This window comes from Granulicella sp. dw_53, assembly GCF_018449545.1.
Taxonomy (GTDB): domain Bacteria; phylum Acidobacteriota; class Terriglobia; order Terriglobales; family Acidobacteriaceae; genus Edaphobacter.
Genome location: NZ_JAAVUR010000010.1, coordinates 115,343 through 173,013 on the forward strand (window position 1 = coordinate 115,343; position 57,671 = coordinate 173,013).

The following is a 57,671-nucleotide window of genomic DNA, read 5'->3' on the forward strand; positions in this document are numbered from 1 at the left end:
AATAAGATCTGCTGGGCGCGGCGGAGGCGCACACGCATCGCAGCTCCATGGATCGGGAAAATTGCGCTCCACTGCCTCATAAAAGTAAGGTGCATGACCTTGCTGTTCATTCTTTCGACCTCTTCCGATGGGTGCTCTTGGATTCGGCGAGGATTCTATTCTCGAAAATGAATTGATAGCAATGGAATAATTCGGCAATTCTCAGAGAGAAGTTAGGGATGAGATAACCCACAAAAGGGCCTCTGATTTACCTACATTCTCATCCAGGAGATGGCAAAGAGCACAGGGCTGACGAACTTCGAGCACTAATTCTCTGAAGGCATCTCAACATGATCGATGACGAGAACCTTCACTGGCCCCTTTGTAGATTCCAGCTTCAGCCCAAGCTGTTCCTGAATTGCAGTGAAGATGGAAGGTCCGGCATCAGGCGGCGCAGCGCCGCCATCCGCTCCACTCTTGATGGAAGCGGCACCAGTCTCCGGCGTCCATTTGAGCGTTACATCATATCTTCCGTCGATCCCGGTCAGGTCGATGACCGGACGACCCAAATCCCTATAGAGCTCCTGCGTCAGAGCCTCGGACAACTGCGCCAAAGTAACGCCTCGCGCATTGAACTCTCCGTTACCCGTCGAGACGTGTGCGCTGCCCTCCAACTCCTTCGACCCAAGCAAACTCAGCTTGTTCTTTGCGCCAACCAGAGCGTAGACCGGAAGCTCTCGTGTCTCCCAATGAGTCGCCAGCTTGAACCGCTCAGCCAGAAGCTGTTGAAACATCCCTTGCCTCTGAAGCCTCTGCTGGCCCCGGCTAAGCTTTCGTAACCGCTCGAGAGCCGAAGCATCTACCTTTGCCTCGATGTCGAATCTCTCCGAGTTAAGCCACTTAGGCCCACCCAGAATTCGCGACTCAGGAATGCCGTACGCTTGATACTGGATAAGATTCTTCAACGACGTGTTGCTCGCGATGAAGCGTCCATTATTCAAAGTGGAGCGGGAACCCGAGTCGCCGGACTTGTTCTGTTTAATAGTGGCTACTTCAAAGACGAGAGACACATCGGTGACAGGTGGGACATCAATTCCAGGGGATGTAGCTGACGGGGACACCGAAGTCTGCGCAAACGACGCAAAGGCCAACGACAGAGCCACAATCGGCAATAACCTTCCAGTAAAAGCCAGCCTTCGTCCACCACAATCGATCATGACGAAATGATCCTATTCCCCACCGATGAGTTCAAGCGGAATGTAACCAAACATACGAAAACCAAGCCAGGAATTCCGCCCAGCCGAACGATAGCCTCGTAAGACCACAATCGAAAATAGCATCATCTCTCGCTTGACAACTCATAACCGTACGGTTATGGTTTTGTGTGTGAAGCTGGTCAACGCCAACTACGTATTTCGTGCTCTCGCCGACCCGACTCGCCGGGCCATCTTCGAGCAGTTGACCCGGCAGGGCGAACAGACCGTCCACGCACTGACCCACTACGCGGGCGTCTCCCAGCCAGCCGTCTCCAAACACCTCACCGTGTTGAAGCGGGCGAAGTTGGTACAGCATCGCCGCGAGGGACGCGAGACTCACTACCGTGCGCAGCCCGATGCACTGGCGCCGATGGTGGACTGGCTGCGTCACTACGGTGCATTCTGGCGTGACCGCTTCGACCGTCTAGAAACACTCTTGGAAAGGATGGAACCATGAGCAACCCAACAGACGAGACCCTCACCCTCGCAATCGAGAGAGTATTCCCTCACCCGCCAGAAAAGCTGTGGCGCGCCCTCACCGAGAACCCGCTCATCGCGCAGTGGCTAATGAACAACGACTTCGAGCCGGTAGTCGGACGGAAGTTCCAGTTCCGCCACGAACCGATGCCGAACTGGGATGGTGTGATCGACTGCGAGGTGCTCATCGTCGATCACTTAAAACAGCTCTCCTATAGCTGGGGCTCTTTAGGGCTCGACTCCGTAGTGCTCTGGACGTTGACGCCAGCAGAGGGCGGCACCCACCTTCGCATGGAGCAGTCCGGCTTCCGCCCCGATCAGCAAGCAGCGTATCAAGGCGCAAACTACGGCTGGCAGAAATTCCTCGCCGCCCTGGAACAGGTGCTCGGCGGTGTGAGATGAACGCCTCCAAGAGACAAGCCGCCAGCCTCGGGAATCTCACTGCACTCTTCGCGTTGCAAAGGAGAGCCACACATGAATAAGACCGTCCCAGTGGAATCCGCCTCCACACTCATCGACGAGAAGATCAAGCAACTTGGCGACTGGCGCGGCAAGACGCTCGCGAAGGTACGCGCCATCATCCACGAGGCAGATCCAGAGATCCTCGAAGAGTGGAAGTGGAGAGGAACTCCCGTCTTCTCCCACAACGGCATCGTCTGCACCGGAGAGACCTACAAGAACATCGTCAAGCTGACATTCGCCAAGGGCGCTGCGTTACGAGACCCTTCCGGCCTATTCAACTCCAGCCTCGATGGAAACGTCCGCCGCGCCATCGACATCCACGAAGACGATAAACTCGACGACGCGGCCTTGAAGAATCTCATCCGCGCCGCAATAGCGCTCAACCTCAACACCAAAGCCAAAAGCAAACCGAAGCCCCGCCAAGCGAGCACCAATCAGCCCGGCTAACTTCGTGCAGCTAACAGTAGCCCAGCTTCAGCACCCGCCTTACCCCACAAGACCCATTCATCAGCTTCCCGCGACCCTCAGCTACCGCCGACGTACCACTCCCTTGTATTCCCACCTTGACTCATACTCGGAACCCGATATATCGTTTTCCGAGTATGAAATCTAATGCTCAGCAATACTTGCCTCTCTCCCCCGCCACGTTGCACATACTACTGGCGCTCACCGGCGGGGAACTGCACGGCTACGGCATTATGCTTGAGGCAGCCCGGCACTCCGGCGGCCAGTACAAGATAGGTCCCGGCACGCTATACGACAACCTGAAGAAGTTGCTTGCTGCAGGCCTGGTCGAAGAGTCACAGCGTGAGGACCTCGAGACCGGCGAACGGCGCAAGTTTCAAATCACCACATTGGGCTATGACGTACTGGCCGCGGAGGTCGAACGGCTCAGCGGCGTACTGCGCCATGCGCGACGCTCCATCCGGCTCGCCGAAAGAAGGTCGTGATGCATAGCCTCCATCGCCGTACCTATCGTCTGCTCCTGCGCCTGCATCCCGCCGCGTTTCGCGATGAATTCGCTCGCGAAATGGAGCTCGACTTCGAAGAGGCTCTGCACACCTATGGTCCCACCCGCCTCTTCCTCGACGCAGTCGGCTCGCTCGCCCGTCAGTGGTCGACAAGTATCTCCTTCGCCCCTCCCAATCCAGTCTCTCCGCCTCGGTCGTCCCTACTCGCTGGCTACTACGTCACGGTTCGCGACAGCGCATTCACTCCGGTGGAGCTCGGACTTGGCCTGATTGCCTCCACTTCCCAGCTTACGCTTTGCCTGTTTGCGCTCAGTGCCGGTTCCGGACATATACCCGATCTACCGACCGTCTATGCGTCATCCAACGCACCGTCGCCGATGCGCGATAACACAGACCCGGAAACGCCCTTACCGACCGATAGAAGCTCCAGTTCTGAGTTCAAGCCCTCGCAAAATGCCACCGCAAACCTGGGATTTGCCATCGCCAGACTTGCGGAAATCGCCCAGCCAAAGCCCGAGCTTCTCCTCTTCCATCCCTCAGGCCCGTTACCTTCCTATGAGGTCGCCACTATCAAGCCGCGTGATCCCGACGCTGCCAGCAATCTGGTCAAGCTACCGCCAGGCGGTTTCCTCAGCCCGCTAAGCATACGGCGCTACATTATGAACGCCTACGGCGCCGTCTACGCTCCGCAGATCGTCGGCGGTCCGGACTGGCTCAACAAAGACGCCTACCTCATCAACGGCAAGATCCCCGACGATCTCCAATCCGCGCTCCAGAAAATGACCCGTGAGGGCCGCAACGACCAAACCCGCATGATGGAACAGTCCCTCCTCGCCGACCGCTTCCACCTCAAGGCGCACTTTGAAACTCGCGTTTTGCCGGTCTATGCGCTAGTGGCCGGCAATTCCGGCCTCAAAATGACAGAGGTACCCGTGCCGCCGGAGAGCAAACCTGGTGACCCGCCGATGCGCCCGCATCCCGGAGACCCTCTGCCCCCCGGTACCTTGGTGACCATACCTAACAGCAACGGCCTCCGCATCCTTAACGGGCGCGCCATCAAAATGCAATTGCTCGCTCGCGTCATCGGTACCGATATCGGGGATCGTCCCATCGTCGACCACACGGGCTTCAATGGCTACTTCAACGTTACCGATCTCACCTGGGCGCCGCTCGCCAGTGCAGGCGCCACCAACGATTCCGATGCTCTCTCCCTCACCGGCGCACTCAAAGAGAAGCTCGGTCTCAAGATCGTCCCCACCAAAGTTCCGATCGAGATCCTCATCATCGATGGCATCGACCGCCCCACGCCAAACTAGCAGACTCTGAATTTGACCAGACTAGTTTCTACCGCCAACCAAGCTCAGGCGCAATCGCAGTCAAAATAGCCTCCATGACATGCACATTGTAGGCAACACCCAGTTGGTTTGGGACGGTCAGCAAGAGAGTGTCGGCCTCCGCAATCGCCTCGTCTTCCCTGAGCAGCTCGATGAGGATCTCCGGCTCAGCGGCATAGCCACGGCCAAAGATCGTCCGTGCGCTCCCTTCCAGGAAACCGACCGTATCCTCTTCCTGAGAACCTCGGCCGAAGTAGCCACGATCACGGTCATCCATCAACGCGAAGATACTGCGGCTAACAGAGACCCGCGGACTATGAGCATGGCCAGCCTCCTTCCATGCCGCACGAAAGGCACGAATCTGTGCAGCTTGCTGAACATGAAACGGCTCGCCAGTCTCGTCGAATTTGAGCGTCGAAGATTGCAGATTCATTCCGAGCTTGCCTGCCCACGCGGCTGTCGCATTGGAAATCGCCCCCCACCATATGCGATCACGCAACCCTTCAGAGTGCGGCTCCAGACGCAGCAGCCCCGGAGGATTAGAAAACATCGGCCGCGGATTAGGCTGAGCAAAGCCCTCGCCGCGCAGCAGCTCCAGAAATTCTTGCGCATGCTGCCGCCCCATCTCCGAATCGTCCGTGCCTTCCGTTGGGCGGTAGCCAAAATAGCTCCATCCATCGATCACCTGCTCGGGCGAGCCGCGGCTAATCCCCAACTGCAGTCGCCCACCGGAGATGAGATCCGCAGCCCCAGCGTCCTCCGCCATGTAATGGGGATTCTCGTATCGCATATCGATCACCGCAGTGCCGATCTCGATCCTTCGCGTCTTAGCGCCAACTGCAGCAAGCAGCGGAAACGGCGACGCCAATTGCCGCGCGAAGTGATGTACCCGGAAGTAAGCTCCGTCCATCCCCAGCCGCTCGGCCTCGACGGCAAGATCAATAGACTGCAGCAGCGCATCCGCCGCCGACTGCGTTCGTGACTGCGGGGAAGGCGTCCAATGCCCGAAGGAGAGAAAGCCAATTTTCTTCATGCAAAGACAAGTCTACCGCTCCTGCGAGGCGTTATAGCAATTTCCAGCGAACGCCAGCCGCAGCAACCAAATCGCATCCCGCGAGCCCCGCACCCATCGGCGAAAGCAGAGCCCACTCCGGTAAACTAGAACTTCCACCCACGGGAAGCCGTATGCCAACCGAAATCATCCTCCAACAAACCCCGGACGACGCCGCACTCCTCGACAAGCGCGAGCAGCTTGCCGCTATTCGCATCACGCTCGCCGAGCGCGAATCCGAGCTCGCCCAGATCCGCGCCCAGCTCAAAACCTTCGAAGGCCGTTACCTGCGCCAGGTCGGTGTCCTCTACGCCGAGCTAGACGAGCTAGAAGCCCGCATCGCCGAGCGCGAAGTCAGCCTCTACGATTCTGACTCCGCCCGCCGCCGCGCCGAAGAGACCCGCCAGCGCGCCCAGGAGACCCACGACGCGGCCTTCGGCGACGCCCACGAAGCCGAAGAGTTCGACCCGCCGCCCAGCCTCAAGACCCTCTTCCGCGACGTCGCCAAGCGCATCCACCCCGACTTCGCCCGCGACGACGACGAGCAGAAGCACTTCACCCTCCTGATGGCCCGCGCCAACCAGGCCTACAGCCGCGGCGACACCGAAACCCTCCAGCGCCTCCTCGACGATCACCGCGAGATCAACGCCTCCATCGCCGGCGAAGGCGCCGCCGCCGAGCTCCTCCGCATCACACGCCAAATCCAGCACGCGGAGCGCGACATCGCCACCCTCGACGCCGAACGCCACACCCTGCTCTCCGGCGACATCGCCCAATTGTCCCTCGACGCCGAAGCCGCAGCCCGCGAACACCGCGACCTCCTCACCGAGCTCGCCTCCAGCCTCCGCGAACAGATCGCCGACGCCCAGCGCCGCTTCGAGCTCATCGACCGCCAGATTAGCGCCCATGGAAAATAAACCAGGCAAAGCCCATGGAAGATAAATTAAACAAAGCCCAAACCGGCCTGCTTCACATCCCTACCAGCGGCACGCTGACGCTCCATTCCACGCGCTCCGGCATCATCGCCCGTGGCCGCCGCGACGCCGCCAACGCCGCCTCCAACCCCCACTACCGCCAAGCCGTCGCCGACTATAACGCCCGCAACTTCACCGCAGCCGCCGCCAACTTCCAACTCGCCGCCGAGCAAGGCCACGCCGAATCGCAGTACCTCCTCAGCACTCTCTACGACGAAGGTCAGGGCCTGCCCCAGGACGACACCCAGGCCGCCTACTGGGAGCGCAAAGCCGCCGAACAGGGCCACGCCTACGCGCAGGCCAACCTCAGCTTCCGCTACTACGCCGCCGACGACTTCGCCGAAGCCTTCGCATGGTGCCAGCGCGCCGCCCACAGCAACCTCGCCTGGGCGCAATACAACCTAGGGCTCATGTATCGCAAAGGTGAAGGCGTCCCGCAGAGCAACACCGAAGCCGCCCACTGGTATCGCCTCGCCGCCACCCAGAACTTTCCCGAAGCCCAGCAGAAGCTCGCCGACCTCTACTACACCGGCCAGGGCGTCCCCCTCAGTTATACGCAGGCCGCCGCGTGGTATCGTAAGGCCGCCGATCAAGGCAACGCCGAAGCCCAATTCCAGCTCGGCCACCTCTACGCCTTCGGCCAGGGCGTAGAGCACGACTACACCCAGTCCCGCCATTGGACCCGTCAAGCAGCCCTTCAAGGCCACGACCAAGCCGTCCGCGAACTCAAGCGCCGCGAGTACCGCGACCCATAACCCACACTTCAACACGCGAGAACGTTCAGCTCAGCCCACACATGACATCTACGCAAGGCTGCTACCGCTGTTCGTATGTTAGGTTGGATCTGCACTTTTGGCGGGTCCATTATGCGCTACAACCGTTCCGTTCCACCCTGCCCCGTAATTCCTGTTCTTCGCTATCCTGACCCCGCCGCCGCGGCAGAATGGCTTGCGAGAGCCTTCGGCTTTACCGTAAGACTCCGGATTGCGAACCATCGCATCCAGATGCGCGCCGGCGAAGGCTGCTTCACTATCGCCGAAGGCAACGTTATGCCCAACCGCTCTGCAATGGTGCAGGTGCGTATCGAAGACGCACAGGCTCACTACAACCGGGCGCGAGCGGCAGGTGCGAAGATCCTGTCGGAACCAACCGATCACGAATACGGCGAACGACAATACGCCGCCGAAGACTTCCACGGCCACACCTGGGACTTCACCGAAACCCTCGCAGACGTCGAGCCAGAGAGCTGGGGCGGCACCTCCGTGAACCTCTGAGATCAAATCCAGAATCGATGGCTGGGACCAATCGGGTTCGTCCCTACCTCAGTTTTCATTACCGCAACGATAATCCGACAGCGCCTTCTTAGCCGGAAACGCAAGTCCTGATCAGTCGACTTATGTTTACGAATCTAAAGGCACAAGCACATGATTGAGGTTTCGATGAGCGTCTTGGCGAGTGCTCAAACATTGACCCGCTTCTTCCGGCCATGCTAGCGTCAAAGCATGAAGTCTCTTGTGCTCCATTGTTGTCGCTGCCACCAACCCCTCGTTGGGTGAGCTGCGACAATCTCAGAGACTCTGAAACGTCCCTCCAAAGTTCATCTAAATACTCCTCATTATTTGACCGTGCATCCGTCAACCAGCCGGCACTCGTGCCAGGGCTTGTCGTGACGGTTCAGCTCTGGAGAGAGATCCAATGCAACTTGCAACAGACGAACACCTCGCACATGACATTAGCAGCCCATGGATAGCAGCGATGGACCCCTCCGCCACGAGAACGCCAGAAGAGCTCGCCAACATCGTATCCCTCTTCGCGTCCTCCGATGGATGGATCGATCGAGTGCGGCTGCGCAGCGAAGATCGCTGGTATGAGCGGCTCTATCAAGGCCCCGACCACGACATTTGGGTCATCAGCTGGCTGCCCGGGCAATCAACCGGCTTTCACGACCACGGTGAGTCCTCGGGAGCCTTCGTCGTAGCAACCGGTGTTCTTGAGGAGCATCGTCCTGGTGAGCAACCCCTTGCCATCCATCCGGGACATCCGCGCGCATTCGGCCCCGATTACGCCCATGACGTCCTGAATGCATCCCTTGCGCCGGCCATCAGCATTCACGCATATTCGCCTCCGCTCACGGATATGAACGAGTACGAGCTGGATGGCAACCAACTGGTTCCGCGCGAACGCGCTTCGGAACGGGCTGAAACACTTGCTCAGCAGCGGCACATACAGCAGGGGAAACCCGCAAACCACAGCGGCGCCGTAACCATAGATCAGATGCTCTCCGCGGCACGAGCCCGGCTGCAACGGCTATCTCCGATTCAAGCCCAGGAGACGGCAGCAGACAGAGGATCAATCCTTGTTGATATTCGTCCAGCAAGCCAGCGCGCGATCGAGGGCAGTATTCCGGGCGCGTTGATCGTCGAGCGCAACGTGCTTGAGTGGCGGTTCGACCCAGCATCGAGCGCACGGCTGCCGGTCGCGACCGATCACGACCTCCCGGTGATCGTGTTCTGCTCCGAAGGCTATACCTCAAGCCTCGCAGCCGCCGCTCTGCAGGATCTCGGACTCTGGCGCGCGACGGACATAGTCGGTGGATTCCAGGCATGGCGCGCAGCGGGTCTGCCGACTGTGCCACCAAGCAAGGTTTCCTAGGACCTGTCTCACCGACGAACGACGTGCGCTCAGCTCCGCCAAGACTCTTTCGTCTCACCCTCACCGACGCACAACAGTAGAATGCAAAGGATGGTGCTCAAGGACCTGGACGGAGGCACTCTATGAAACGGATCGCTCTCTTGCTAGTGGCAGGATCAATAGTGGCCGGAGTCCTCGCCTTCACGCCCTCCGCATCTGGACACGCCGGTGAACAGGCCACCCCGATCACTGAAATTAAAGTTCCCGCCGGATACCGCGACTGGCGATTAATCTCCATCGCCCACGAGGCAGGCAATCTCAACGACATCCGCGCCATTCTAGGCAACGACGCAGCGATCAAGGCCTATCGCGAAGAAAAGCTTCCCTTCCCGGACGGCACAATCATCGCCCGGCTAGCCTGGAGCTACCTCCCGTCCGAAGAAAACAATAAGGTCTTTGGCCGCGAACAATCGTTCGTCGCCGGTCCTCCCACAAACGTCCAGTTCATGATCAAGGACTCCAAAAAGTACGCCGCGACCGGCGGCTGGGGATTCGCTCAATTTACAGGCGGTAAACCTGCCAACGAAGCGGTCCCCAAAGCCTGCTTCTCCTGCCACGAACCCGTCAAAGACCGGGACTTCGTCTTCACCCACTACGCACCCTGATAGCCGCCGCCCGACAGCATCCCAAGACCCGCGCATCAGCTTACAGGACGCTGCGAAGAGGGTCGCCAATCCCGCGCAGAAGAACAGATAATTTGCTGGCCGCCTTAGCTCGCCTTTCACGGATAGCCGAGTCTTTCCATAAACACTTGTAAGCCTAGAGGACACGATGACCCCAGAAACTCTCTACAGACTTGCCCCGCCATTAATCGCGTTGCAGTTCCTCGCCTTCGGGTGGAGCGTGAACCGACAGATAAATGCCGCGGAGGCAGACAGGCAGGTCGTGATCCCTCTACCAGACGTGATCAACATCATGAGCCTGTTCGCGACGGTAGGCTGCCTCATCGTACTACCCATCGCGACCGAGTCTTACTTCTGGCTCTCTCGAATGGTCTTGGGCTGCGCCTACGTCTTGATCGCCTTCCACCCATTCACGATTGCGGCGCACTACCGGCTCTGGAGCAGAAAAGGGAGCAGCGAGAAAGCCACAGATGGAGCAAGCTCTCCTTACGTAACCCACGAAGAGCTCACTACCTCGTTCCTCTCGGCTGTGCTTGCGGTCGTGGTGGCAGCATATCTCCGGACGCATTGAACGCAACAACGCGAACGCACGACAGCATTTCTCTCCAACCCCGCAACCGCCCAGGCAATCTATGCCTAACCAGAGATCGACGGCAGCAGCCCGGAAGCGCCCAGCAAGAAGACAATCCCAACGCACAAGCTGTAAACAGCAGTCAATCCAGTCAACAGAGGCATCCATCGAGCCTGGGATCGTGTCGTCGTAAACAGACCCGCAGCCGAAGCAGTCATCAGCGTATTCATCAGCAGAAGTCCGCCGAGAAACATCGCCAACCCCAGAAAACCCTTCGCCTTCCCGCCCAGGTTTGCCGCCAGCAGAAACAGTGCAAGCTGGCTCGGCGTCTCCGCCCCAAAGCCGTGAATCACGCCGATCCCAAAGGCAACCGGCGCATTGACATCCCAACGCTCCGCGGCATGAGCCACCACTTCGCCCGAGCGCCACGCCGCCAGCCGTCGATACGACCACCGGACCGCCCCGATCAGCAACGACGCCCGAGATCTCGGCATCGCCGCGGTACGGCCACTGCGAGAGCTCAGATTGCTCAGCACGTAAAGAGCAAGCACGATCAGCGTAAGGCCAACACCCCGCTCCGCCCAGCGGTCTATCCCATGCGGCAACGACAGCTGCAGAAAGATCACAGCGCAACCTAAAGCTGCCACCGTCGCGGCATGCCCCAGCGCATACATCAATCCAAGCCGCATCGCATCCGAAGCCCGGTTCTGGACCCCGGTAATATCGGTGATCGCCGCAATATGGTCATAGTCGAAGCCATGACGAAAGCCGAGCAGGCCACAGGAAAAGAGCGCGAGGCCAAGCGGAGACATCATAACTGGCGCTCCGGGCAGAAGCTGATTGCAGGGGATGTAAGGATCGAAAGGTTCATGGCAGCCGTACGAACACCTCAATCATTTCATGAACCACGAACTAAAAAAATGCCGGCCGAAAGGTTTCCCTTTCAACCGGCACTTATATAGAAACTTCCATCCCAAACGCAATCGATATCGACGGCGGAAGATGTACTAGAAGTTCACTTTGGCTCCGAGCTGCAACTGGCGCGGAGGATAGGCTCCCGAAACGGTGCCGAAGTTTGCGTTGCTGACGTTGAGGTTCACGCCAGAGAAGTTGGTACGGTTAAGGACGTTGAAGAAGTCCGCCTGAAACTTGAGGCGAACACGCTCAGTAACCGGGAAGAACTTCGACAGCGTTGCATCGGTCTGTGCGAGCCCCGGCCCAAGAATCGCTCCATAAGGCGCGGTTCCAAAGGCAGCCTGAGTCCTTGGAGCGGGAACGAATGCACCTCTGGCAGCAACACCGCTGACAGTGCTTGCAGCTGCATTCAGATAACCCGCAATTCCGGCATGTCCACTTCCGTAGATTTGAACTCCCGGAATAATGTTAGGACGAACGTTTCCAAGACCAAGCGTCGACGTCGACTGGAGGTTGAAGTATCCGCCACTCTGGAGCCGAGCCACACCGCTAACCTGCCAGCTACCTGCAACCTCCCGGAGCAGGAAGTTATGCCCTTTGAGGTCCGGTGTCTGGATCACAAAGCTCGCGACAAACGCATGGCGGCGATCATTCTGGAGATACCCATAGTTGTAGTTCAGGCTGCTCCAGTTTTCTAGCGTCTGGTTATTGCCACTGGAATCGCCTAGTGCCTTCGAGTAGGTATAGGCCAGCGTAAAGGTCACAATACCTGCCCGCTTCGACGCAAACGCCTGCAGTGAGTTGTAGTTGTAGTTCGAATCGAAGCGATTCGAATTGATCTGGGTATAGCCCTTGAACGGGTTGAAAAAGTTCACGGACGAGATGGTGTTGGCTCCCGTTGCATTTGCCACGACAGGCGCAAGATTAGGGAAGTTTACGTTCGGCTGACGCTGTTGATGGTGTGCCACGCTGCCGACATAGTTAAGTTCGAGAAGAACCGACTTGGGAAGCTGGCGCTGCAATCCCACGCTGTACTGCCAGGTATAGGGATTCTTGTTGATTGGATCGATGGCGCTGATGGTTCCCTGTAGAGCCGAATTGTTCGGGGAGCCTGAACCGATCGTGGCAAGATTGCCAGTATCGAACTGCGTGTTCTGCAGGAATGGAGGAAGCGAAAGCTGGCTGAAGATCAGATTGCCTTGAGGACGATAGTAGAAAAGTCCTACACCGCCACGGATAACGGTGTTGCTGTTAGCCGAGTAAGCGAAGCCGAAACGCGGACCAAAGGCGCCGCTCATCTTATAAAGGCCACGGGGAGCTCCAGCCGGGATGAGTGGGAAGAGTGCAGTATTCACACCGATAACACGTTTAGCCTGATCGGCTGGAACTCCATCGCCCGCACGCACCAGGCCGTTATAAGGATTGCCGGAGGTAGGATCGATCGTTCCATTGGGCCGAACAGTAACTGCTTGCGCAGCGTTGTACAACGACGCGTCGAAGTTGGAGATGTTGTTGCCTTGCGTATAGAAGGGGGAGATCAACTGCCAACGAAGTCCGATCTCAAGACTCAACTGGCGTGTGGCCTTCCAGCTATCCTGCGCAAAGGCCTCGACCTGATTGAAGCGGAAGTGACCAACTGGATCTGCACTGGCCTCAGAGTACTGTTGGAAATTACCCAGGAAAGCATCCGCCAACGCGTAGCAGGTAGTGTTTCCGCTCGCCGCGCGACAGTTGCTGGTCGTCGGAGCGGCATTGAACGTCGCCGTGCCCGTATAGTTCGAGCGTGCATTCTGGTCGACACGGTCGCGGATGTAGACTCCACCAAACTTGAAGTTATGGTTGCCCTTGAGCCAGGTCATGTTATCTGCGACCTGAATGTCCGTCGAAGGAGAAAGCAGAGAGAAGTTTGGCCCCTGCATGGGCGCGTAGCCCGTAATGTTTACGATCGGAATGCCATTTGGATATGGACCAGCACCAGGATAAAGCTTGTTGTATTGAAAGCCGTAGGTCTCACGCTTCCAAAGATCGCCAGCAGGAGGAATGCGCTGTGCGGCCCAGCTGGTATTCGCGGTTGCCTGGTTGATAAGGTTCGGGCTGATGCTCCAGGTATAGGAGAGCAGATAGCTTTGTCCGGGACGATTGCGCAGCGTCGGTGTCGTCGGAAGAATGCCCGTATTCGAAAACGTGCCGTAAGGATCGGTCAAAGTATTCTGATCGTGAATCCAACGGCCATAGAGTGTGTGCTTCGGGCTGATCATGTAATCAAAACGAACCAGGTCTTGATGAAAGTTCAGCGGGTTCGTAGGAGCCAGGGTGAGATTGTTGCTCGGAATGCCGCCGTCTCTGAAGCTGAGGCCCGTCGCTGTGATCGTCTTGTAGACATTCGCAAGTGCCCTGCCGTCCGGTGTGATGCGGGAAGCGATGTTATTGTTCAGAATCGGCGTTGCGGTGCCAGGAACATAGAGCTGGCCCGCCGTGGATGAGCAGACTCCTCCTATAAATGTATTCGCCACTCCATTGGAGTTTGTGCCTGTGCATAGAGCGGAGAAGTCACCATTGATCATCGCGGTTGTGGGCACGGTGAAAGTAGTCGCAATGGCCTGCTGACGTAGACGCCGCCACTCCTCTCCGACGAAGAAGAAGAGCTTGTCCTTAATAATCGGACCGCCAACGAAGAAGCCGAAGTCGTTGTAAACCAGCTGGGTCTTTCGTTTGGCAATGAAATTCGTCGCATCCAACGCGTTGTTGCGAACGAACTCGAAGGCGCCGCCATGGAAGGCATTGCTGCCTGATTTTGTGACGATGTTGAATGAGGGGCCAGAGGTACGGCCGAACTCGGCGGATGCATTCGAGGTATCGATCTTGACCTCTTGAATGAAGTCAGGTCCGACGTTATTCATCAGCGAGCCATTCGAACCCGCAACCTGATTGTAGGCGCCATCGACGGTAAGGTTGCCAGTATCGGCGCGGTTGCCATTGATGGTCTGATTGCCAGAGGCCAATGAAGTAGTGACAGAGAAGATGTCAGGGTTGGTAACAACGGCGCCTGGAACAAGCGTCAGAAGCTGCGTGTAGTTGCGGCCGTTGAGAGCAAGATTTTCAACCTGCTTGGCGTCGATGACGCGGGCGAGTTCACCCGAAGTGGTGTTGAGCGTCTCACCTGCGACCGCTGAGACGGTAACAGACTCGGTCGCACTTCCGACGACGAGACCGAAATCAGACGTAAGGTGAGCATCAGCAGTAACGGCGATGCCAGAGCGTTTTTCGCCCCGGAAACCGCTTCTGGAGATCTCAAGGGAGTAATCCCCGATGGGAAGGTTCGTGAAGATGTATGCTCCGCGCTCATCGGTGGTGGCGGTGCGTGTCGCCTGCGTGCCGACGTTGATGATAGTTACCGTCGCACCAGGAATGACGCTGCCAGAGACATCTGTAACACTACCCGCAATCTGTCCGAAGGAGGACTGCGCATAAAGGGAACGATTGCAGACAGAGAGAAGAAGAATCAGGACGAAACTAAAAGGAATCGCTTTACTTATTTTATGAAACATAGAAAATCCCCCAAAATTGAAAACGCTTGCATGTTTGGCACCCATTTCGAAGCTCAGAAACACTTCGTGGCGCTCGAATGTGTGTTGTTTTACCGTCACGCAAGGTAGGCCAATGAATAGAGGACTGTCAATAAGTTTCAAATCGGAGGGGAAGAAATTTCAATGGGGGAACCTACTTATGCTCCCTTCCTTCAGTCGTCCTGAGCGTGATCCGCATGCAGATTAACGCCCGACCACACCTTCTGCGAGGTCCACGGCTCTGACGGAAGCGACCAAAAGGGATCAGAAACAGGAAGACCGAGCGGCAGCCAAGCGAAGCTGCAAAGGTACAAACTTCCAGTGGAGATGTACTCCTCACCCAGCAACGGCTGATGCCCAGCAAGCCCTATCTGCAGCCAGCCATCAGCAGAGTACGTCCCCGGCGCGCCCAGCGTCCGTTGCATCACAGCGGTCAAAGCCCCTCGAACCTGGGCCGGGCTAACTCCATCAGGAAGCAGGTGCCGCCGCGCAACATCCGCGAGGTGGTGGAAGGCCCCACAGCGATACGTGATCGACCTCCCCAGCACCGGATAGCTTCCATCCGAAGCGATCATCCGCTCCTGAATCGCGGCATAGCGCGACGCGCGCAGCGTGATCGCCCTCCGGTCCGCGGCCCACGACGGATGCGCATCCCCCACCGTATCCATAAGTTGCAACAGGTAAGGCTGTATGACGAAGCTGTTATAGAAGTCCGCATGAAAGTGCGGACCATCCCCATAAACCCCATCCCCCAGATACCAGTCATGGTGCTCACTTAGACCGAAGTCGACACGAAGCTTGTCCCACGCATGATCGGTATAGCCCGCCTCCCCCATCACCTTCAGCAAGGCCTCGTTCATAGTCACAAACAGCAGCCAGTTATTGTGGTTCGGAGTAACCCCGCGCTCCTTCACCAGGGCATCCGCAAGCCGTTGCTTGGTCTTGGCATCCAGCGGATGCAGCAATTGCTTAGGAGCACGAAGCAGAGCCAACGCAAGAAAAGACGAATCCACCAGCGTCTGCGCAGACTCGCCATACCGCATGTAATCCGGCGAAGCAGGATCGACCGAAGAAACAATCCCCGTCCGCGCCCACTCCCTGTACTGCTTGCGCAGAGCAGTCTCTTCGCTCGGCTCGCCAGCAGAAGGCTCCAACTCCAGCCACGGCGCAATCCCCGCAAGCAGCCGTCCCAGCGCCTCAAGAGGACTCCCCACGCTGCGAACCTCACGCAACCCCGGCGCAGCCTCGACCGGCATCACCTTGCGCAACTCCCGGCGGCTCAGCGCCTTGAGCACCGGATCCGACACCCGCTGCAAATGTTTCAGCCACTCCGCCCGCGTGCCGACGCCAGCCGCTCCCGCATCGACAGCCAGGGCCGGCATCGGAAGAATCGCCGCCGCTCCTAGCGCCGCGCTGCCCAGCAGAAAGGTGCGGCGGTCAGATCTGCCGTGGTCTGCCATTGAAGTTCACTCCTGGAGGGATCTTGGATTCAAGTCTCAACCACCCTAGGAGTTGCAAGCCGGCGCTGTCAATTTCTAACCCTTCGCAAACACGTCATTTGCCAGAAGATGAGCGGGAAAGGCATCATGGTCGAACCGGAGTAAATCTGACCGAAGTAAGCGCACACACATGCGCGGAGGAATTGGACTGATGGGATTCGTACGGCAAGGCCTGGCAACGACGCTCTTAGCGGTATCACTGGGTGCAATATCTTTGATCGCCCAGGACGCCATCCCGATGGATCAGCGCGTCCCGCCCGGAGACAGCCCCGCCGACCCCGGACCTCTCGCCGCCGACCTCTCCCCCGCGCTCAAATCCGCCGACATCAAGGCCGCCGTAAAGCGCGTAGCCGACTGGCAACTCGCCCGCGTCGCAAACACCCCCAGCCAGGACTGGACCTACGCCACCCTCTACGCCGGCTTCATCGCCGCCTCCGAGACCCTCAAGGACGACCGCTACAGCAAAGCCGTCGAAGGCATAGCCGACCACTACCACTGGACCCTCGGACCTCGCCAGCAGCACGCCGACGATCAAGCCATCGGCCAGTCCTACCTCGCCCTTTACCGCCAGCATAAAGACGCGGCCCGCATCACTCCCATGCGCGATCAGTTCGACCGCGTCCTCCTCCTCCCCGACGACCCCAAAAAGCCCGTCTGGTGGTGGTGCGACGCCCTCTTCATGGCGCCCCCCGTCTGGGCCGGAATGTCCAAGACCACCGGCGACCCCAAGTACCGCCAGTACATGGACCGCGAGTGGGAGATCACAGCCGACCTGCTTTGGGACAAGGAAGAGCACCTCTTCTTCCGCGATGCAACATACTTCGACAAGCGTGAGAAGAACGGCAAGAAGATTTTCTGGTCCCGCGGCAACGGCTGGGTCATGGGCGGAATCGTCCGCACCCTGGACGAGCTTCCCGCCAAGGATCCCAAGCGCGCCTACTACCTCTCCAAGTTCAAGGACATGTCCGAGAAGATCGCCACCCTGCAAGGCGAAGACGGCCTATGGCGTCCCGGCCTGCTCGACGCCGAACACTATCCCCTCCCCGAAGACTCCGGCTCTGCATTCTTCGTCTACGCCATGGCCTGGGGAATCAATCACCACGTCTTGGATGAGGCAAAGTACGGCCCCATCGTGGCGAAGGCCTGGAAGGGCCTGATCTCCCACATCTACCAGGACGGCCGTCTCGGCGCGATCCAGCCTGTAGGCGCAGCTCCCGGAGCGTTTATAGCTTCCTCAAGCTACGTCTTCGGCACCGGAGCCTTCATGATGGCCGGCTCCGAGCTCGACATCATGAGCCGCCGTCACATCAAGAAGTAATCACGATCACTTGTGGTCTTGCTGCTGCTGGGCCATCTGCTGCTGCCGCGTCGGCGGCGGCGGCTGCTCCGGCAGTTGCGTCGCCTTCTCCACCAGGATCGACCAGTCTTCTGGCACCGGCAGCTCCTGATCCAGCGTAGGCGTCCCCGCACTCGGAGTCACCCTCACCGCAACAGTAAGCTCACTGGCCGCCCGTCCACGAAAGATCCCATGCGTCGGCGGAACATCCGCATAGTCGCGCCCAATCGCCGTGCGAATATGCCGGTCCCCCGCCACCAACCAGTTCGTCGGATCGAACCCCACCCACCCCAACTGCGGCAGTAACGCCTCGATCCACGCATGCGTCGCCGAGTGCACACTGCGATCCTGATCGCTCTCCCCATGGAACAGATAGCCACTCACATACCTGCAAGGAATCCGCAGCTTCGACCGCACCAGCGCAATCATGATGTGCGCAAAGTCCTGGCAGACACCCTTCTTCGTACCCAGCGCCAGATCGATCGGCGAGTCCACCTTCGTCGACCTCGGAACATAGTCGAAGTACTCATACACCTGCTGATTCAGGTGATGCAGCACCATCAGCGGATCGTCGCATCGCCGCACGTCAAACTGCGCGGCCAGCGCATCCAGCGCCGGAGTCGGTATAGCGAACTCGCTGGGCAGCAGCATCTCCCAGTAGTCACCCTGCTCGACCAGCGCATCCAGATCCTGCCACGCATCCGGAGCCAGAAACGCCGGCACCTGCGACGAAGGCTGCACCTCAACCAACGACTCCGCCACAATCACCAACTGCCCATGCTGCCCCGGAATATCGAAGTGGTGCACATGATTCGCCAGATGATCCCGGTAGCTGAACACACGGCATCGCGGGCTCACCGACAGATGGAACGTCAAGCAGCGCTGGTTCTGGTCGCTGCGCGGATGCATCCGCGTCTCCATCATGCTCTCGCTCACGGAGTTGCTGTACAGGAACTTCGTCAAGTGGCGAATCGAGTAGTACATTCCAGCACCCCTTCTACGTCCGACCTGAAAACTCTCGCTTGGATCTCTGATACCGTAACCCCTCTGCTTCAAATGCCCCTACACTACCCAGCCAGCGCCGCCTGGATCGAATAGTCCACATACAACTCATAGATCGTCTCGTGGATCGCTCTGCACTGCACCTTGATGCCTCGCAGATACGCCACCACATCCTGGTTCAGCACCTCATCCACGCTGCTGTAGTTCAGCGAAGCCTGCAGTCGCCCCGCCAACCGCCGCAGCGCCTCGGCTCGACTCTTGCCGCTATCCCCTTGAATCTCCTCCAGCGCACACTGCAGGCTATCGATCGAGAACCGCAGCGAGTGCGGAAACTTCTCATCCAGCAACAGAAACTCCAGAATCCGGTCCGGCGTCAAATCGGCCGTGTACACCTTGCAATAAGCCTCAAACGCCGTCGCCGACCGCAGCAACCCCATCCAGTCCAGATACTCGTTCCCCTCCAGCACCCGGTCCGGATACCCCCACAGATCCTCGTGGTAAGCCTCCAGCAGCATCGCCGTCGCCGCCGCCCGTTCGATATACCGGCCCACCTGGATAAACTGCCACCCTTCACCGTGGCTCATCGTGGAGTCCGTCACCCCTTGGAACTGGTGCACCGCCTCCATCACCCGCTGCAGAAACTCCGTAGGCTGCTCCGTCCCCGCAATCAACCGCTGTTCCTGCTGATCGCTCTGCATCTCCGGCCGCGTCACATGCAGATACAGGCTGTTCAACTGGTGCCACTGCTCCGTCGAGATCTGCTCCCGCACATGCCGCGAGTTCTCCCGCGCAGAAATAATGCACGAAATAATCGACGCCTTATTCGTCGTATCGAAGGTCAGGGCCCGCGTCAGCGCATACGGATCGCCCTCCCACGCCACGCCCTTCGGATTCCCCAACGCCTGCAGCACCCGCAACCAACGCCGGTCCGCGCTCGCCGCGCTCTCATCCAGCATCAGGTTCAGATTCACATCCAGCAGGCGCGTCGCATGCTCCGCCCGCTCCAGATACCGGCTCATCCAATACAAACTATCCGCAACGCGGGAAAGCATCGTTGCCCCCTATCACTGGCTCAACACCCATGTATCTTTACTTCCGCCACCCTGCGACGAATTCACCACCAGCGACCCCTGCTTCAACGCCACGCGCGTCAGTCCACCCGGCACAATCGTCACCTTATCCCCATAGAGCACATAGGGCCGCAGATCCACATGCCGAGGCTCCAGCTCATCTCCAATCAGACAAGGCGCACGCGAGAACGAGATCGTAGGCTGCGCGATATAGCCTCGCGGATCGGCCTCGATCTTTCTCGCAAACTCCTCCCGCTCCGCCGCCGTCGACTGCGGCCCAATCAGCATCCCATAGCCGCCGCTCTCGCCCACCGCCTTCACCACCAGCTTGTCGAGATTCTGCAGCACATGCTGCCGCTCCTTGGGCCTCGTCAACAGGAACGTATCGACGTTCTTCAGCACCGCCTCTTCGCTCAGGTAGTACTTGATAATCTCCGGCACGTACGCATACAAAGCCTTGTCGTCCGCCACACCTGTTCCAAACGCATTCGCCAGCGTGACATTCCCCGCCCGGTACGCGTTGAACAAACCAGCCACACCCAGAATCGAATCCCCGCGAAACGCCAGCGGATCGATAAAGTCGTCATCCACACGCCGGTAGATCACATCCACCCGCCGCAGCCCATTCGTCGTCCGCATGTACACGACGTTGTCATGCGTCACCAGGTCGCGGCCCTCGACCAGTTCAATCCCCATCTGCCGCGCCAGATACGCATGCTCGAAGTAAGCCGAATTGAACACACCCGGCGACAACAGCACGATATTCGGCTCCGGACGTCCCTCCGGCGCCAGCGACCGCAGCGTCCCCAGCAGCAACTGCGTGTACTGTTCGATCGGCCTCACGTTGTACTGGTGGAACAACTGCGGAAACGTCCGCTTCATAATCCGCCGGTTCGTCAGCATATAGCTCACGCCGCTCGGCACCCGCAGATTATCCTCCAACACCACAAACTCGCCGTTCTGCAACCGGATCAGATCGGTCCCGCACACAGCGATATACACGTTCCGAGGCACCTGCAAACCCTGCATCTGCCTGCGAAACTGCTTGCAGCTATAGACCACCTCGCGCGGCACGATCCCGTCATCCAGAATCCGTCCCTCGTTATAAATATCTTTCAAAAAGAGGTTCAACGCGGTAATCCGCTGCGTCAGCCCCCGCTCCACCGTCGCCCACTCCTCGCTCGTGATGATGCGCGGCAGCAGGTCATACGGAAAGATCTTCTCCGTGCCCTCCTCCCGGCCATACACCGTAAACGTGATGCCCTGGCTCAGAAAGCTAAGATCCGCCGCCTGCTTCCGCCGCTGCAACTCGTTGGCCGGCAAGGAAGAAAAGTGCTCCAGCAACAACTCATAGTGCGGATGCAGAACCCCAGGCCCGGAAAACATCTCGTCATAGGCATGATCCAGCAGGTAGTGCTTCATCACCTGACTCTCGAACTGTTTTGCCTGGGCTGTTTGCATGGAGGAACTTTGAGTATAGCGAGACATCTCCCACCAACCAAACTAACTTCTCAACCCACAAAAAGAAAACCACCCCATAAAACCAATTTCACCCAACCCAAAACCCACCACAAAAGCGGGTGCCCCATCCTTTTTGCAGTCTCATCGCAAATAGGGTGGGGTATCGTGCGAAGCGCGACCGCCTTCCTTCCCTAACCCAAACCGCCCCAGGAACCAAAACCCTCACCCACCCAAACGCCGCCGTCTGCTCTCTTCCCCCAACAACGTCGTTGTCTACTCTCTTCCCCAACCCAAACAGCACGGGTGCCCCGTCCTTCGCGCCTTTGTCTCTAGCGAAGGGTGGGAAGTAGACCATCACTTACCCCTCACACCCAACAACTTACAAACCAAACCCACAAAATACCCAGCAAAAACCCCTGTCAAGCCCCAAAACCACCTAAACCCATAAAAATCAGAAAGATCCAACTGGCACTTTAGTTACGATCGAATCACTAAAATAGAACTAGAAGCATTAAATCCGCCCAGAGCGGACGAGCATAAAGTTCTTTACTAACCAGGAAGAGGCCACAAAAAGTCCAAGCCTAAAAAGATTGAAATGAAGAATTTGGCCCCAAAAGGGGGGGGAGGGGGGTGCTAAACCCGCCTGCCATCCTTACTGAAGTAGCTCAACTGCCGCCGGTAGCACCGCTGCTTCTCCAGATCGAAGGCGATACAACTATCGAAAGGCTTGGAGTAAACATGCAGGCTCACACACCCTGTACTCCCGGCATTCTCAATCTGGTGAATGGTCTGTAGCTTATCCACCGTCACCATCCCGGAGCCCTCCGCACACACCACCGTTCCCACCTTATCGATCTGCAGCTCCGTCGCCCCGCCCAGGCAATCGATATTGACGACATTCTGATTCTCCGGAGCATTACAGCTCGTGTGGTGAAACTCATGCGTCCGCACCTCACCCTGCGCCACCGTCATCCAGCCAAGCTGACCGTTATGCGTATGAATCGCGGTCCTCTGCCCCGGCGACCAGCAGATCGTCATCACCTCGAACAGCTCATCGCGATAGATCAGGTTCCGCGTATACAGGCTGTCCCGCCACCAAACATAGTCCTTCAACGCCTCAGCCCGCAGCGGAGTCGCCGCCATATACTCGGCGATGCGGTCCTTGGTAATGTAATCTCGCTCCAGTTCTTTGAGCCCCTGAACGAAGTCTCCCACCGAGGTGTGCAACGGATGCGTATCGAGTACAGTCATCGAATCGTCAGACATGCCATCGTCTCCTCTGTAAGTTTTGCCCGTTTTTGCTCAGTATTGAGGCGGCACCCAACCCAGCCGCATGCTTAATCTTCTCACGCCGGCATCTATATCCTTCAAATTGCCGTCTTTCTATACAGCGCCCTCCAACGACAAATTAACATCGCCACCCGAACAGCAGGAAAGACAGAAAAGGTAAGCAGCTCTCTCATGAAAGTCTTCTCCAGCAACGTTCGCAGCGCGACCGGAATCCTTCTCCTCCTGCTGCTCCTCTTTCCGTCTCCCGCTGGAGCCTACTCCGTCCTCTCCCACGAAGAGGTCGTCGATATGGCTTGGCTGCCGCACATCGTCCCTCTCCTCCGCGCCCGCTTCCCCACCCTCACGGACGATGAAGTTCGCACCGCTCACGCCTACGCCTACGGCGGCTCGGTCATCCAGGACATCGGCTACTACCCCTTCGGCAGCCATGAATTCTCCGATATCCTCCACTACGTCCGCACCGGCGACTTCGTCTCCAACCTCATCCGCGAGTCCAACGACGCCAACGAGTACGCCTTCGCCCTCGGAGCCCTCGCCCACTACTGCGGAGACGTCGTAGGCCATCCCGCCGTCAATCAGGTCACCGCCGACGAGTATCCCAAGCTCCGCCGCCGCTTCGGCCGCTCCGTCACCTACGACCAGGACAAAGTCGCCCACCTCCGCACCGAGTTCGGCTTCGACGTCGTCCAGGTCGCCCACGGTCGCTACTCCCAGGAGAACTACCGCGACTTCATCGGCTTCCAAGTCTCCAAGGATCTCCTCGAACGCGCCTTCCAGGAGACCTACGGTATCCGCGTCGACTCCATCATGAAACACGAAGACCTCGCCATCTCCAGCTACCGCCGCGCCGTCAGCAGCCTCATCCCCAAGATCACGACCGTAGCCCTGGTGAGCTATAAAGACCAGATCGAGAAGGAAAACCCCGGATTCGACCACAAGAAGTTCGTCTACCGCCTCAAGCGCACCGAGTTCGAGAAGCAATATGGGAAACAGTATGCCCACCCCGGCATCGGCTCCCGCGTCCTGGCCTTCTTCATCCGAATCCTGCCCAAGATCGGCCCCCTCAAGGTCTTCAGTCTCAAGATCCCCAACGCCGACGAGCAGGACGTCTACCTCAAGAGCATCAACAGCACCGTAGACCGCCTCAACCTCTACCTCGCCAGCGTGGAAGCCCCCACTCCGACCCAGACCCCCACAAGCCAGCTCCAGAAGGCCCCCGACCTGCCCGAAATCGACCTCGATACCGGTAAACCCTCGCAGTTCGGCGAATACCACCTCGCCGACCTGAGCTACGCCAGCCTCCTCGATACCCTGATGCATGACTCAAAAGTCCCCATGACCCCGGACGTCTACCAAAGTTTCATCGACTTTTATTCTGTGCGGCAAGAGCCCGCCTGGTACGTCAAGAAGCCTAAGGACTGGAAGCGCCTTCAGGCCAATCTAGCCCTCTTCGACGCCCTTCCCAGGCCCGCTCGCGTCCCTGCCAGCGTCGCCGAACTCGCTCCCACGCCGCTGTACTAAAGCGTTCTGACTACGCGTAATCTACGCGCGTGAGCTAAACTAAAGGTGACGCGCTTTTCATCCCCTCGCGCCACCTTGAGCGCCCAGCCCAAACATACAGAACAGGACGTACACCCGAAGTGAGTAACCCCACGCAAGCCATCCGCAACATCGCGATCATCGCCCACGTCGACCACGGCAAAACCACCCTCGTAGACGCCATGCTTCGCCAGTCCGGCACCTTCCGATCCAACGAAGCTGTTGCCGAGCGCGTCATGGACTCCAACGACCTCGAAAAAGAGCGTGGTATCACTATTCTCGCGAAGAACACCGCGATCCAGTACCACGACTCCAAGATCAACATCGTCGACACCCCGGGCCACGCCGACTTCGGCGGAGAAGTAGAACGCGCCCTGAAGATGGTCGACGGTGTAGTCCTCCTCGTCGACGCCTCCGAAGGCCCCCTGCCCCAGACCCGCTACGTCCTCTCCAAGGCCCTCGAGGCCAAGCTGACGCCCATCGTCGTCGTCAACAAGATCGACCGTCCCGACGCCCGTCCCCAGGAAGTCCTGAACGAGGTCTACGACCTCTTCATCGACCTGGACGCAGACGAGTCCGTGCTCGACTTCCCCGTCATCTACACCAACGGCAAGGCCGGAACCGCCACCATGGATCTCGCGATCCCCGGCACCGACCTCCAGCCCCTCTTCGAGCTCATCTTCAAGACCATCCCCGCCGCCCCCGGCACCGCTGATGGCGACCTTCAGGTGCTCGTCACTAATCTCGACTACTCCGACTACCTCGGACGCCTCGCCATCGCCCGTGTCTTCAACGGAACGCTTAAGATCGGTCAGGAAGTGAACCTCTCCCGCGTCGACGGCTCCCTGCAAGCCGTCAAGGTCACCAAGCTCTTCACCTTCAACGGCCTCAAGCGCGAAGACACCGTAGAGACCGCGGTCGGTGACATCGTCGCCATCGCCGGCATCCCCGGCATCACCATCGGCGAGAGCTTCTGCGCCCTCGAGAACCCCAAGCCCCTTCCTCTGATCAAGATCGACGAGCCCACCATTGCCATCAATTTTTCGGTGAACAACTCGCCCTTCGCCGGCAAGGAAGGCAAGCTCGTCACCTCGCGCAACATCAAGGAACGCCTCGACAGAGAGCTGCTCACCAACGTCTCGATCCGCGTCGAAGACACCGGCTCCCCCGAGACCTTCAAAGTCCTCGGCCGTGGCGAACTTCAGCTCTCCGTGCTCATGGAAATGATGCGCCGCGAAGGCTTCGAGCTCATGGTCTCCCGTCCCACCATCGTCACCAAGCGCATCGATGGTGAGCTCATGGAGCCCTCCGAGCTCCTCACCATCGACATCCCCGACAACTTTGTCGGAACTGTCATCGAGCGCCTCGGGCCCAGAAAGGGCGAGATGATCAAGATGGCCAACCACGGCTCAGGCCGCGTCCGTATGGAGTTCAAGGTCCCCTCCCGCGGCCTCATCGGTCTGCGCAACGAGATGCTCACCGAAACCCGCGGAACCATCGTCATGAACTCCATCGCCGGCGAGTACATCCCCTACCAGGGCGAGATCCCGCAGCGTCCCTCCGGAGCTCTCATCTCCGACCGCCAGGGCGTCACCACGACCTATGCCCTCGACGGCATCCAGGATCGCGGCATCCTCTTCATCGGCGACGGCTCTGAGGTCTACGAAGGCATGATCATCGGCGAGCACTCCCGCGACAACGATCTCGACGTCAACTGCGTCCGCGAGAAGAAGCTCACCAACATGCGCGCCTCCGGCTCCGACGACGCCCTCCGCCTCGTCCCCTACAAACAACTCACCCTCGAGCAGTCCATCGAGTTCATCGCCGACGACGAACTCGTAGAGGTCACCCCGAAGTCGCTCCGCATGCGCAAGAAGATCCTCCAGGCCAACCGCCGCCCCAAGGGCACCCGCGGTGGTTCCACCCTCGAGTAATCTCCTTCCACGCAACAAAAAAACGGCTGGCCGATCTCAAAGATCGCCAGCCGTTTTCATTTCCCTGTATAGAGCACTCAGGTCTATAAATGAAACTCTATTCTGGCTCAGAGTAGGGTCACTCCAGTACAGATCCAGCGACAAGGTAGGGCGCCTCAGAGCATATCGCCCATCAGCGGATCGCTATAGCTGGAACGGCTTGTCTCCACGCGGCCTGCGTAGTGCGACTCGCCGTCCGAATTTCGCTGCTTGACCGTAAAGTCGTACCATCCGTATTGCTTCGAGAGGTCCAGCACCACGGACATCTCGGTAGCGGCAGCGATCTGCACGGTCTTCTTGCTGGTTTTATAAGAGTTGTCGCTTACCTCCACCGTGATGGGCGCCTTGGTAGTGTTTCGTAGCTTCACCTCGATGTTGCCGGTTAGCGAGAAGCCCTTACTCTCATAGGTGGTGTGCACCATGAGGCTGTTTGGTGTGGAAACGCCTCGGAAAGAACGGTAGAAACCGTTGGGAGCCACCACATCGATGTCATATCTGCCATCGGCGAAGAGAGCCATTGGGAATGCCTGCCGCAGTATATCGCCCGCCTTCACCGTATAGGTAGCGGCTAACATGTTCGACGTATCGCCAGCGTATTTTTTTGCTCCGCTCTCCATATGCACATTACGCAGATAGACGTTGAAGGGCGAACCCGCTGACTTTGCACCGTGCACGGTATTGGCCGCCGTCAAGTGCAGTTCGAAGCTGTTGTCTGTCGCGACACCGTCAGCATACAACTCATACGGCAGAGCGTTCGAGGGACGGATACCCTTCTCCTGCTTCGAGAGCAGCGGCGACCTTCGTGGATCGGCGTTTACCTGTGAGATCTCTTCCCGACTCAGATTCTTGAAGTTGGAAGGAAGCTCCTTGTCTTTCGCTAGTTGGATTGTCTCAAGAAACTTGTCGCGCTCCAGAAATGGCAGCTCGGCCTTTTCGCCGCTGTACGGCCGGAAGGCAGAGGTGAGATCGCCCGAGACCGTGCGGCGCCATGGACTGATGTTGGCCTCGTGCACCTGCTTCCCGTACTTCTGACCGATGAAGGTCTCGAGAAATTGCAATGTGGAGCTGTGCTCGAAGAGCTGCGAGTTGACCCATCCGCCACGCGTCCACGGCGAAGCGATGATGAGCGGGACTCGATAGCCCAAGCCAATCGGTCCACTGCGCGCCTCTTGCGGGGCAACGCCTTGCCGCAGTTCGTCCTGAACGTACGTGTACTCCAGACCTGTGTCGATCCCGGCCGAGGCACGCCCTGTCGCGCGATTCTTCGGGTCAGTGGCCACGAATGACGGCGCATGGTCGAAGTAGCCATCGTTCTCGTCGTAGGTGTAGATGAAGATAGTCTTCTTCCATACCTCCGGGTTCTTCGTCAGGATGTCGACGATCTCCGAGACCCACCATCCGCCAAACCACGGCGAGGTGGGATGGTCGGAGAACTTCTCCGGTGGGGCGAGCCATGAGACGGTTGGAAGCTTACCGTTGTCCACATCGTGACGGAATTGGTGCAGCACGTCACCCTTTGGCACCTTCATTTGGATCTTTTTGCCATCGTTCTCAAAGTGAAGCATGTCGAGGCTGCGGTAATCCTTGTCGGCCACATTGGTCACAAAGGCCCGCTTCTGCAGATCGGAGTTGGCGGTCTCCTTGTGGTATGCGCCGAACATCTCCAGCACGTTGCAGCCGAAGTTCGAGAGCCACTTGTGCTCCTCCGGCGACATGCCTGCGCTGTGAGTCAGTTCATTCTGGTAGAACTTCCAATCGATTCCTGCCTCCTGCAATCGCTCGGGAAAGGTCTTCCAGGTCATGCCACCCACGGCGAGCTGGTCGTTACGCATGAAGACCTTGGAGTCCACACTCTGCTGGTCGCGCACTGTCCCGGTCATGAAGATGCTGCGGTTGGGAGTGGTGCTGGTCATCGCGCCGCAATAGTGCTGGTCGCAGACGGTGAAGGCATCGGCCAACGCATAATGAAAGGGAAGATCCTCGCGTGTGTAGTGACCCATCGTCAGTGGCACATGGGCGTACTCGGCGTTGTGCGGACGCTTGGCGTCGATCCAGCCATTATGATTGCCATAATTCCAGGCGTCGACCTGCGTATGGCGCGAGTGTGGGATGGAGCCCATCCACGTCGCCTTCGTATCCTTGATATCCAGCCGGAACGGCGCGTAGGTCTCGCCTGCCATGCTTGTTTGCAGGAAGATGCTATTGCCGTTGGCCTGCCGGATGGCGCGAGGGTCATTGAAGCCCCGCACACCCCGTAGCGTTCCCAAAGTGTGATCGAAGGAGCGATTCTCCTGCATCATGATGACGATGTGCTCAGCATCCAGATACGTGGAATCAGGCGCAGGCGCAATGGCAAAGGCGCGTTGTACCGACTCCGGGATAATGCCCGAAGCCCCGGCCAGACCGCTCAACATCGCCGCCTTCTTCAGAAAATCGCGTCTCGTCTGCATCCTTCTCCTCCTTCTGGGAACCATCTCTATATACAACTGGAGCTCTCGGTGAGTACCAGTACCAACTTGCCTACATAAAAGAACGAGATTACACAAATCGTCAGTTCAAAACATCAGGCGAGCCTGAATCTGACCGATGCGACCCGGACCGTACGTGCTGGTAATACGCCCGAAGGAGGTGGAGCAGCAAGTCATTCCCGGCGGAGTGAAGTTAGTCTTGTTCAGCACGTTGTAGAACTGCCCACGAAACTCCAAATGCATCCCCTCGGGCAGGTCGAAGGTCTTGTTTATCCCTGCATCCAGTTGGTCATAGGAGTCTCCGCGTAGCAGGCCGTTGGGCACGTTACCGCGTGGATCCGCGCTGGAGCCCGCACCGCTGGTCGCCGTCGGCGATGGGTTGGTAGTTGCAAAGCCCAGGACGCAACCGTTGTATGCAGCCTGGGTCGGGCTGGAGTACACCGAGTCGCAGAATGCCTGCTCCGGGTGGCCCGGCACATGCAACCGCTTGACGGCGAATTGACGCAGTGATGTACCGGGCACACCTGTGATGCTGCCCGACGTGTCCACTCCAAAGAATGGACGGTACTGGACGCCGCCGGAGTTGGACAACTGCTGAAATCCCGATGGAGTGAAGTTGGGTGTGAGTGCTGGACCCGAGTGGAATTGGTTGTAAGCGGTAATCTTCCAGCCACCCAATACGTTGTTCACCACGGACCCCGAATTGCGCAGGAACATCCTGCCACGACCGAGGGGAAGCGTCCAGATCAGAGCGGTATTGTTGATAATCGGGGTGTCGTACTGCAACGGACCGTAGTCGTTGTGCAGGTTGTAGAAGTCCTGCGGGCTGCCGGAGAAGCCGCGTGAGGCAGTGAGTGAATCGCTCACGTTGCCGAAGTCGCGTGACCAGGTAAAAGCATTGAGGAGCCAAATACCGTAGAAGCTTTTCTGTTCGAAGCGCGCCTGCAGCCCGTTATAGTTGCTCATTCCACCGTTGAAGGTCTCCGTCACATCGCCGATGTTGCTGTACGGACGCCTGAAGTATCCCGTCACTGGGTCGTTACCCAGTGCAGGGTCGCGCTGGTTATAGGTTCCGACCTCCTGCAGCTTCACACCATGGTTGCCAACATACGCGATATCGACGACACGATTCCTGCCCACGCTGGCCTGAAAGCCTGCGTACCAGCTTTGCACGTATGGATCGCGGAAGTTTCGCGGCACCCACTTCACCGTGGAAGTAAAGAGATTGAAGTTCGCCGGAGAGGCCATTCCCTGGGGGAAACCCTGATCCAGAGAGAAAAAGGTCGGCGATGTTTTGACGTTGGCGGTCTTGAAAAACTTGGGCACCTGATTGTAGACAGCCGCGTTTACCTGCGGGCCATTGATGGACAGATTGTCCACCTCACCGGAGCGGGTGTAGTGCATATATCCGATACCGTAGCCACCGTGGATCACGAGCTTCTGGTTTGGTGACAGTGCGAATCCGAAGCGTGGCATGAAGTCATTCAAGTCGGGATCGATAAGCTGCTTTTGATAGGCCGAGCCGGAGGAACTTGCGCGCAACAGTTGTCCCGTATATGGAGTAGTGTTTGGGTCGAAGTTCGTCAGTCGGCCATCCTTCTCATAGAAATGAGAAGCATACTCGTAGCGCACACCGATGTTCAGAGTCAGCCTTGGCAGTATCTTCCAGTCGTCCTGGATAAAAGCCGAGTGACCTCCTTGACGGATGTGAGCGACAAAATAAGTTGTCAGGTCGACCTCATTCGGTACCCCGAAGAGGAAGTCACTGATGGTGTAGCCAGTGAAGGAGCTTTGAAACTCCATATCGCCATCGATGGGATTCACGTCCTGTACGGTCTGACGCAGGTACGAAAACTCGTATCCGGTTTTGAAGTTGTGATGGCCAAAAAGCCAGGAGTAGCTCAGCTTTGAGTTCAGAAAGAAGGGATACTGCCACTGCGGATTTGTCGCCTGGCGGCCTATGCCGGTGTATCCACTGAGCCCTAGAGTGACCAGACCGCCAGCCACGGCTGGATCGGTCGGTGTTCCCGGGATGCCAAAGGTGCGCGGATCGCCGAGTGTGTAAGGCAGCTTCCCGCCTTTGGTGAAGGAAGCTCCGAGACGTGCCTCCAGTAACTGCGTAGCTCCGATCTGGCGAGTTAGACCGAGCGCCGCCTGCTGGTTGATAGTGCGGAAGTAGCCGTTTCCTCCGGAGATCGGCGAGGGCAGGATGGGGCCGTCCAGATCGTGCTCCTTGGACTGGCTCAAGCGCAGGAAGGTGGACATGCGCGGCGTCCATTGGGCATCGATGCGGGCGTCTTCCTTGTCATAGCTGTTGATGAAGCGCTGCAGTGCTGACCAGTTGCTGGAGATGGAGGTTGTGCCTGCGCCGTTATTGTTGGGCAATGGAAACGAATCGAGAATCGCCAGCGCGATAGGCGAGAGCACAGAGCGTGGCAGAGGGCGATCCGCGGGATAGGTCTCCCCAGTGAACGGGTTAAGCACTGCGGTTGTATTCGCTGTCGCATTGGGCGAGGCGATCAACTGGTGGTCACTTAGCTTGAAGATGTTGGCTTGGTTTACCACCTGACGTACCTGGCGCAGACCCTCGTAGTCGATAAAATAAAAGAACCGGTCTCGCATGATCGGGCCGCCTACATTGCCACCGAACTGGTTGCGAACCAAGGTCGTTCTGTTCGAGGCGCCTGAGTTGCTGGCTGCTCTGAAGAAGCCGTTGGAGTTGGCGATGGTGTTACGCAACGATTCGTACACCATGCCGTGAATACTGTTAGAGCCGTGCTTGAACGCCACATTGATGGTGCCGCCCGCCGAGCGGCCATACTCAGCTGCCGGCAGCGTGGTAACAATCGAAAACTGCGAGAGGCTGTACTGTGATGGGTTGATTACCTGATTGGAGAAGCCCTGGTTGGACGTGCCGTGCGCATTGTTGTCCATACCGTCCAGCAGAAAGTTGTTATAGGTCGACCGCTGGCCGTTGATGTTGAATGAGCCCTCGCGGACCACGCTACTCGTTCCCAGGTCTTGTCCAGCAGCGTCTTGCGTCACGCCCGTGGCGAGTGTCAACAGATCGCTATAGTTCATATTCAGCAGTGGAAATGCTTCGATCGCTTCATCGGTTACAACCTGCTGTTTTTGACTCGTCTCGGTTTCGAGTCCCAGTTGGCTTGCTTCTACTGTTACCGTCTCAGAGTTACCAATGGTCATGATCAGGTTGACGTTCTGATTGGTGCCGACCAGAAGATGCACATTCTCAGTAATGGCATCATTGAAGCCGCTCATGTTGGCTACCACGCGATACACACCTGCGGGCAGCGCGGGTACTAAGTACACGCCCGCCTTGTCCGTCACGCGACTGATGGCGACATTGGTGGCGACATTGGTTACGGTCACCTTTGCGCCGACCACCAGCGCACCGGTGGAGTCCGTGATCCTGCCAACGAGCGAAGCGGTCTCGAATTGGCCGTACATCCTTCCAACACACAGCGCGAAGAGCATCAGTGCCAAGGGGATTAGTTTCTTGAATCGCATGTCGGGTGTGACCTCCAAAGATCAACGCAATACTGTCCGGGTGTTGGGAATGCGACACCGCTTTAGTGGTTTGAGAATCTAAGAGCCGCCTGCAACGCTGCCTTACGGCATCACGCCCGGCTTGCCAAGAGACTTCAATGGAACCGTGGGAGCTGCCAACCCGAGAATCTGTACCATGCGCCCGCCGCCGGAGTTACCGTAGCTCGCTACCCAGATCGATCCAGTGGAGTCGACCGCCAGGTCCATCCTTGTGCTTATGCCAGTGGTGCAAGTTTGTACCGTGCTGGTGGCTGTACCGGTACCAGTGCTCGTACCCGCGTTGTAGCAGGGATAGTAGGAGTTCGTCGTACCGTTCGAGGGAAGATACTGGTAAAGGTTTGTGCCAGTGGTGCCATCCATATACCAGATGGAACCTGCACCGTCGATATCCATAAAGCGCGAGGCCGCAGCCGGATTCGCTGCCACTTTGGTTGGGGTTAGCACAGCGGCTTTTCCAGTACCGGTGACGGTCGTCTTAAAGATTCCGCCGCTGGCGCCGTTCGTCACTGCATAGGCGTTGCCAGCCGCATCGGTCGTCATGCCATAGGTTGAGGAAGCGCCAGGCAATGAGGCAAACATTAGGGCTGTTGCGTAAGTAGGAGCGGTTGCTGTCCCGGTGTTAGGGAAGTAGACGGTCGCCGCCTTTGTCGTGTTATAGCCGGCGATCCAGATGTTATTGTTGCTATCCGGACGAATTTGCAACAGTTGATACGTTGGCGAACTGGGTGGAGCTGCGAAGGTCGCTTCCGTGTAGGCCGATCCGTTGCGTAGCAGCTCATGCAGGTTCTGGCCTGTAGTCGTATTGGAGTCGTACCAGACATTGCCCAGCGAGTCGACCGCTACTCCATAGAGCGTGTTGGATGTGGAGGGATATTGCCGGACGGTAGCGCCTGTGGCCGCACTCGTCTGCTGCACAAAGGCAGTTGCGGCAGTAGTGCCTCCGGCAACCACCCAGATGTTCCCCGATGCATCGGCTGCAATAGCGCGTGGTTGTAGCAACTTGGTCGTGTCGGTGGCGGATGTCCACAGGCTTTGGCCAGAGCTGGTCAGCGCGACGATGTTGCCGGCAGTACTGCTGCTGGAGGCATTTGGGTTAGAGAAGTACACATCATCGTTAGCGTCGATGGTGACATACTCTGGAACCGAGGATCCCTGTCCGTTGGAGGTCGCTCCATATCCCGGCAGGTAGTAGATCGCCACGCTCCAGTCCTTCGTCAAAGTACCAAAGTCTGTAAGAGCGGGAACGTATACGCCCGCATTGATCTGCTGCGATCCCTTTTGGCCGGAGAGTGGAATCGGCGTTAACGTGAAGTTCAGGATGTCGATCGCATTGTTCGCCGGATTTCTGGCGATATTGAGCAGCGCCTGCAATGAGTTGGTGGGCACTGTCCCGTCGGGAGGCGTCGCCAATCGATACAGCGTAGTGCAGTAACTGAAGTTGCCTGACGTGGTTCCATCGCTGCCGATGGTGCATAGATACTGCGCATAGGCCAGGGAGTTCAACTCTTGCACCGGAACCAGACCACCATTGGCTCCAGTTGCAGCGCCACTGGTGTATTGCTGAAAGTTGCCGATCTTGTACGGCGACAGATTGTTCGCGTTAAGGAACGCATGCGCCAGACCGGCAAAGTTCGTCGGCGTGCCCACACCGTTCGTGCCACCGTAATTAGTAGCAGAACTAGTTATGTTTACTGTCGTGCCGTTCAGGCTGATAAAGTTTCGCAGCGCCCAAACCGCCGCAACGGTCGAAGCTTCATTCGTCACGATCGACGTAATGTTGTTCGTGTTCGTCGCTGAACTGAGAATCGAGCAGTCTCCAATGGCAGTCATCATCAGCGAGTTCGGATTGTTTGCCAGGCTGGTGGAGTTTTGCCCTGAAGGATACGGCACGCCGGCCTCTGCCGTCACATAAATCTGATCCGGACTGGAACAACTGAGGTCCGTCGTGCTCCAACCGCCTGTCGTATTCGCCGTCACGGTGGTCAGCAGCTTCGCGGTGCCGGTATAGATTCCGTTGGCCGCAACCCCATTAGGCTGCGTCTCATAGACCTTCACGATCGCGCCTGCCATGTAGTTGCGGCTCGCGAAGACCTGCCCCTGCAGCGTCACGGGAGTGTTGTAGTTGGTTGCAGGCGTCGAAAGCGGAACTCCACAACCGGCGAGCATAGCGAGGTTCATTGCAGCCAATCCTATGGCTACTAGACGAACATCGTTCGAGCACATCTTCCATTGCATTGCGTCTTTCCCCAAGTTCCCAGTTGTGTATTTCTATTTCCTGTATCGCCTCACGGAAGACGTGGACGTACGATTGCGAGCAGGCTGCCGCATACTTGTTCTAACTGCCTACTGCACGGTGATAGTGAAGGTAAGCGAGTTGGTTATGGTGGAGATATTCGAATCCGTTGCGGTCACGACATAGGTGTAGGTGCCTGGTGCGGCGGAGGTGTTTCCAAGTCCGGCATTCGTGCCACAGGCAGTCGTGTTAAGCATCAGGGGTGTGACTAACGCCAGCAGAACTACCGAGGGCAAGTGCTTGCGCCTCCAGACTCCGACGGTCAGCAATCCGATAGAAAGAATGCCGGTCAGGCCAAGTGGCAGGGACTGGGAAATGAGACCGGCAGAGTGGGTAGTTCCCGTGGCTATCGCAAGCGATAGCGTAGACGTACCGTTGTTGGAAAGCGTAAGTTCGGGAGGAGTAGAGACGCACTGCGTGCTGATGGGAACACCCAGCGAATTGGCGTTCGGCGAACCGGTGCAAGTGATGTTCAAGATGCCGCCGTAACCATGCATGCCCTTGATCGTGATCGGAAACGTGAGCACGTCTCCCCCCTTGGCGGTTCCGCTGGTGGTAGGTGAGGTCATAGCGACGATCCCAGGCGCGAGCGTAAGTGGAATCAAACTTCGCGCGATATCGCCCTGGGTGTCGGTGGAAGTCACAATCAAACCCGGGACTGTACCAACGGTTCCAGTGGCTGCAGCAGTTGCAAGAGTGTACGTGTGGTCCCCCGCAACAGGGTCCCCATGCGTACCATCATCGTAGAGCGGCGCAGTTGCAGAGAGCCCCAGGTTGGAGAGGTCCGCAGTCACGTTTAGATTTGTGCTGTTGGGATTTGTTGCAGGCACAACGTTTGCCGTGATTGTGAAGGGATCCTGGATGCCGGGATTGTTCGGCGTAGCGCTCGAACTGACAGAGAGTTGCTTACCCAAAGGGCAAGGCTGCGATCCTGTTCTGGAATTGGCGAAGTCGATGAAGGCAAGCGTGAAGTCGTTTACATTATCGAATGTATCGCTGCACCTGTTCTTACGAACCGTGGCATAGGCATAGACGACTCCGTTGATGTCGGTGGCAACGCCATTCAGCGTGCTGGGCGTGTAGGAGGCATAGCTGCTTCCGGCAAAACAAGTTACTGGCGAACTGCCATCTGAAGCGCCGATGCCGAGCAGATCCACCAAATGAGCCGAGGTCTTGGGGCAATTGTCTCCCAGGGGGCTCTGATTATCGACCAGAGCTATAGTGGCTGCCGTGCTGCTCAGATCGTTATCGACGTTCGTGGCGGTTCCTTCAAGGGTCTTCAACTGGTAGTCGTACGGATAGTTCAGATTGCAGTGGTCACTCACACAACCAGCGCTCGATATATAGTCCGGACCGCTGCCTGCAATAGCGTAAAAGCCGCCGGCCGGGATGGTCGCGACTGGAAGCAGATAGGAGACGGCAGTAAACGACCCGGATGCGCCCCCCGACTGCAGCGACCAGTTATTCATCGTGATAGGAAACTGAGTCGGATTGAATAGGATAATTGTGTCGCGTCCATACTCTGACTTAGACAGATTTCCCGCGCCATACCAGGCAATAATCTTGATGTTGTTATTCCCTGCCGCGGCATTTGCCATCGGCACAGCTCCCAGGAGAACAGCAATCACCGTCAAAAACGTGCCGATGCGTGCCGCTCGGTCGAGAAGAATATCCTTCGTTCGCATGCTGGGTGTGACCTCCAAAAAATCGCTGCAGATGCCGCGCAGACAGTCTTCCGCTTCGGCAGTTTTTCTTTGTTGCTAGAGAGTTCTTCAGGCCAGGTGAAGGCATAGCTCCGCCAGGCCCTGGCTAGGGCGATGTAGTTGACAACCTGTATGCGGACCGCTGGAAGCTTAGTCCCAGCATTGAAACCACGGCCTCGCCAAAGACGAAGCGGCATTAGAAAACTGTGTTTTTCAGTAGTTTTGCAGGAGCTACGGAATGCGTCTCTTTCTTTTCCAAACGGCTATAGATGTGTACTTTAGGCCGTCGAAAAGTACCTTTCAATGAGGTTTCGGACAAACCCTTTGAGGTTTTCGACAATTCATGAGACTGTCATCGTTCTACCTCTCATACTTCCCGAATCGAGAGTGAGCGCCACTGCTATGGGGACTGAGCGCTTCGGCCTCTATGATTTGTTGAAGTGACCCCGTGCTGCCGACGATAGCTCCCAGGGGTCCATCCTGTACGCAGCTTGAATGCGCTGCTCATGTACTCCGGATGACGGAAACCGCATCGCGCCGCGATGGCGTCAATTGGCAATGTCGTCTCGGCAAGCAGTTCTTTCACCTTCGCCAGTCTCGTATCGATCAACACATCATGGATCGACTTTTCGAATATTGCGCGGAAGCGATTCTGCAGTGAAGTTCGTGAGACACCCAGGTGGGTCAATACATCTTCTACGTTGATGCTGTCGCTGACGCGCTCGCGGATGAACCGTATCGCCGACGCTACCAAAGGGTCGGAGATAGCAGTTACATCGGTAGAGCGTCGCACCGTAATGTCTAGTGGTGGAATCAGCAACTCGTCGACCGGCGCGCTGCCGCCGTTCATCAGAGTATCCAGCAGCGACGCGGCCTCATAGCCCATGCGCCTCGCATTCAAGTTCACGCTCGAAAGTGGCGGATCCGCGAGCGCGCAGGCCACATCATCCGATCCGACTCCGATCACGGCAGCCTGCTCCGGAATTGCGATATCCGCCAGACGGCAGGCAGTGAGCAGTTGCACTGCCCGAAAATCCGTACATGCCATAATGCCAACCGGCTTCGGCAACGTCGCCGCCCATGCCGCAATACTATCCAGATCGGTCTGCCATGCAGCCTCCCGCAAGGAATCGGAGCTCTTTCCCTGCCCCGGATAAACCTCGCAGCGATAGCCGTGCGCCTGAACAGTTCGCGAAAATACCTCGCCTCTCCGATCAGACCATGAATGTCCGGTATGCCCGATAAAAGCGAATTGCTGAAAACCACGCTCCAGGAGATGCTCTGCCGCAAGTTTCCCCACCGCGGCATGATCGTTGGAGATCAACGGAACACCTAGGCCCCGTAGCTGCTCGTTCAGATCGACGATTGGAATTCCACGGTCACGAATTACATCATGGACCTCTGGATACGCGATGCGAGAGATGATGCCGTCCCCCTGCCATGTTTTGAGCCAGGCGGGAGGCGACTGCTCCACGGCGCGGTCTGTAAAGTAAACAGACCAAGGCCCGTTCTCGCGAATATATTGTGCGACCCCGAAGAGCAGCTTCCTCCCAAAGAGAGTGGATGTCTCCACAATCAACGCCACGCGCGGAGGCACTTTACGTTGTTGCTGGGCCGAATCCACCGAGGAATTAAGCGTGTCGAATTTCTTTAATCTCCGCATGGAATTGCATCGCGCCATACTGCCAACAACGCTGCTAGCGCTGGGCAATTATCACAATCGTTTTACTTGAGTTTTCGCAACCTATTAAAGATTTACGCTGTGGCTGTGAAATTCCCGTGAATCACCATGTTGCCATGAGTTATTCACCCAGATGAGCAGGCACCGCAGCACCTCCGGAACTGATTCCCTGATGCAATGCTCATCACGGAACTTATCCGTGGTTGGGCAGTTCTTCTTGCAAGCCGGGAGAAGACCGATGCTTTCCTAATTTCATTCCATTGGTAGAACCAGTCCTAACAGGGAGGTTCTTCAGCAGAGCCTGTTCGTCACATCAAAGGCGCGGCAGTACGACCAAAGAGAAGCCTGTCCAACACACCTTGGACTCCATACGGGCACCGGACCTCGGGCCTCATGCTCGTCCGCAGATTCGACTAGTACTGAATTCCGATTCGTGGCGTGAAGTACCGCACTGCTATCATATTCAGTTAGGACAACCTAACCTATGCAGCTCCGCTTGCCTACCGTTGCACTTCTCTGTGTCACTGCCATTCCGACCTTCGCTCAGGGACCTCGCCAGAACCTCTCCCCCGCTGAAATGGAAACGCTGCGCGGAAAGCGTGAAGACATCGAGAAGCAGCTCGAAGCCATCGCGATCATCGACCGCAAGATCATGGTGCCCATGCGCGACGGAGTGCGGATGGCAGCAGATATGTACCGGCCCAAGGACACCTCAAAGAAATATCCCATTATCTTCAGCCGCACACCCTATAACTTCAACTTCTGGGACGTACGCACAGGCTCTTATCGCGACATGTCGGCGGAACTTGACGCCGTGAAACGCGGCTACGTCCTCGTCGAGATGAACGAGCGCGGCCACTTTTTCTCAGAGGGCAACTACGACATTCTTGGCGCGCCCCTTACAGACGCAGACGACCAGTTTTCGTGGATGGCAGCGCAGCCGTGGTCCTCAGGCAAGATCGGCCTCATCGGCTGCTCTTCTACCGCGGAGTGGCAACTCGCCGCGGCGTCGCTCGGGAACAAGGCACTGACCACCATCATTCCGCAGAGCTTCGGTGCCGGCGTCGGCAAGGTCGGCCCCTACAATGAGCAGGGAAACTGGTATCGCGGCGGTGCGGTGCAAATGCTCTTCATCGACTGGCTCTACGGCGAGCAGAACCAGGTTCGCCCCAGCTTCCCCAAAGAAACCTCGCAAGCCGATCTCATCAAGGCCTCGAAGATGTTCGACCTGGCTCCGCAAATGCCACCAATCGACTGGGCGAAGGCCTTCGAACACCTGCCGGAGCAGGAGATTATCTCGAACGTAAACGGTCCCAAGGGCATCTTTGCGGACAAGATGGATAACACCACCGGCGGAGCCATGATCCAACGCACGCCAAACGACCCTGTCTGGCGCAAAGGCGGAATCTGGCAGCCCGACACCCAACCTATCAATGTCCCGGGATTCTGGTTCATGACCTGGTACGACGTCTCGACCGGACCAAACCTCGCTGCCTATAACTTTGTCCGCGCAACCGCAAAAGGCGGGGCAAAGGATCAGCAGTACGCGGTCATCGCACCCACCCTGCACTGCCAGTACAAACGTGCCACGGAAAAGACCATCGTCGGCGAGCGCGACATGGGCGACGCGCGTCTGGACTACGATGCCCTCACCTACGCCTGGTTCGATCACTTCCTCAAAGGTGAGGAGAATGGCTTTCTTCAGAAGCAACCCAAGGTCACTTACTACACGATGGGCAGCAACAAGTGGCAGCACTCCCAGTCCTGGCCTCCAGAGGGGGCGAAGCCCGTCACACTTACTCTCACCAGCGGTGGTCACGCCAATACGCTGCATGGTGACGGTCAACTCGTATTCTCCCCAGCCTCTCCGGCGTCCAAGGCCAAACCCAAAGCAAGTCCCGACATGGCAGACTTTTTCACCTACGATCCACTCCACCCGACTCCTAGCTACGGCGGCAACGTCTGCTGCGCCGCCAACACCATTCCCGGGAATGGAGGAGCACTCGATCAGCGCAAGATGGAAGAGCGGCCCGACATCCTCGTCTACACCTCAGAGGCTTTGAAAGAGGATATGGAGGTGAGCGGTCCTATGACCGCCACCCTCTACGTCTCGTCCGACGCGAAGGACACCGATGTAACCGTCAAGGTGATCGACGTGCTTCCGGACGGCACCGCCTACAACCTCGATGAGACCATCCAACGGCTGCGCTACCGTGACGGCGACAATAAGACTGTCTGGATAGAAAAGGACAAGGTCTACAAGGTCACCCTTTCTCCGATGAACACCTCGAATCTCTTCGCCGCAGGACACCGCATCCGTATCGAAGTTGCAGGCTCAAACTTTCCCCGCTTCGACCGCAACCTCAATACCGGCGGAAACAACTACGACGAGACCACCGGCGTCGTCGCTCACACCGCCATTCACCACAACAACCAGTATCCAAGTACGCTGACGATCTCTGTAGTCAAACACTAAATAACAAGTTGGATGGCCCTACGCCAAGCTCGAGAAGCAGGACTTTCTATTTTTACAACCGGAGGATGTCGAGTAGCACTGTGAAACTATTTAAATCGGCTCTTCATATCTCTCCGCAATAATCAGATCCAGGAAAAATCGATGACCTTACTCAGCCGCGCTGCAATCGCCGCGCTAGCTTTTGCATTTTTGTCTCTTCCCTCCGTAGCGCAGGAAAAGCCTGTAGAGAATGACATCCCGGCTAGTTTTACTATGCCAAAAAAGACGCCCTATGCGGCGCCTCACCCGGAGTTCGATTACACCAAACGGGTTGAGATGATTCCAATGCGCGACGGCACGAAGCTATACACCGTCATTGTGACTCCAAAGGGTGCTAAGAATGCACCGATCGTTCTGACTCGCACTTGCTATAACGCCGCGGCCATCGCCTCTGCCGCGCGCGCCACGGCCGGCAGCATGCTCGTCGCTGCTGGACCTACAACTCCCCCCGCCGTTCAAGGTGCTGCTCCAAATACCGAATCTCCGCACATGATCGATGAGTTGGGACTGTCGGATGAGATCTTCGTCAAGGCGGGATATATTCGCGTCTATCAGGATGTACGCGGCAAGTACGGCTCCGAGGGCGTGTATCTGATGACCCCACCACCGGTCGGTCCGTTCAATCCGACTGGCGCAGACGATACGACCGACGCGTATGACACGATCGACTGGCTGACAAAGAATCTCCCAGAGACGAATGGCCGTGTCGGCATGATCGGCTCCTCGTATGAAGGGTTCACAGTTGTAATGGCCCTGCTGAATCCACATCCCGCGCTCAAGGTCGCTGCTCCTGAGAGCCCGATGGTGGATGGCTGGATGGGAGACGACTGGTTCCACTATGGTGCCTTTCGCCAGCGAATGCTTGACTACTTCGTCAGGCAGATGGCAGTGCGGGGAGCCGGGCCAAGGATACCCCACGATGGTCGCGACGACTACACGAACTTCCTCGCGAAGGGATCAGCAGAAGACTTCGCACGATCGCTGGGAGCGGATCAACTCCCCTACTGGCGCACGGTCAAAGAACATCCAGCCTATGATGCCTTCTGGCAGAGCCAGGCGCTCGACAAGCTTATCGCTGAGAAACCATTAACCGTACCAACCATGTGGCTGCAGGGGCTATGGGACCAGGAAGATATGTGGGGCGCGAACCACAGCTATAAGGTTTGGGAGCCCAAGGACAAGAACAACGACAAGAACTTCCTGGTGATAGGGCCATGGTTCCACAGCCAGGTCAATCGTGAAGGTCACGTCACCGGACCATTTACATGGGATGGCGACACGACAGCCGACTTTCGCTCAGACGTACTGCTTCCCTTCTTCAATCAGTATTTGGTGGAGGGAGCTCCCAAGGCCGCGACACCACCCGTCCTCATTTACAACACCGGTGAAGACCACTGGGATCGCTTCCAATCGTGGCCGCTCAGTTGCGATGCGGGTTGCGAAGGAAAGAGCAAGCCTCTTTACCTCGCATCAAACAATGGCCTCTCTTTCTCGGCACCGACTGCCGGGGCTGAAAAGTTCGACGAATATGTCTCTGATCCAAAGAAGCCAGTTCCCTTCCGCGCGCGCCCCGTGGCTACGGATGATGGAGGATGGCCGACGTGGCTGCTACAGGATCAGCGCTTCGCAGATGGCAGACCCGATGTGCTCACATATTTGACTGAGCCGCTGAAGGCCCCTCTACGAGTTAGCGGCGTGCCCAAGGTAAACTTCTATGCCTCAACCAGCGGGACCGACAGCGACTGGGTAGTAAAGCTTATCGACGTCTACCCGGACGATCCGAAGCCGCCAACCACCATGAGTGGATATCAACTGGCAATTTCGCTCGATATCTTCCGTGGCCGCTATCGTACGAGCTTCGAGCATCCCGAGGCGCTCAAACCCAATACACCACTGCTATATAAATTCGACCTGCCGAACGTAAACCATATCTTCCAGCCGGGACATCGCATCATGGTCCAGGTTCAGTCCACGCTGTTTCCTCTCTACGATCGCAACCCTCAAACCTTTGTGCCGAGTATCTTCGACGCGAAACCTGCGGACTATCAAAAGGCAACGCAGCGAATCTGGCGCACTCCCGGCACTGCGAGCTTTATCGATCTGCCGGTCGTACCGTAGGTCTGGATCAATCACACGCCAACATCGTAAGGCCCAAGCCAACATCCGGCTTGGGCCTTTCAAGTAGCGCCTACATTAAGAGCGGCCAGCTCCCGGCCGCGGGCCGTTACGAACAGGCACCTCAGGGACCGGAGCAGCGGCTGCGCTGCAATGGCCCTTTGTATCGCAGGAACGAATCCCGAAGAAGACATTGTCCTTGGAGATCGGCACCGTAATGGTGTGCGTAGTCCCTTCAACCTTTTCGTCGTACATGGAGGCCTTCGCTCCATACTGCCAGTCCGAGGCATCCGTCTCGCGCCAAACAACCTGATACCACGCATCCGCCGGTGCACCATCCGGAATACTGAACTTCATGACGGAGTTATTATCCTGATTGCGCGCCGACATCGTCGCACCCTGCGGGGTGCCTGGCGCGCTGGCCAAAGTTGCAAGGGTAGCAGCATTCACCCGCGCAACCTTAGCGATGTAGTCGAAGTCATCGAACTTGAGTAGGTCGCCATATTCGATCCCGCCTTCCGTGCGCACATCCTGATGTTGATGGTGATAATCTTCCCGCCACTCCGTAAAACGAACCCCTGCAAATCCCTCCTCATTAAAGGACCGATGATCGCCACCCCGGCCGTAACGGTCGAGACGCATCTCCATCACCGGCTTGATAGAGGCCGGCGGCACCGCAGAACCGACCACAGGGAAATAAGTGCGAGACACATCAAGAACCTCGCGTGCAAGTTCGCGAGAAGGAGTATCGCTCTCGTTGCCGTACTGGATAAGGCGCCGCATCTCCTCAACGGTCGCGTTCTGAGGAACGCTCTCCGAGAAGACCCGCACTCGTGTCTTGCTCTGATGAAGCTCTCCAGGTGTAGTATTGCCACCCACGATGTCGTTGTTCAAGACACCCTCAAGATCCCAACCCTCTTCTTTCGCCAGCTTCGCGAGATGCGCACTGCCATTCAGTCCCTGCTCCTCACCGGGAACAGTTGCAAAGATAATCGTCGCAGGAAATTTGTGCTTACTTAAGATACGAGCGCACTCCATACTTACGGCGGTTCCGCTGGTATCGTCGTTGGCCCCCGGTGCAAAGTCGTGCGTATTGGTCATATCGATCACGCGTGTGTCATAGTGCCCAGTGACCAGATACATGCGTTTAGATTGAGCCGGATCGGTGCCCTTAAGAACTGCGTAGATATTGATGAGCTTCGTGTCTTTTGTAATACGGGATCCGGGCGCAGAAGAACCAGGTTGAATGAATACATCTTCCTTTACCTCCAGACAGCCGCCGCAATCTTTCGAGATAGTCTCGAATTGCCCCTTGATATACTCCGCGGCTGCCAGAATTCCTGTGCCCGCCGGCAGATCCGTCTCCATACTGGACGTCGTCATACGATTCTTGAAGTTCACCAATGTTTCGATATTGCGATGAATCCTCTCAGCCGAAGTGGCCCGAAGCGCAGCCACAATCTCCTTATCCGCGGGTGCTGCTTTTAGAGGGCTGCCTGTAGCGAGAAAATCCAACTTCTGTGCCTTCCCTGCGTTCGCACCACAAAACAGCGCGAACCCAGTCGCGAGTGCTACCGAAACTTTAAACATGATCTCTCCTGGCTAGGAATTCTGAATGGGGAAAAGCGTATGCACTCTCTCAAGGCACGCGCTTTCAATTGAACTAGAAGACAGAGTTACCCGCAATCTACAATTTTCCAGAAGAGCCAACTTCGCCCACTATTGAGACTTCATATAAGTAGAAATACTGATTCGACGAAAGCAGTTACCACGGAACGGGTTTACCGGGCATCTTCGACGTCACAGTACACCTGATGCGACCCGATGAGGAGACTCGCCGAAAGCCTCCATCGTTTTCTCTCTACCAACCCAAGCGGAAGCTACCATAAAACTTCACTTCTGCAGATCGCGAGACAGCCACTTGAATTTGTCTATCCAAACCTTCTGCGACTAGGAACTACCACCCTGTATCCAGCGTTGCGTCAGCAACTCAGCCGTAAGAGGCAGAGGAGCCGGCTGGCCAGACCTCTCGCGTTGAATACCCGATTCTTCCCGTCCTTTGGGCCGATCTCGTCGAACCTGATCGGCGGGGATATAGATAGGCCTATTCGGAACGAATCCACCCAGAGGGCTTGAGACAGACGCGACCGGCGGCTGGTCGAGCGTGCTTCTTCTTTTCTTAGGCACCTTGCGCAATCGAACGGCAACAGGAGCGTCGATTGCCGTCCCGATAATATCCTCTACTGGCGGCAGTGCCTGTTGTTCCAAGGGTTGGTCCCGGTGAATTTCCTGGTCGAGAGCAGGAATCGATTCCGTAGTCGAAATGGGAGGCAGTGGGAGATCAAAGGGCAGCGTCAACGATACGCTTCGAGCGATCTTCTTCAACCTCGCTGAGTCCAGTTTCGTCGAAGCAGACTTCTTCCGCTTTGGATCTCGCAACGGTCTCTTCTGCGGAACCTTGGATTCCACTGCTTGACGCGGGGGAGCAACTGAGATTCGTTTCGTAGGAGTCTTGAGTACCTTACTGCTGAAGAGAAGATTCTGAACCTTCTCTTCAGTTCGTTTTGCGGCTGGGGCGGCGGCGGTTAGAAGTAACCGCGCCTCTCTTAGCCGTTCCAGGTCAGCGTCAATCAATGCGAGGATGTGAAGATATGCCATGAATCTCCAGTTTACAGTGCCTGAAGAGTGAACTGTCGTCTCGAATCATCAAAACTCTGCTTCAACTCTGTTTGTAGTTCGCAGCCTTCTTTCGGTCGGCGACTATCCCCAAACACATCGCCTCTGCATAATAATCCTGCAAGACCAAAATGAACCTCCAGGCACTGCATCCGATCAAATTCTTTACTGCATACCCGTAATCTCGCCACTCTCATCCACATCGATTCCCAACGCGAGGGACGCCTTTGGCAGTCCAGGCATCAGCATCATCGCACCCGCGATAACAACTAAAAAACCGGCACCCGCCGAGAGCGTCACATCCGTCACATGGAGCGTCCATCCTGTCGGTGCTCCCAGTAGCTTCGGATCGTCGCTCAACGAATACTGCGTCTTCGCGATGCAGATTGGAAGCTCTCCAAAGCCCCAGCGCGCAAACCTCGCCAGGCTCTCTTTCGCGCGTTCACTCAGTTCGATCGCATCCGCGCCATAAATCTTCTGTGCCACCTTCGTGATCTTTTCGACCGCCGAATCGCCATTCGCGTAGGCACTCGTCAACACGACATTCGGATTTGATTCGATAACTTCGACGACCTTCCGCGCCAGCGCCGCCGCGCCTTCGCCGCCCAATGCAAACGCCTCCGAAAGAGCAAACGCCGCTCCCCGCGCCTCGCAAAATGCCCGTAGCTTGTCGAGCTCTGCCTCCGTATCGTCAGGAAACCGATTGATCGCCACCACCGCAGGCAGCCCAAAGCTGCGCACGATCGCGATGTGCTTTTCGAGATTTGCGAACTCGTCTTTTAAATCGCCCAAATCGCCCTTTGCTTGCTGCTTCACGCTCTGTACCGTCGTCACTAACACCGCAATCGCGGGTTTGATACCAGACAAAGGGCTCACAAGGTCCATATATTTCTCAAATCCGAGGTCCGATGCAAAACCCGTCTCGTTGACCACATAATCCGCCAACCGAACTCCCATTCGCTGTGAGACCACCGAACTCGTTCCGTGCGCGATGTTCGCGAACGGACCGCAATGGATCATCGCTGGCGTTCCCTCGGTCGTCTGCACCAGATTCGGCAGCAGCGCCTCACTCAGCAGCGCCATCATCGGCCCCGTGGCTTTCAAATCCGCCGCTCGCACCGGCTCACCCTTGCGGTTCTGTCCAATCACGATTCGCGCCAACCGCGCACGCAGATCCTCGCGGCCGGAAGCAAGCGCCAGGATCGCCATGATCTCCGACGCCGCCGTAATCAGAAATCCGCTGGGTCGATTGCTCCCATCGCGCTGCTTCTTGTCCGCAGCCGTCACGCTGACGATGATGTTGCGCAACGCGCGATCATTCATGTCCAGCGTGCGCGGCCATGTGATCGCATCCGGATCGAGATCAAGCGCATTGCCATGAAACAGATGTGAATCGATCAACGCCGCGAGCAGATTATGCGCAGATGTGATCGCATGAAAGTCGCCGTGAAAGTGTAGATTGATCTTCTCCGCAGGTTCTACCTGCGAGTGACCGCCCCCAGCCGCCCCACCCTTCATACCGAATACCGGGCCTAGCGACGGCTCACGCGAAGTGAGGATTGCTCGTTTACCAATCGTCTCCAGTCCCTGCACCAGCCCAATCGATGTGACGGTCTTGCCCTCGCCCGAAACAGTCGGAGTCGTCGCCGTCACAAGAATCAGCTTTCCGCCACGATCGAACCGCGCATCATTCAGTAGCTCCAGGCTCAACTTCGCGCTGACCGGGCTCCGTCTCTCATATAGATCTTCGGGTAAATCCAACTTGGCGGCAATCGCCTCAATAGGCAGCAGATTCTTCTTCACGCAACATCCTCACAAGCCTCATCACACGCACAACTAGTCCAAGAATATCTGGCCAATAGTCGATTACTGGAGCCAGGGTCTTATCTATCACCAGAAGTTTTAGGCTATCTCTACTACGATAGCAGCGCAGCTCCTCCGATGGGCGCTGGAAGACATGATCTGCAGTAAAGCGAGTTCCATTCACGAATCCAAGCCTAAAACTCAGGGTTCGATATCGTCTGTCCTCTTTGTCCGGGGCACTTGGTGGCCTGCCAGGAACTGCCTATACAAGTGGTCGATGAAGACGGTGTTAATCGTTCCTGTCCCAAGGAGCAGACGATAATAGAGAGGGCCATAGAGCATATCCGTCGTGGTCTCCAGATCGATATCGCTCCTTAAATCCCCCTCCTGAATCGCCGTCTTCAACACTTGAATGACCCCGCCACGACGTGGTTGAATCCAACGCTCCCGAAATGCAGTTGCCAGTTCCTCATCGAACTGCGACTCTGCCAGGAGCGAGCGGATGAGCCTGCCATATCTGCTGCGAAAGAACTTCGCCTGCAGACCCAACTGCTCCCGAATGCTGTCCAACGCGCGCGCAGACGACGGAAAGGCGGTCTCAGGCCCCACCAGCTCCAGGAGCGCATCCATGACGACAGCCGCCTTATTCGGCCACCTCCGGTAGAGGGTCATCTTTCCCACTCCCGCGTGCGCGGCAATCTGATTGACCGTAATGGCGCGAAATCCCTGCGCCGAAACGAGTTGAAGCGCAGCCTGAAGAATGGCTTGATGGGCATCATCGCTTCGAGGGCGTCCAAGTTGAGGCTTTTCCAATGACTTCACGATGATCTCCTAATGAATTCTCTCCCATCGGAGCGGAAATTTGAATCCAAGTCGATACTCAGGGTATCGTATATCCATATTAGAAACGATACCCAAGGTATCGTTAATCCGAGGAGATCCCTTATGACAGAGAAAACAGTTCTTATTACCGGTGTTAATGCCGGGTTGGGCCGTGCGTTCGCGGAAGCGCTTCTGGAGGCCGGACATAGAGTCGTGGGAACCGTCCGCAAACCGGAGGCGGTGGCAGAATTCGAGGCAATCAAACCCGGCGAGGCATTTGGACGCGTGTTGGACGTTACGGATCTGGAGGCGATCCCCGAAATCGTTCGTGGGATCGAAGCCGAAGTTGGGCCTATTCACGTCCTGATCAACAGCGCCGGATACGGTCACGAAGGCACTTTGGAAGAGTCGCCTTTGGACGAGCTCCGCCAACAATTCGAGGTCAACGTCTTCGGCGCGGTCGCTATGATGAAGGCGGCCCTACCCTTCATGCGTGCGCGTCGCACCGGACACATCATCAACGTCACCTCGATGGGCGGGCTGATGACCTTCCCAGGAATCTCGTACTATCACGGGAGCAAATTCGCCATGGAAGGAATCTCGTCCTCCCTGGGCAAAGAGATAAGGAGCTTTGGCATCTTTGTAACCGCCGTCGAGCCCGGCATGTTTCGCACGGACTGGGCCGGCCGGTCCATGGTCCGGTCTTCCCGAAGCATCGCGGATTATGATGCTGTGTTCGAGCCCATCCGCGCTGCGCGGGCTGCAAGGAGCGGCCACCAACCTGGCGATCCAGCTAAAGCCGGACGTGCGATCGTCACCCTGATAGGGTCACCGAATCCTCCCGCACACCTGCTCCTCGGACCAGACGCCTTGGAGTACATCGGCAAGGATCTACATGCTCTCAAGATAGAGCTCGCCGAATGGGACTCTGTAACCCGCTCCACAAACTTCGATCGGCCCTGACAAACTGACCTCACATAGAAATCCGGATGGGATCCACTTGGATCCCATCCGGATAAGTCCTCAAGCAACCGGCTAAACCAAGCAGAATGCAAATCGACTTCGAGGTGCGACCTCTTCCGACGGGTGGGCGTGCCGAAATCTAACTCGCCCAACTGCAGATTGTAACTTTGCCAAGACGTAACTACCGACGTATGCTTCCGAGCATGAGCTCCTTGAGGCTTTCTACCTTCGTCTGTGCGTATCTGCTCCTAGGGATGTATCTCGAAAAGAAGACCGATGCTCTCCACGCAGACTATCGCCAAGCCAGTCATCTCCAGGACTCAAATGGACTCGAGTGGCAACTAGGTCCGTTCCAACGTCCACAGAGTGCGCAGCCTGTCATCAGGCGAAAGCCAGAATCGACCTTCCTCGACCCAATCTTGGCGAAACCTGTTCATTGGGAGGCGCTCCACACCTTCAACCCGGCAAGCATCGTTCGCAATGGCAAAGTAATCGTTCTATACCGCGCCGAGGACGACAGCGGCTCGCTCGGGATCGGTCTGCATACCTCCCGTCTGGGTATGGCTGAGAGTAGCGATGGCATCCATTTCACCCGGCGGCCCGCGCCCGTCTTTTACCCGGCATCCGATGCGCAGCGAAGCCGCGAGTGGCCCGGCGGAGTCGAAGATCCACGCATCGTTGAAGCAGAGGATGGCATCTATATTCTCACCTACACACAGTGGAACCGCGTTACATACTCGGTAGGAATAGCAACCTCACGCGACCTCGTTCACTGGACCAAGTATGGGCCAGCCTTCGGAGACACCGGCAAGTACGCCGCATTGAAGTACAAGTCCGCAGGCATCGTCACCCATCTCGTCGGTGGCCGCCTCCTGGCCGCTCGCATTCATGGCAAATACTGGATGTACTGGGGCGAAGGATCGGTGAGCCTCGCCACCTCGACCGACCTTCTCCACTGGACTCCCGTCGAGACGCCCGACGGAACGCCAGTAGCTTTGCTCGAGCCACGGCCCGGCCACTTCGACAGCGGTCTCCCCGAGGTCGGACCTCCACCGCTACTTACTGCAGCCGGCATCGTCCTGCTCTACAACGGAAAAAACGCCGTCACAAACGGAGATCCGAAGCTCGATCCCGGTGCCTACTCGGCAGGCCAGGCATTATTTTCCGCGGACGATCCAAACCATCTCCTCGAACGCACCACGAAGCCTTTCATTCAACCCGAACTCCCGTGGGAGCGAAGTGGCCAATACGCCGCAGGCACAACCTTCCTGGAAGGCCTCGTCCATTTTCACGACCGCTGGTTTCTGTATTACGGCTCAGCCGATTCACTGGTCGGCGTAGCTATCGGGGACGCGCCCCGCGAGCACAAATAGACAGTAAGAGAAGTAGACATGCACGACTCTCTATCTCCTGTTCTTGCACCCGCACGACTCCCGAATAACCAACGTCACCGGCAGCACCGTCTTAGCAATGGAAGACGAGGACTCCCCTCGTATCCGTTTTAGGAGTAAACGTGCGGACGCGCGTCCAAGCTCGGTGGCAGGTTGACGGACAGTAGTCAACGGAGGGTTCAGCAAAGTATAAAAATCAACATCATCAAATCCAATCAGCGCGACATCCCTGGGCACTTTAATCTTCATTGCTTTGAGTATCTTGATGACCGTGATCGTGCAGGCATTGTTCGCGGTGAATAAAGCATCAGGACGATCAGGCGAATCAAAGAGGGCCGACAAGGCCTTTGGAGCCGACACCTCGCTCGATAACATCACCTTCTTGATGCGAGAGAGTTTCGTACTCTTCAAACACTCTTCATAGCCCACAATACGCTCCCTGACAGGTTGCAAATGGGAGTTCATCACCACACATGCGATTCTCTTGTAGCCATGGCTGAGGAGGTGCTCCACCGCCATCCGCGCTCCCGCTCTATTTTCGACCTCGACCGAGTCGGTCTGCGCCACCTCGATGGGCCGATCAATCGTAACGATCGGAGTCGATCGCAACGCCGCGGCTTTCAAATATCTGGCGCGACTGTCCGCCGGCACCAGCAGAATCCCATCCACGGGATGATTCGCCATCTGTTCGACCTGCGCCTCCTCGATGGAAGGATCGCCGTTCGAAGCCGCCAACCAGACGAGATAGCCAGCCTCTCGCGCAGCCTCCTGTACCGCATGACTGACGACAGAAAAGAACGTGTCTGCCAAATCGGGGACGATCAGTCCAATGGACTTGGATAGCTGACCCGTAAGTATCCGAGCCGCGTGATTTGGACGATACCCCAAACGGCGAATTGCCTCATGAACTCTCCTCGCTGTCTCATCTGCGACGTAGGGATGACCATTGATCGTGCGAGATACAGTCATGGGCCCCACTCCAGCAGCCCGCGCTACATCCTCAAGCGTCGCACGTTTTATGGGAGAAGGCTTTCGCACTTTATCTGTCTTCTTCGTGGAAGGCCTATCGAAAAGGCTCCCTAACCTGAGATCGAATTTCAGGATTATTCACAAATTTATCACCCTTCATATTGACAACGGAATGCCCGGGTGTGTAAACCGTTGTCCGCTGTGATAGCGCAATCATATTAGTTTTCTGCAGCGTATTCGTTAGCGCTCACTTTGGAGGCTGCATTGAAATACACTAGGCTCGCCGTTCGTCTCGCCCTTCTGTTGGTCGCAATCTGCTTGTTTGCGGCCGTATCTCCGCTCTTCGCTCAGTCCGATAGTTCATCCCTCTCTGGCACCATCACTGACCCATCCGGTGCGCTTCTCCCCAATGTCAAGATTATGGTTCGCAATAATGCAACCAACGCCGATCGTTCTATCACCAGCAACGAAAACGGCAGCTTCACCCTCACCAACCTTCCCTCGGGCGACTACAACATCCGTGCGGAGTCAGCTGGGTTCCTGACAACAACACTCAGCAATGTACGCCTCGATCCCAGCATCGGCCGGCGCATCGACATCGCCATGAGCATCGGCGACGCCAAAGTAGAAGTGAATGTTGAAGCAGGCGTGAACACCGTGCAGACCGAGAGCGCCTCAGTCGGCCAGCTCGTCACCGAAGCACAGGTGAAGTCCATTCAGCTCAACGGGCGCAATCCGCTCTACCTCTCGCAGCTTGAACCCGGCGTCGTTCGCAACAATTCGATGGCTGCCTTCAACTTCGGCCTCGACAACGGCATCAACGTAAACGGTGCTCGCTCGCAGGAGAGCCTCATCACGCTCGACGGCGCCCCTATGGTGCGCACGCGTTCCAATGGCACCAGCGTCGGTGTTGCGGACGTAGACTCGACCTCGCAGGTTCAGATCCTCACTACCAGCTATCCTGCTGAATACGGTCGCACCTCCGGCGGCCAAATCCGCATCGTTCCCAAGAGCGGCTCAACGAACTTCCACGGCAGCGTCTTCGAATACTTCCGCAACACCGCACTCAACGCCAACACCTGGGCTCGCAACAACACCGGCCTTCCCCGGCAGGCCTTTCGCTACAACCAGTACGGCTGGAACCTCAACGGTCCCGTCTACATCCCCGGCCACTTCAACAAGAACCGCTCCATGCTCTTCTTCCTCTTAGGCCAGGAGTGGGTGCGTTACAACCACGATGACCTCGGTCAACAGAAGGTCCCCACTGCGCTCATGCGCACCGGTAACTTCAGCGAATTGCTTGGTCCGAATATCTTCTATAACACCCCCGTCCAAATAGTGAACCCCACCACGGGCGTGCCTTACCCAAACAATACCATCCCGGCAAATCAACTCAGCCCGAACGGCCTCGCACTACTGAGTGCCTATCCTGCGGCTAACCTCGTTGGGAATGCTCAAAACAATTGGATCGACTCCGCGCTATACACCGAGAAGCAGCGCAAGGACACTATTGTCGTAGACTTTATACCGTTCGAAGCACATCACTTCCGCTTTAGCCTGCTCAACTACAACTACAACGACTACGAGCCACACTTCGGAAACTTCAATCTCAATCCACGTATCTTTAATCGCCCCAATCAGATCGGCGTCTTCCACTACAGTTGGACCATCAGTCCGAAGATCGTGAATGAGTTTATCGTGTCGGCCGCCGCGGATCACGTTGATATCGGCATCGACACATCCTTGGGCCGCTTCGATCGCACCAAGTATGGCATCAACTATCCCTACCTCTACCCAGCCGCAACCAAGACCATCCCCAACAAGATTCCCACCATCCAGTTAGGCAACTTCGGAACACTCGATGGCGGTCCCTATCCATCGCGCTCGGGCGGCATGGTATATGACATCGCCGATAACATCACCAAGGTCTGGGGCAACCACACTCTCAAATTCGGCGGTCTGTGGGAGTACGCTGGCGAAAACAACTTCGACCAGATCAGCGTCGACAACACAAGGCCCGGTACTACCAACAACCAGAACGGACTCTTCCTCTTCACAGACCGGCGTGTAACCGGAACGCAAACAACAGGAGCCGCAATTGCGAACGCTGCTCTCGGCCTCTTCGATACCTACGGAGAGATCGGTCAGCGTTCCTATACCCTCTTCCGCGGCAACATGTTCGAAGGCTTTGTGCAAGACCAATGGCGCGCCACATCGAAGCTGGTCCTCGAAGTAGGCGCACGTTACAGCGTCATGATGCCTTACCACGCCCTCTGGGGCAACCAGTCGTTCTTCAGTCAGAGAGACTGGAGCCCAGCCCTCGCACCTACCGTCAATCCCACCACTGGCTTCGTCACCGGCGGTGATCCCCTCAACGGCGTCGTCATCCCTGGCAGCGGCTTCCCTAGCTCCGCAAAGGGCCACGTCTCCGACGACATCCTCAACAACGGATACGCTCGCCTCTTCCGCGGCTACGACAGCAACTACCATCCTACCGTCTACTCGAACATCCAGCCCCGCTTTGGATTCGCGTATCAGTTCACACCCGGCACCGTCCTTCGCGGCGGATTCGGACGATACATCCAGCGCCTCGGCATCAGCGACGTCGTACAGGTCGGCGGCAACGCTCCGTTTCAGCCCTCATCCACCGTCACTCGCGGCAATGTAGACGCACCCGGCGGCGTTGGCACGAATGCGTCGCCAATCGCACTTACATCCCAGCGCTATGATTATCCCAGCCCCGAGGCCTACGGCTGGAATCTAACCTTCGAGCAGGACTTCCCGAGATTCGCGACCTTTACCATGAGCTACGTTGGCCGCCGCGGCATTCATCTCGAACAGCTCGGCAACGTCAACCAGCTCCAGCCCGGAACCGTTCAGGCTAACCCAACCATCAGCAACACCGATGCACTTCGTCCCTTCCGTGGCTACTCTACGATCGGCGAAGCGCAAAACGTCGGAGGTTCGAACTATCACGCCCTGCAGGCCAACCTGAAACGGCGCCTTGCAAAGGGCTTCCTGGCAGGAGTCGCTTATACATGGTCCAAGAGCCTGGACTATGGTTCCTCCAACGGAACCAACGTCCCCAACGTCTACAACATCGGCATCAACTACGGTCCAAGTGACTTCGATACACGCCATGTAATGGTCCTCAATTATGTATGGGATATCCCATATGCAACCCATGCCAACAATCGTATCTTGCGTTCTACCCTTGGCAACTGGCAGTTCTCCGGCACCATCCAGGCCCAATCCGGTCGCCCTCCTTCGAATGGCATCTCCAACGGAAACGACCGTGCAGGCGTTGGCCCCGGCTCTGGCAACCAGTACTGGGTGCAGACCCGCAAGCCCAACCTCCCTCACGCCTTTGCTGGAAACGGCACAGCACAGTGGTTCGAAAGCGCCGCATACGCTCCTGCGCCACTGGGCACCTTCGCACCACGCGGCTCCCGCAACAACATCTACGGCCCTGGCTTCAATAGCTTCAGCTCCGCGCTACAGAAATCCATGCACATCATCCCCGGCCACGATAATCATGCACTGGTCTTCAGAGGAGAGGCGTTCAACTACCTCAACCACCCCAATCTAAACGACCCAGACGTCAACCCAACCAGCGGTACTTTTGGACGTGTAACGCAAAAGGGCACAACTTACGCCTCCGAGCGTCAACTTCAATTCAGCCTCCGCTACGCCTTTTAGCCCGACTCATTTCGTTCGCATCTCCTAAATCGCGGATGCGAACTCGGCCGTAAAAGCGAACAAGTCCTTCTTCACAACTCGAGATCCCGCATGGTTGTCAACATGCGGGATCTCTTTTTATTTGACCGAGGTTTAGAAAGTCACGTTTTTCAAATTTGATTAAAACGTTAAATTTGATAGATTTGATATATTGGATCAAATGACGTCGCAAGCGCTCCGCGAGTCATTGAAGTTCTCTCAACCTTTATTTGGCGGCAGCCCTGTTCTCCAGGCGCACTTCCGCCTTCCACCCAGAGATCGAAGTAGTCACAGACCAAAGAGGAACAGCAAATGAAAATTGGCTTTATCAGTATGCCTTTGTCAGGGCACTTGAATCCGATGACCACGCTTGCACGCAAGCTTGCCTCGCGTGGACACGACGTGGTCTTCATCGGCATTCCAGATGTCGAACCCACCGTTCGCGCTGCGGACCTGCAATTCGTACCCTTTTGCGAAAAAGAATACCCCTTCGGTTGTGATAGTTGGAGTGGAGTTACAAAGCGGCAGGGCCTCGATGTCGTCCAATATTCGAGCCGCGAAGTACAGCCTGGACTCTGCCGAACGGCGTTGGAATACCTGCCAGGGATACTCGCTGAAACGGGCATCGAAGCGCTGGTCTTCGACACGGTCTACTTCTACCTCGAACTCGTTCCAATGCATCTCGGCATACCTTACGTGCATATCTGGAACGTGCTCCACTTCGATCTCTCTGGAGAGACCCCGCCCACCTTTTTTAGTTGGCCCCACGAGACGACACCCGAAGCCGTCACCAGGAACCTCGAGGGAGCAAAGTGGATCGGTGAAAATATAGCAGCGCCCATCCTGGCAGCCGCCATACCTTACGCCGAGAAGATGGAACTCCAAATCGATTGGGAAGATCCCGCCTCCACCATGTCCAAACTCGCTATCATCACCCAGACACCCAGAGAATTCGACCTTCCAGGCGTCCAATGGCCCGACCAATTTATCTACGCCGGCCCCTTCCACGACGATGCTGGACGAGAGCAAGTATCCTTCCCTTGGAGGAAACTAACCGGCGAACCATTGATCTATGCGTCGTTGGGAACGCTCGTAAACGGCTTGGACTACCTCTACAAGATCATCCTCGAAGCAGTAGGAAAACTCTCTGGCATCCAGACCGTACTTTCGGTAGGCCGCAACATTAGTCCCGCAGATCTGGGTCCCATTCCATCCAACGTAATCGTAGTCCGCAAGGCTCCTCAAATAGAACTGCTCAAACTCGCGACGCTTTGCCTAACCCACGCCGGACTGAATACAGCACTGGAATCATTGGCACAAGGTGTGCCAATGGTGGCACTCCCAATCGCATTCGATCAACCCGGCGTCGCAACCAGAATCGCATACCACGGCGTCGGTGAATTCTTTGAGATTCAAGATCTGACCGCAGATAGCCTCTCAGAGTTGATACAAACCGTTCTGAAGAATCCAAGCTACGCAGACCGAGCCCGCTACTTTCAAAGAGTAATCGCGAAGACTCGCGGACTTGATCTGGCTGCCGATGTAATCGAAACCGCCTTCGGACTAGACCAAGCGACAGATCTAACCCAACAAGACAACGAGCTGTTATACGCCTAAGCCCAAATCAAAATTCCTCCCAACAAACCAACGCCTGCTGTGGCACACACAGAGACCGCCACAGCAGGCATAAATCCCCACTCCCGACTAAGAACTTCTCACTTTGAAGATGCCGCAAGAATCTTCAAAAGGATCTCTTGCGACCGCCGCTGACCCCAGCGACTGTTGTAAGCACTCGATGTAATTGCAACTACCATGTGCAACGAAGGCACAATATAAATCTTGTTTCCGCCATTTCCGGAAGCAAAATGAATCGTAATTTCGCGCCCCGCAACCTGCTCCGCCTTGGTGTACCACATAGAGCCGTAAGAGTCGGCGTAGGGATCGCTCTCCCCAATCGCCACCTGACTCGCCAGGCTACTAACAATCCAATCGTGCTGCAACAAGCGGCTCCCGTCCACAACACCGTCATTGAGCATCAATTGACCAATGGCTGCTGCAGCACGAGCAGTCATCTCAAGATTCCCTTGTCCTGTCGTTCGATTGATCGGCACATGCCGCCATCGAAAATCAAGAATACCCAAAGGACTAAACAGATTCGCCCTCGCAAACTCATCGAGCGCCATATGGCTGGCATTCTCCACAATCGCCCCAACTAGGAAAGCATTGAGCGAGCAGTAAAGATACGTCTCCCCAGGAGCACGTCTGACCGGCACCGCATACACCGACTTCATCCAATCAGAAGATTCATCAAGCCTCCCCTCATTGCCCGGCGTCGACGGATCGTCGTCATCCGCATCCAATCCTGAGCGCATAGTCAGCAGGTCCTTGATCCGAATCTTCTCCTTACCATCCTTCGGCAGACCAGGTAGGTACACAGCAATCGAATCATCGACGTCCCCAACAAGCCGCCTCTCAACAGCAATCCCCATCAACAGGGATGTGACACTCTTAGTTGCAGACCGAATGTCATGCAAAGTATCAGCCGAATCGCCATTAAAGTAGCGTTCGCTCACCAGCAGACCATCCCTCACCACCACAATCCCTTTCAAGTCACGATGCTCGTCCTGCACCATCTACCCATACAGCGTCTCTAGAGCCCCGACATCAATCTTCGAATCAGCAGACCGCATTGGCGTCCAAAGCACACCCCGCGGTTGCCTATCGCTCTGAGACGCTTGCACCACCTGAGCCCGCAAAACCACACAAGAAAAAATAACAAGCCCACAAAAAAATAGAAGGTGCTTCTTGCACATCCGAACAGCTACGCAAACCAAAGAGAATAAGTTCCCTCGAACCAAAAAACTAATTCAGCAAGAATTCGCGCCCTGAGTGAACTATTTGAAGACCTCCAGCGTAGTTGCCTAACAAGCATAAGACCGCCAGGAGAA

General features: G+C 57.0%; 41 protein-coding genes (1 of these 41 cut by a window edge). 20 read left to right on the top strand and 21 right to left on the bottom strand.

All coding sequences use genetic code 11. The features are described from left to right. Positions 1-38 carry the start of a carboxypeptidase regulatory-like domain-containing protein gene (locus HB393_RS16400; protein WP_213806272.1) on the bottom strand. The gene continues 3,295 nt to the left of window position 1, outside the view, so only the first 38 of its 3,333 coding nucleotides appear in the window; its start codon is at positions 36-38; its stop codon lies off the left edge, out of view. Positions 39-305: 267 nt separating this feature from the next. Next, complete coding sequence (locus tag HB393_RS16405) at positions 306-1,196, bottom strand: TIGR03435 family protein (RefSeq protein ID WP_213806273.1); 891 nt, start codon at positions 1,194-1,196, stop codon at positions 306-308. Positions 1,197-1,365: 169 nt separating this feature from the next. On the opposite strand from HB393_RS16405, the gene HB393_RS16410 reads away from it, so the two are divergent. The 5 genes from HB393_RS16410 to HB393_RS16430 all read left to right on the top strand — a co-directional run bounded on the left by HB393_RS16410 (position 1,366) and on the right by HB393_RS16430 (position 4,461). Continuing rightward, positions 1,366-1,692 (top strand): metalloregulator ArsR/SmtB family transcription factor, encoded by a 327-nt coding sequence (locus HB393_RS16410; protein WP_345945251.1) that lies wholly within the window; start codon positions 1,366-1,368, stop codon positions 1,690-1,692. Continuing rightward, positions 1,689-2,114, top strand: coding sequence for an SRPBCC domain-containing protein (locus HB393_RS16415; protein ID WP_213806274.1), 426 nt, complete (start codon positions 1,689-1,691; stop codon positions 2,112-2,114). Before HB393_RS16410 ends, HB393_RS16415 begins: the two co-directional genes overlap by 4 nt. Positions 2,115-2,186: 72 nt before the next feature. Beyond that, positions 2,187-2,621: a DUF1801 domain-containing protein gene (locus HB393_RS16420; RefSeq protein WP_213806275.1), complete on the top strand. Its 435-nt coding sequence runs from the start codon at positions 2,187-2,189 to the stop codon at positions 2,619-2,621. A 155-nt stretch (positions 2,622-2,776) separates the two neighbouring features. Then, positions 2,777-3,124: a helix-turn-helix transcriptional regulator gene (locus HB393_RS16425; protein ID WP_213806276.1), complete on the top strand. Its 348-nt coding sequence runs from the start codon at positions 2,777-2,779 to the stop codon at positions 3,122-3,124. Next, entirely contained in the window at positions 3,124-4,461 is a 1,338-nt protein-coding gene (locus HB393_RS16430; protein ID WP_213806277.1) for a TIGR03435 family protein, read from the top strand. The genes HB393_RS16425 and HB393_RS16430 overlap by 1 nt, the downstream gene beginning before the upstream one ends. Positions 4,462-4,489: 28 nt before the next feature. Here the strand turns inward: HB393_RS16430 and HB393_RS16435 are convergent, their stop codons facing one another. Continuing rightward, entirely contained in the window at positions 4,490-5,512 is a 1,023-nt protein-coding gene (locus tag HB393_RS16435; RefSeq protein ID WP_213806278.1) for an LLM class flavin-dependent oxidoreductase, read from the bottom strand. Between the two features lie 152 nt (positions 5,513-5,664). Between HB393_RS16435 and HB393_RS16440 the strand changes: the two genes are divergently transcribed. The 6 genes from HB393_RS16440 to HB393_RS16465 all read left to right on the top strand — a co-directional run bounded on the left by HB393_RS16440 (position 5,665) and on the right by HB393_RS16465 (position 10,389). Beyond that, the gene (locus HB393_RS16440) at positions 5,665-6,447 is read left to right on the top strand and encodes a hypothetical protein (RefSeq protein ID WP_213806279.1); all 783 of its coding nucleotides are present in this window, start codon (positions 5,665-5,667) and stop codon (positions 6,445-6,447) included. Between the two features lie 14 nt (positions 6,448-6,461). After that, positions 6,462-7,259, top strand: a complete 798-nt coding sequence (locus HB393_RS16445) for a tetratricopeptide repeat protein (protein WP_213806280.1) — start codon at positions 6,462-6,464, stop codon at positions 7,257-7,259. 111 nt (positions 7,260-7,370) lie between these two features. Beyond that, entirely contained in the window at positions 7,371-7,778 is a 408-nt protein-coding gene (locus tag HB393_RS16450) for a VOC family protein (RefSeq protein WP_213806281.1), read from the top strand. Positions 7,779-8,199: 421 nt separating this feature from the next. After that, positions 8,200-9,156 carry a rhodanese-like domain-containing protein gene (locus HB393_RS16455; RefSeq protein WP_213806282.1) on the top strand — a complete coding sequence of 319 codons (957 nt, stop codon included), beginning with the start codon at positions 8,200-8,202 and terminating at the stop codon, positions 9,154-9,156. A 122-nt stretch (positions 9,157-9,278) separates the two neighbouring features. Beyond that, positions 9,279-9,800: a cytochrome P460 family protein gene (locus tag HB393_RS16460; RefSeq protein ID WP_213806283.1), complete on the top strand. Its 522-nt coding sequence runs from the start codon at positions 9,279-9,281 to the stop codon at positions 9,798-9,800. 166 nt (positions 9,801-9,966) lie between these two features. Then, positions 9,967-10,389 carry a hypothetical protein gene (locus HB393_RS16465; RefSeq protein WP_213806284.1) on the top strand — a complete coding sequence of 141 codons (423 nt, stop codon included), beginning with the start codon at positions 9,967-9,969 and terminating at the stop codon, positions 10,387-10,389. Between the two features lie 65 nt (positions 10,390-10,454). Here the strand turns inward: HB393_RS16465 and HB393_RS16470 are convergent, their stop codons facing one another. The 3 genes from HB393_RS16470 to HB393_RS16480 all read right to left on the bottom strand — a co-directional run bounded on the left by HB393_RS16470 (position 10,455) and on the right by HB393_RS16480 (position 16,330). After that, positions 10,455-11,204: a hypothetical protein gene (locus HB393_RS16470; RefSeq protein ID WP_213806285.1), complete on the bottom strand. Its 750-nt coding sequence runs from the start codon at positions 11,202-11,204 to the stop codon at positions 10,455-10,457. A gap of 192 nt (positions 11,205-11,396) precedes the next feature. Further along, positions 11,397-14,852: a carboxypeptidase regulatory-like domain-containing protein gene (locus HB393_RS16475; RefSeq protein WP_213806286.1), complete on the bottom strand. Its 3,456-nt coding sequence runs from the start codon at positions 14,850-14,852 to the stop codon at positions 11,397-11,399. A gap of 191 nt (positions 14,853-15,043) precedes the next feature. Further along, complete coding sequence (locus tag HB393_RS16480; RefSeq protein ID WP_213806287.1) at positions 15,044-16,330, bottom strand: DUF2264 domain-containing protein; 1,287 nt, start codon at positions 16,328-16,330, stop codon at positions 15,044-15,046. A 190-nt stretch (positions 16,331-16,520) separates the two neighbouring features. On the opposite strand from HB393_RS16480, the gene HB393_RS16485 reads away from it, so the two are divergent. Continuing rightward, complete coding sequence (locus HB393_RS16485; RefSeq protein ID WP_213806288.1) at positions 16,521-17,687, top strand: glycoside hydrolase family 88 protein; 1,167 nt, start codon at positions 16,521-16,523, stop codon at positions 17,685-17,687. Between the two features lie 6 nt (positions 17,688-17,693). Here the strand turns inward: HB393_RS16485 and HB393_RS16490 are convergent, their stop codons facing one another. The 4 genes from HB393_RS16490 to HB393_RS16505 all read right to left on the bottom strand — a co-directional run bounded on the left by HB393_RS16490 (position 17,694) and on the right by HB393_RS16505 (position 22,504). Beyond that, a complete protein-coding gene (locus HB393_RS16490; RefSeq protein WP_213806289.1) occupies positions 17,694-18,689 on the bottom strand; it encodes a transglutaminase family protein in 996 nt (331 codons plus the stop codon). An 83-nt stretch (positions 18,690-18,772) separates the two neighbouring features. Next, positions 18,773-19,759: an alpha-E domain-containing protein gene (locus HB393_RS16495; RefSeq protein WP_213806290.1), complete on the bottom strand. Its 987-nt coding sequence runs from the start codon at positions 19,757-19,759 to the stop codon at positions 18,773-18,775. Positions 19,760-19,771: 12 nt separating this feature from the next. Beyond that, complete coding sequence (locus tag HB393_RS16500) at positions 19,772-21,187, bottom strand: circularly permuted type 2 ATP-grasp protein (protein ID WP_345945260.1); 1,416 nt, start codon at positions 21,185-21,187, stop codon at positions 19,772-19,774. A 684-nt stretch (positions 21,188-21,871) separates the two neighbouring features. Beyond that, on the bottom strand, positions 21,872-22,504 hold the full coding sequence (locus tag HB393_RS16505) for a cysteine dioxygenase family protein (protein WP_213806292.1): 633 nt from the start codon (positions 22,502-22,504) through the stop codon (positions 21,872-21,874). Positions 22,505-22,699: 195 nt separating this feature from the next. On the opposite strand from HB393_RS16505, the gene HB393_RS16510 reads away from it, so the two are divergent. Beyond that, entirely contained in the window at positions 22,700-24,049 is a 1,350-nt protein-coding gene (locus HB393_RS16510) for a zinc dependent phospholipase C family protein (protein WP_213806293.1), read from the top strand. Between the two features lie 119 nt (positions 24,050-24,168). Further along, positions 24,169-26,001: a translational GTPase TypA gene (gene typA, locus HB393_RS16515; RefSeq protein WP_213806294.1), complete on the top strand. Its 1,833-nt coding sequence runs from the start codon at positions 24,169-24,171 to the stop codon at positions 25,999-26,001. 155 nt (positions 26,002-26,156) lie between these two features. Here typA and HB393_RS16520 read toward each other — a convergent pair whose 3' ends face one another. The 5 genes from HB393_RS16520 to HB393_RS16540 all read right to left on the bottom strand — a co-directional run bounded on the left by HB393_RS16520 (position 26,157) and on the right by HB393_RS16540 (position 37,734). Next, positions 26,157-28,490: a phospholipase C, phosphocholine-specific gene (locus HB393_RS16520; protein ID WP_213806295.1), complete on the bottom strand. Its 2,334-nt coding sequence runs from the start codon at positions 28,488-28,490 to the stop codon at positions 26,157-26,159. 105 nt (positions 28,491-28,595) lie between these two features. Then, a complete protein-coding gene (locus tag HB393_RS16525) occupies positions 28,596-32,036 on the bottom strand; it encodes a carboxypeptidase regulatory-like domain-containing protein (RefSeq protein ID WP_213806296.1) in 3,441 nt (1,146 codons plus the stop codon). A gap of 102 nt (positions 32,037-32,138) precedes the next feature. Then, entirely contained in the window at positions 32,139-34,253 is a 2,115-nt protein-coding gene (locus HB393_RS16530; RefSeq protein ID WP_213806297.1) for a hypothetical protein, read from the bottom strand. A 165-nt stretch (positions 34,254-34,418) separates the two neighbouring features. After that, positions 34,419-36,053 carry a hypothetical protein gene (locus HB393_RS16535; protein WP_213806298.1) on the bottom strand — a complete coding sequence of 545 codons (1,635 nt, stop codon included), beginning with the start codon at positions 36,051-36,053 and terminating at the stop codon, positions 34,419-34,421. 418 nt (positions 36,054-36,471) lie between these two features. Beyond that, complete coding sequence (locus tag HB393_RS16540; RefSeq protein WP_213806299.1) at positions 36,472-37,734, bottom strand: DNA-binding transcriptional regulator; 1,263 nt, start codon at positions 37,732-37,734, stop codon at positions 36,472-36,474. Positions 37,735-38,236: 502 nt separating this feature from the next. Between HB393_RS16540 and HB393_RS16545 the strand changes: the two genes are divergently transcribed. Both HB393_RS16545 and HB393_RS16550 read left to right on the top strand, forming a co-directional pair. Further along, positions 38,237-40,228 carry a CocE/NonD family hydrolase gene (locus HB393_RS16545; RefSeq protein WP_213806300.1) on the top strand — a complete coding sequence of 664 codons (1,992 nt, stop codon included), beginning with the start codon at positions 38,237-38,239 and terminating at the stop codon, positions 40,226-40,228. Positions 40,229-40,369: 141 nt separating this feature from the next. Then, the gene (locus HB393_RS16550; RefSeq protein ID WP_213806301.1) at positions 40,370-42,385 is read left to right on the top strand and encodes a CocE/NonD family hydrolase; all 2,016 of its coding nucleotides are present in this window, start codon (positions 40,370-40,372) and stop codon (positions 42,383-42,385) included. Between the two features lie 75 nt (positions 42,386-42,460). On the opposite strand, the gene HB393_RS16555 is transcribed toward HB393_RS16550, so the two are convergent. The 4 genes from HB393_RS16555 to HB393_RS16570 form a co-directional block, all read right to left on the bottom strand. After that, positions 42,461-43,972 carry a M20/M25/M40 family metallo-hydrolase gene (locus HB393_RS16555; RefSeq protein ID WP_213806302.1) on the bottom strand — a complete coding sequence of 504 codons (1,512 nt, stop codon included), beginning with the start codon at positions 43,970-43,972 and terminating at the stop codon, positions 42,461-42,463. Between the two features lie 360 nt (positions 43,973-44,332). Next, positions 44,333-45,040, bottom strand: coding sequence for a hypothetical protein (locus HB393_RS16560; protein ID WP_213806303.1), 708 nt, complete (start codon positions 45,038-45,040; stop codon positions 44,333-44,335). Between the two features lie 183 nt (positions 45,041-45,223). Further along, a complete protein-coding gene (locus tag HB393_RS16565) occupies positions 45,224-46,861 on the bottom strand; it encodes a formate--tetrahydrofolate ligase (protein WP_213806304.1) in 1,638 nt (545 codons plus the stop codon). Positions 46,862-47,062: 201 nt separating this feature from the next. Beyond that, entirely contained in the window at positions 47,063-47,683 is a 621-nt protein-coding gene (locus HB393_RS16570) for a TetR/AcrR family transcriptional regulator (RefSeq protein WP_213806305.1), read from the bottom strand. A gap of 123 nt (positions 47,684-47,806) precedes the next feature. Here HB393_RS16570 and HB393_RS16575 point away from each other — a divergent pair, with 123 nt between their 5' ends. Further along, the gene (locus HB393_RS16575; protein ID WP_213806306.1) at positions 47,807-48,646 is read left to right on the top strand and encodes an oxidoreductase; all 840 of its coding nucleotides are present in this window, start codon (positions 47,807-47,809) and stop codon (positions 48,644-48,646) included. Between the two features lie 203 nt (positions 48,647-48,849). After that, positions 48,850-50,019 (top strand): glycoside hydrolase family 130 protein, encoded by a 1,170-nt coding sequence (locus tag HB393_RS16580; RefSeq protein WP_255551225.1) that lies wholly within the window; start codon positions 48,850-48,852, stop codon positions 50,017-50,019. Between the two features lie 30 nt (positions 50,020-50,049). Here the strand turns inward: HB393_RS16580 and HB393_RS16585 are convergent, their stop codons facing one another. Then, complete coding sequence (locus HB393_RS16585; protein WP_345945254.1) at positions 50,050-51,075, bottom strand: LacI family DNA-binding transcriptional regulator; 1,026 nt, start codon at positions 51,073-51,075, stop codon at positions 50,050-50,052. A 195-nt stretch (positions 51,076-51,270) separates the two neighbouring features. Here HB393_RS16585 and HB393_RS16590 point away from each other — a divergent pair, with 195 nt between their 5' ends. After that, the gene (locus tag HB393_RS16590; protein WP_345945255.1) at positions 51,271-54,705 is read left to right on the top strand and encodes a TonB-dependent receptor; all 3,435 of its coding nucleotides are present in this window, start codon (positions 51,271-51,273) and stop codon (positions 54,703-54,705) included. A 330-nt stretch (positions 54,706-55,035) separates the two neighbouring features. Continuing rightward, complete coding sequence (locus tag HB393_RS16595; RefSeq protein WP_213806307.1) at positions 55,036-56,340, top strand: glycosyltransferase; 1,305 nt, start codon at positions 55,036-55,038, stop codon at positions 56,338-56,340. 98 nt (positions 56,341-56,438) lie between these two features. On the opposite strand, the gene HB393_RS16600 is transcribed toward HB393_RS16595, so the two are convergent. After that, the gene (locus HB393_RS16600) at positions 56,439-57,356 is read right to left on the bottom strand and encodes a serine hydrolase (RefSeq protein ID WP_213806308.1); all 918 of its coding nucleotides are present in this window, start codon (positions 57,354-57,356) and stop codon (positions 56,439-56,441) included. Between the last annotated feature and the right edge of the window lie 315 nt (positions 57,357-57,671).

Bases quoted from the DNA above. Each gene is read 5' to 3' on its own strand.
- HB393_RS16405 (WP_213806273.1), bottom strand. From the start codon at position 1,196: ATGATCGATTGTGGTGGACGAAGGCTGGCTTTTACTGGAAGGTTATTG.
- HB393_RS16415 (WP_213806274.1), top strand. From the start codon at position 1,689: ATGAGCAACCCAACAGACGAGACCCTCACCCTCGCAATCGAGAGAGTA.
- HB393_RS16420 (WP_213806275.1), top strand. From the start codon at position 2,187: ATGAATAAGACCGTCCCAGTGGAATCCGCCTCCACACTCATCGACGAG.
- HB393_RS16425 (WP_213806276.1), top strand. From the start codon at position 2,777: ATGAAATCTAATGCTCAGCAATACTTGCCTCTCTCCCCCGCCACGTTG.
- HB393_RS16430 (WP_213806277.1), top strand. From the start codon at position 3,124: ATGCATAGCCTCCATCGCCGTACCTATCGTCTGCTCCTGCGCCTGCAT.
- HB393_RS16435 (WP_213806278.1), bottom strand. From the start codon at position 5,512: ATGAAGAAAATTGGCTTTCTCTCCTTCGGGCATTGGACGCCTTCCCCG.
- HB393_RS16440 (WP_213806279.1), top strand. From the start codon at position 5,665: ATGCCAACCGAAATCATCCTCCAACAAACCCCGGACGACGCCGCACTC.
- HB393_RS16445 (WP_213806280.1), top strand. From the start codon at position 6,462: ATGGAAGATAAATTAAACAAAGCCCAAACCGGCCTGCTTCACATCCCT.
- HB393_RS16450 (WP_213806281.1), top strand. From the start codon at position 7,371: ATGCGCTACAACCGTTCCGTTCCACCCTGCCCCGTAATTCCTGTTCTT.
- HB393_RS16455 (WP_213806282.1), top strand. From the start codon at position 8,200: ATGCAACTTGCAACAGACGAACACCTCGCACATGACATTAGCAGCCCA.
- HB393_RS16460 (WP_213806283.1), top strand. From the start codon at position 9,279: ATGAAACGGATCGCTCTCTTGCTAGTGGCAGGATCAATAGTGGCCGGA.
- HB393_RS16465 (WP_213806284.1), top strand. From the start codon at position 9,967: ATGACCCCAGAAACTCTCTACAGACTTGCCCCGCCATTAATCGCGTTG.
- HB393_RS16470 (WP_213806285.1), bottom strand. From the start codon at position 11,204: ATGATGTCTCCGCTTGGCCTCGCGCTCTTTTCCTGTGGCCTGCTCGGC.
- HB393_RS16475 (WP_213806286.1), bottom strand. From the start codon at position 14,852: ATGTTTCATAAAATAAGTAAAGCGATTCCTTTTAGTTTCGTCCTGATT.
- HB393_RS16480 (WP_213806287.1), bottom strand. From the start codon at position 16,330: ATGGCAGACCACGGCAGATCTGACCGCCGCACCTTTCTGCTGGGCAGC.
- HB393_RS16485 (WP_213806288.1), top strand. From the start codon at position 16,521: ATGGGATTCGTACGGCAAGGCCTGGCAACGACGCTCTTAGCGGTATCA.
- HB393_RS16490 (WP_213806289.1), bottom strand. From the start codon at position 18,689: ATGTACTACTCGATTCGCCACTTGACGAAGTTCCTGTACAGCAACTCC.
- HB393_RS16495 (WP_213806290.1), bottom strand. From the start codon at position 19,759: ATGCTTTCCCGCGTTGCGGATAGTTTGTATTGGATGAGCCGGTATCTG.
- HB393_RS16505 (WP_213806292.1), bottom strand. From the start codon at position 22,504: ATGTCTGACGATTCGATGACTGTACTCGATACGCATCCGTTGCACACC.
- HB393_RS16510 (WP_213806293.1), top strand. From the start codon at position 22,700: ATGAAAGTCTTCTCCAGCAACGTTCGCAGCGCGACCGGAATCCTTCTC.
- HB393_RS16520 (WP_213806295.1), bottom strand. From the start codon at position 28,490: ATGCAGACGAGACGCGATTTTCTGAAGAAGGCGGCGATGTTGAGCGGT.
- HB393_RS16525 (WP_213806296.1), bottom strand. From the start codon at position 32,036: ATGCGATTCAAGAAACTAATCCCCTTGGCACTGATGCTCTTCGCGCTG.
- HB393_RS16530 (WP_213806297.1), bottom strand. From the start codon at position 34,253: ATGAACCTCGCTATGCTCGCCGGTTGTGGAGTTCCGCTTTCGACGCCT.
- HB393_RS16535 (WP_213806298.1), bottom strand. From the start codon at position 36,053: ATGCGAACGAAGGATATTCTTCTCGACCGAGCGGCACGCATCGGCACG.
- HB393_RS16540 (WP_213806299.1), bottom strand. From the start codon at position 37,734: ATGCGGAGATTAAAGAAATTCGACACGCTTAATTCCTCGGTGGATTCG.
- HB393_RS16545 (WP_213806300.1), top strand. From the start codon at position 38,237: ATGCAGCTCCGCTTGCCTACCGTTGCACTTCTCTGTGTCACTGCCATT.
- HB393_RS16550 (WP_213806301.1), top strand. From the start codon at position 40,370: ATGACCTTACTCAGCCGCGCTGCAATCGCCGCGCTAGCTTTTGCATTT.
- HB393_RS16555 (WP_213806302.1), bottom strand. From the start codon at position 43,972: ATGTTTAAAGTTTCGGTAGCACTCGCGACTGGGTTCGCGCTGTTTTGT.
- HB393_RS16560 (WP_213806303.1), bottom strand. From the start codon at position 45,040: ATGGCATATCTTCACATCCTCGCATTGATTGACGCTGACCTGGAACGG.
- HB393_RS16575 (WP_213806306.1), top strand. From the start codon at position 47,807: ATGACAGAGAAAACAGTTCTTATTACCGGTGTTAATGCCGGGTTGGGC.
- HB393_RS16580 (WP_255551225.1), top strand. From the start codon at position 48,850: ATGAGCTCCTTGAGGCTTTCTACCTTCGTCTGTGCGTATCTGCTCCTA.
- HB393_RS16595 (WP_213806307.1), top strand. From the start codon at position 55,036: ATGAAAATTGGCTTTATCAGTATGCCTTTGTCAGGGCACTTGAATCCG.
- HB393_RS16600 (WP_213806308.1), bottom strand. From the start codon at position 57,356: ATGGTGCAGGACGAGCATCGTGACTTGAAAGGGATTGTGGTGGTGAGG.